We start from the raw sequence: 54,964 nt of genomic DNA, 5'->3' as shown, positions 1-54,964 counted from the left end.
ACGTCCTCATCGACTCAATCATTAAAAAGTTTGTAATGATGAAGAAAATAAGCAAAATCAAGTTTATGCTTTATTAACGAGAAGTTTTCTATAGGGGTGCTGAGTAGTTACTAAATATCTCTAAATTAGTATAAGTTGTAGTATCCCACCCTGGTGTGATGTAAGTTCCTGCACTAACTTGTCCATCCGCAGCACGATAGGAGTGGTTGATATCCTTCAATGCTTTCCCATCTTCGTAAAAGAAGTAGGCATTTACTTCACATTTTTGTTTTTTATAGCCTTCTATATCAAATGATACAACGACTTTCATCCCTTTTTGACCATTTTGATACAAATTATGTTCTGTTGTAATATTTTTGAATACAACTTTACTTATTGATGTACTAGGTCTATTTGGCTTAATAAAACTATAACGAGATTTGTTCGCATTTAAACATGAGGCAAGCTTGTCAAACATTGCATTAAAAGCTGTTCCGACCAAATCGTAGTCCTTGACCAGGGAAAGGTGGTTGAGGTTGGCAACCATGAATCTTTAACCGCCAAGCGAGGGGCATATTATAATCTTGTGAAGAATCAGTTGGAATTGGGAAACTAGTTGCTAAGGCCGGCTTTAGCATTCCTCTACCTTCCATAACTCGTTACCTTTATATATAATAGCAATCTTGTGTATTGGCTTGCCGCTCATCATCTGTGGCAATCTTGCGTCTCGCGCATATTGGTCTAATTGCGCCTTTGCTTCTTCTAAAGCCTTCATGCCTTCTTCGTCAGTATCGCCCGACTTCAGGTATTTCAATTCCAAGAGATAAGTATGCGCTACCTCTGGGAAACGGGTAAGGTCAGGAATCATTGTCAAGTCGCAATAGCCACCATTCAGTTCCATCTCTTGGATAATATAATAGTAGCCGCTATGGTTGAGATAGGCTGCGATGAAACCCTGCAGGTTGCGCTCAGCCTGGATGCTGGAGTGGAGGCTGGTGCAATTCTTATAACCTTCGGCGATATACTCGATGGCAGGTTTGATGTCGCCATCCAGTGCCATCACATCGTATTGGTCGGCAAGATGGTTGTTGTTGATCTTTGAAACGGAATCGTACTCATCCAATACATAGTCATAGTATTGGCGGCGTACATTCTCGTTAGGGATTCCTAGCTTCACTCTTCTGCCACGCTTGCCGATAATGGTCAGCATACCGTAATAATAAAGCAGGCTAGGGAAGAGCCCCGGGTCTATCAGGGCTTCCGCAGGAAAGCTCTCTCGCAGTTCTGCCCAAATGTATCCTTGGTTGATGATTTCCTTCAGCACGCTCTTGCGGTCGCCCTGCAATTTGTCTAAGAAGATAATCTTCTTCATCTTGGCATAGTCGGTCATGGTGTTCGGATCAATCATCTCTTCCGGAGCCTTTCCGAAACGGATATAGTTGCGGAGATAATAGATTACCATATCCGAATTGAACATCTTTGGGTCTGTCTCCAAACTGTCCTTTGCGAAACAATAGTTGTCATACCAAGGCTTCATGTCTGTAATCAGCTGGTCGGTGGGAACCTTGATAAGACCTACTTCTCTGTAATATTCTATCATCTCTCGCACCTCGTTCTCGCTGAATCCCAGCATCATATTGAACATCGGGTCCATGGATAGGTTGGTTCCGATGTTATAGCCGCTATTGAGGTCGTTCACTGTTACAGGACTTACACCCATCATCAGGATACGATGGAACATTCCCTTGAATAACTTGAAGAAATCACGATAGAAACCCTGGGCATGGGTTAAGGCATGATATACGGCTTCGCCCTCATTGCTCAAGACATTGTTGGTGAAGTTGTCGTACTCGTCGATGATGAGATAGAGTTGTATGCTTTTGGCATTCGCCCAGACGTTTATCAAGTTCAATTTCTGTGCTGCATCCTTAGCTGCCTTAAACTCTCCTAAGAAAGAAGGCTGATAATACTTGGCGTATTTTTCTGCAAAACCATTCAGCACTGTTTCGCAATAGGCATTAAAGTTCTTCTCCAGTCCGTCTTTTCCGGCAGCTGCCTTAGAGAAGTCGAAGAACAGTACCTGATATTTACCTTGTTTTTCTGTGGGTTGTTTTTCTATCCAGGTATCTTTGAATGTGGTATGAAACGAGTCTTTCTTCTCGATGTCGTAGTATGCCTGAATCATGGTAAGGAATACGCTTTTGCCAAAACGGCGTGGGCGGATGAGATAGAGAAAGTCTCCTGCTTCCTCCATCTTGGGTATAAACATCGTCTTGTCTGTCAGAAATCTGTTCTGATTCTGAATCCAGGTAAAGTCGGCTATGCCGTAAGGTAATCTCTTGTAATCCATACGCTTCAAAGTTTATTTGGGGCAAAGTTACAACAATTTATTGAATGCCGCAAGTTTTTTGAGAGAAATCTGATGGACTAGTGTTTCATCCCACATTCCTGTCGGTTTATCTTAGCAGCACCATCTGTGTAGAGCTTTGCATATTTCGGAATATGGCTTATACTTTTGCGAATCATCCTTTATACAAAATGACTCAATGTTTGCAGAATTTGGAACATTTTTCTGCTGTTTCATCGAAAAGTGTTTCCTTTGTAGCCGTAATTAAGAAAATGAATAAAATTATGGCAGAAAATAGACAAGAATTGAACCGCAACTTGGCTCAGATGCTCAAGGGTGGTGTGATTATGGACGTAACAACTCCTGAACAGGCAAAAATCGCAGAGGCAGCAGGTGCATGCGCAGTAATGGCTTTGGAACGTATTCCGGCTGACATCCGTGCAGCAGGTGGTGTTTCACGTATGAGCGACCCTAAGATGATCAAGGGTATTCAGGAGGCTGTTTCTATCCCTGTAATGGCTAAGTGCCGTATCGGTCACTTCGCTGAGGCTCAGATTCTTCAGGCTATCGAAATCGACTATATTGACGAGAGCGAGGTGCTCTCTCCAGCAGATAATGTTTATCACATCGACAAGACTCAGTTCGACGTGCCATTCGTTTGTGGTGCCAAGAACCTGGGCGAGGCGCTCCGCCGTATTGCTGAGGGTGCTACGATGATCCGTACCAAGGGTGAGCCAGGAACAGGTGATGTGGTTCAGGCTGTTACCCACATGCGTATGATGCAGAGCGAAATCCGCCGCCTGGTTTCTATGAGCGAGGATGAACTTTATGAGGCAGCCAAGCAGTTGCAGGCTCCTTACGACCTAGTGAAGTATGTTCACGAGAATGGCAAGTTGCCAGTGGTTAATTTCGCTGCCGGTGGTGTGGCTACTCCAGCTGATGCTGCCCTGATGATGCAGCTCGGTGCCGAGGGTGTATTCGTAGGTTCTGGTATCTTCAAGAGCGGTAACCCTGCTAAGCGTGCACAGGCTATCGTGAAGGCTGTTACCAACTACAACGACCCTAAGATGCTGGCTGAGTTGAGCGAGGACCTCGGCGAGGCAATGGTAGGTATCAATGAGCAGGAAATTGCTTTGCTCATGGCTGAAAGAGGTAAGTAATGAGAATAGCAGTTTTAGCTTTACAAGGCGCTTTTGCTGAGCACAGACAGAAGTTGGCTCAGCTGGGCGTGGATAGTTTTGAGGTTCGCCAGTTGAAGGATTGGGATCAGCCTAAGGATGGCTTGATTATTCCGGGCGGTGAGAGTACCACCCAGGCGAAGCTCTTGAATGAACTGGGATTGATGGAGCCTGTGAAGGAGGCGATTGCTGTCGGCTTGCCTGTTTATGGAACCTGTGCCGGTTTGATTCTTCTTGCCAAGAAGATTGAGGGCGAGCCTAGTCAGCGCATAGCTTCGATGGACATCACGGCTTTGAGAAATGCCTACGGTCGCCAGTTGGGCAGTTTCTACATCGAGGCTCCGATGAAGGGCATCGAGGGCAACATCCCAATGACTTTCATCCGTGCCCCTTATATTAAAGAGGTGTGGGGAGATGCCGAGGTCTTGGCGGAGGTAGATGGCAAGATTGTGGCTGCCCGCCAGGGTAACCAGCTGGTTACTGCCTTCCATCCGGAATTGAACAAAAGTCTTGAAATTCATAAGTATTTTCTGGGGATGTGCAGCAAGTAGGCTTCATCCTATATTGGAGCTAACTTCGTTGACCGATGGAATAGGCTTCATGTGCACATGAAGCTACATAGCAAAGTATCTTAGGATACATTGCCAAGTATCTTAAGATACATGAGCAAGTATCCTAAGATACTTTTTTGTTCTTCTTTATATCCTTGAAATCAATTTTTCAGGGTGCATTCAAATTTCTTATAACAACTCCGGAAGCAGGAAGAGCTTCACGCTGTTACTGCCCTTGATGAGGATGTAATGGTCGTGAGGCTGGTTCGCCTTGAGCGCTTCCTTCACTTCCTCTACATTCTGGAACTTGCGGTAGCTGCATGGAATATCCTTGAACTCATCGCCTACCAGCCATACATTCTCCAGACCGGCTGCCTGCAACTGGTCTACTACCTTCTGGTGCTCCTCGTGGCTCACTTCGCCGAGTTCGCCCATCTGTCCGAGAATCGCCATCTTGTGAGGTACATCCATCACGCGGAAGTTTTCGATGGCGGCAGCCATACTTGATGGGTTGGCATTGTAGGCATCTACCACCAGCTTATTGTGCGCCGTCTCTTCCAGCTGCGAACGGTTGTTGCTTGGGATGTAGTTCTCCAGAGCATGATCTATCTGCTGAGGCTTCACGTCGAAATGAAGACCGATGGTGATGGCGGCAAGCATGTTGTCGATATTGTAGGAGCCGATGAGATGAGTCTGAACCTCATGCCAGTCGAAACTCTCGGTGCGCCAGCGGAACTTCAGGAATGGAGCGCAGGAGATGACTTCTCCCCATACATCGCAGTTTTCGTCCTTGCCGTAGGTGATGAGGCGGTTGATGTTGCGCTGCTCAGCCATCTGCATCAGATGCTCGTTATCTGCATTAATGAAGACGAGGGCATCGTTGGCTGCGAGGTAATCATAGAGCTCTCCCTTGGTCTTCTTCACGCCTTCGAAGCTTCCGAATCCCTGCAGATGGGCACGGCCCACGTTGGTAATCATACCGCAGGTAGGTTCCACGTATTCCACGAGCTTCCGGATGTCATCAGGATGGGAAGCGCCCATCTCTACAACGGCAATCTCATTCTCTGGTGAGAGACGGAAGAGCGTCTTTGGTACGCCTACATCATTATTGAAGTTACCCTGGGTGAACATCACGTTGAACTTCTCGCCGAGAACGGCAGAGACGAGTTCCTTGGTAGTAGTCTTGCCGTTGGTTCCGGTGATTCCTACTACTGGAATATCGAAGTGGCGGCGATGTTCACGGGCGAGTTCCTTGAAGGTGGTGAGGCAGTCCTCTACGAGGATGTAGCGCTCGTCGCCCTCCTTGGCATACTCTTTTTCATCTACAATCACATAGGCACAGCCTTTCTCCAAAGCCATGTCGGCAAACTTGTTGCCATCAAACGATGCGCCCTTCAAAGCCAGGAAGATACTGCCCTCTGGGCAGTCGCGGCTATCAGTGGTAATCACTGGGTGCGCTTGGTAAATCTGATAGAGTTCTGAAATATCCATAGTCTATAACTGTTATTTTGAGTGCAAAAGTAATCTAAATTGTGGACATAACAAACAATTTTCCCAAAAAATGATGGTAATCTCGAATATTCTTTCTATTTTTGCAGAAATATTCGATGAATCTTTAGAAAGTGAGGGCGGAATGGGTATCAGAGATGAAAAAGAAAAAGTGAAAGTGAGGAAAGAAAAGCTTGGTGGCTATTTCTTCAGTTTATCCCAGTTGACTTTTACGGGGACTGGGGTTGGAGGTTTCTTGCCGTTGCTGAAAGGTGAAGCTACGGTCGGTGATGTCTCTGTGTTAATTTTTGGTGTTTTGGCTACAGCTGTTTTTGCAGGTATAGCTAATAAAATTTTAAAATATTGATTATATGAGTTATTTAGCATTATTTTTTCTGATTTGCTGTATCGTCGGTGGAAGTTTTTTAGCTTGGTTATATACAAAACCAGGCGAGAAATGGTTGAAAGATTTGTAAAATATTAAGTTATGGAAGTTTACAATGGACTATTGTTTTTCTTTGTGGTTGGAACAATCATAAGTGGATGCTTTCTTGCCTGGACTTACACAAAGCCAGGGAAAAAGTGGCTTAAAGAATTGTAGTATTATGAGCTATTTGGCATTGTTCTTTTTAGTTTGCTCAATTTTTGGCCTAAGTTTTATCGCCTGGACTTACACCAAACCAGGCGAAAAATGGCTTAAAGAGTTATAATCCGATGGAATATACGATCAATATTAAGGGGCGCTTGATGAATTTGAGTACCCCTCAGGTGATGGGCATCCTGAACGTTACGCCCGACAGTTTCTACTCAGGAAGTAGAAAGCAGACAGAAATGGAGATAGCTCAGAGAGCTAATCAGATTATAGAAGAAGGTGGAAGCATCATTGATGTGGGCGCTTTCTCCACCCGTCCCGGTGCCGATGAAGTATCGGAAGAGGAGGAGGGAAGACGCCTGAAGTTCGCTCTCGACATCGTTCGCAGGGAGCAACCGGATGCTGCCGTCTCCGTAGATACCTATCGCCCAACCTTGGCACGCAAGTGTATCGAGGAGTGGGGAGCTGACATCATCAACGATGTATCAGAGGGTGGAATCACAGGCATCGCCAATGTGCCGCTGGAGCAGAGACAGGAGGAATATCCTGAAATGTTCCGGGTGGTGGGCGAACTGAAGGTACCTTATATATTAATGTCGGTGCAGCCTACGCTCGAAACGATGATGAAGGGCTTTGCCAGAGAGGTGCAGCTGTTGCGCGACCTGGGAGCCAAGGACATCATCCTCGACCCAGGCTTCGGCTTTGGCAAGAATCTCATCCAGAATTATCAGATCTATAACGAGATGGAGAAGTTGAACGTGATGGAACTTCCGGTACTTGTAGGCATCTCCCGCAAGAGTATGATATACAAGCTGCTGGGTGGAGATGCTACGACATCGCTCAATGGAACTTCCGTTCTCGACACCATCGCCCTGATGAAGGGCGCCAGCATCCTCAGAGTTCACGATGTGAAGGAAGCAGCTGAGGCAATCAAGATTGTAGAAGCAATGAAGGAGGGACGCACATGATAGAATTTGGAATTAAAGACGTCATCGATATCCTGTTGGTAGCCTCTCTGCTATTCTACGTCTATCGCCTGATGAAGGAATCCCGCTCACTCAACATCTTCGTGGGCATCATGCTCTTCGTTCTTATCTGGCTCTTTGTGAGTCAGATATTGGAAATGCGCCTGCTGGGTTCTATCCTGGATAAACTGGTGAGCGTGGGAGTCATCGCTCTCATCGTCATTTTTCAGGAGGATATCCGTAGATTCCTTTATGAGATAGGTTCGCAGAAAGGTATGCGCCGGCTGGTTCGCTTCTTCCACTCCAGCAAGGAGAGCCAGAAGGAGGCTAACAAGGCGACTATCATCCCTATCGTAATGGCGTGCATGAGTATGGCGAAGAAATACGTGGGGGCGCTCATCGTCATCGAACGGGGTGTACCTTTGAAAGATATCATGGATACGGGCGAAGAGATAGATGCAAAAATCAATCAGCGTCTGATAGAGAACATCTTCTTCAAGAACTCGCCTCTGCATGATGGTGCCATGGTGGTAAGCAACAAGCGAATCATGGCTGCCGGCTGTATCTTACCGGTGAGCCATAATCTCGATATCCCGAAGGAACTGGGACTCCGTCACCGTGCAGCCTTGGGTATCTCGCAGAGCAGTGATGCCATCGCCGTCATCGTTTCGGAAGAGACGGGACGAATCAGCGTTGCCATCAAGGGAGAGTTCAAACTCCGACTCTCGGCAGAGGAACTGGAAAGCATCCTCACCCAGGAAATGCTATAAGTTAAGTGAAGAGTGAAGAACGAAGAGTGAAGAATTCATGTGCTTTCGTTCTTCTCTTTTCACTCTTAAATTCTTCCTTTTTCACTCTTCGTTCTTCACTTTTCTTGGAACGTAAACCTTTACGATGATTATTATCTACCATTTTAGCTTTTTTTACACATTTTAGTAGGTATTATTTCAAAATAAATATGTACTTTTGCAAAGTCGATGTGGCAAAAAGCTAAAATCTATGCGAAGAGGCTTTGCACTTTGACAAACTTACTTTGGAGACAACAAAAATATATAAAACAATAAAGTAAAATGGATTTATTACAGCAAATCGTAGCTCGCGCTAAAGCTGACAAGCAGCGCATCGTGCTCCCTGAAGCAGAAGAGGAGCGTACATTGAAAGCAGCCGATAAAGTTTTGGCTGATGATCTCGCAGACATCATCCTCATCGGTAACCCTGCCAACATTAAGAATCTCGCTGCACAGTGGGGTCTTAACAACATCGACAAGGCTACTATCGTTGATCCACAAAACAACCCTAAGACTGAGGAGTATGCAGAGAAGCTCGCAGAACTTCGCAAGAAGAAGGGTATGACCGTAGAACAGGCTCGTGAACTCGTTACAAAGAACAACCTCTACCTCGGTTGTATGATTATCAAGACTGAGGGTGCAGACGGTCAGATTTCTGGTGCTTTGAGCACAACTGGCGACACACTTCGTCCAGCTCTTCAGATTATCAAGTGTACTCCAGGTATCACTTGCGTAAGTGGTGCTATGTTGCTCATCTCAGACCAGAAGCAGTATGGTCAGGATGGCGTAGTGGTAATGGGTGACGTTGCTGTAACTCCAAACCCTACAGCTGATCAGCTTGCTCAGATTGCTTACACAACAGCTCAGACTGCTCACTCTGTAGCAGGTGTCGCAGAGCCTATTGTAGCCATGTTGAGCTTCTCTACAAAGGGTAGCGCTAAGGATGCTATCAACAAGGAGACTGGCAAGAGCGTTTATATTATTGACAAGGTAAAGGATGCCGTAGCTATTGCTAAGGAGAAGTTCCCAGAGCTTCATCTCGATGGTGAACTTCAGGCAGATGCAGCCCTCGTTCCTGAGGTTGCTGCCAAGAAGGCTCCAGGTTCTGACGTAGCTGGTAAGGCTAACGTTTTGGTAGTTCCTAACCTCGAGGTTGGTAACATCGGCTACAAGCTCGTTCAGCGTTTGGGTGGTGCCATCGCTATCGGTCCTATCCTCCAGGGTATTGCCCGTCCTGTAAACGACCTCTCTCGTGGTTGCTCTGTTGATGACATCTACTACATGGTAGCCATCACAGCTTGCCAGGCACAGGATGCTAAGAAGGCGTAATTGAGACTAACTTTATTCAATCAATAACATTACAAAAATTAACATTATGAAAATATTGGTTCTGAACTGTGGTAGTTCATCTATCAAGTACAAGTTATATAATATGGACGATGAGTCTGTATTGGCACAGGGTGGTGTAGAGCGTATCGGTCTTGATAACGCTTTCATCAAGGTGAAATTGCCTAACGGCGAGAAGAAGCAGATCATGCACGACATGCCTGACCACAAGGAAGGTGTGAACTTCGTGTTCAAGTGCTTGCTCGACCCGGAAATCGGCGCTATCAAGGATTTGAAAGAAATCGATGCTGTAGGACACCGTGTCGTACAGGGTGGTGACAAGTTCAACGAGAGTGTTATCGTTGACAAGAGCGTAGAGGATGGTATCGAGGAACTTTGCGACCTCGCTCCTGTTCACAACGCAGGTCACCTGAAGGGTATCCGTGCCGTTGACTCTTTGATGCCTGGCACTCCTCAGGTTTGCGTATTCGACAACGCGTTCCACAGCACAATGCCAGACTACGCTTATCTCTATGCAATTCCTTACGAGTTGTACGAGAAGTATCACGTACGCCGTTATGGCTTCCACGGAACATCTCACCGCTATGTTTCTAAGCGTGTTTGCGAGATTCTCGGTCTCGACCAGAACAACTCCAAGGTCATCACTTGCCACATCGGTAACGGTGGCTCTGTAGCTGCAGTATTGAACGGTAAGGTATTGGATACCTCAATGGGCTTGACTCCATTGGCTGGTTTGATGATGGGTTCACGTTGTGGTGACATCGATGCTTCTGCCGTTACCTACTTGATGGAGAAGTTGAACATGAAGCCACAGGAGATGGCTGACTTCCTGAACAAGAAGAGTGGTGTGCTCGGTATTACAGGTATTTCTTCTGATATGCGCGACATCGAGAACGCTGCCAACGAGGGTAACGAGAAGGCTCAGCTGGCTCTCCGTATGTACGAGTATCGCATCAAGAAGTACATTGGTGCTTACACAGCAGCTATGGGTGGCGTTGACGCAATCGTATTTACTGCTGGTGTTGGTGAGAACCAGACCGACCTCCGCGAGGAAGCTTGCAAGAACCTGGAGTATCTTGGCATCAAGATCAACAAGGAAGTGAATGACAAGGTTCGTGGTGAGGAAGCTATCATCTCTACTGACGACAGTAAGGTGAAGGTTGTAGTAGTTCCTACCGACGAGGAGATCGTTATCGCTCGCGATACAATGGAGTTGGTTGCTAAGAAGTAATCCAGCACAAAGATATAATATAATAAGGTGAAGACTAAAACAAATGTGATAGGTCTTCACCTTTTTAATTTTTTGAGATTTTTGAGAATGATGAAAACAAAGATTGTAACTTTCGGAGAAATATTGCTTAGAATTTCTAAGCCCGGTTATCAACGTTTATTCCAGGGGCATCGTATGTTTGGCAACTATGGTGGCAGTGAGGCAAATGCAGCTATTTCTTTGGCTTATTTGGGTGATAATGTCGAGTATGTTACCCGTGTGCCATACGGTGAGATGGGTGAGGCAGCATTGATGCACCTCAGGGAGTATGGTCTGAATGTTTCTCATGTGGTGCATGGTGGCGACCGTCTCGGAACTTATTATTTCGAGGAAGCTGTGGCGATGCGCAATTCTCGTGTGGTCTATGACCGCAAGAATTCTTCTTTCTATACCTTGAAGCGGGGTATGGTGAAATGGAATCAGGTGTTGGCGGATGCTGCCGTGTTCCATTGCTCGGGCATCACCTGTGCTATCAGTCGTGATGCAATGGAATCTACGATGGATGCCATCAAGCTGGCTGTAGCCGATGGCCTGACCATTGCCTGCGACATCAACTATCGCAAGAATCTCTGGGGATATGGTCTGGAGCCTCATGATGTGCTATTCCAGATGATGCAGTATAGCGACATCATCTTCGGTGACCAGAACGAGTGGGAAATAGCCAGTGGTGTGCCTCATATTCCTTTTGAGGCTTTGGATGCAGACTATGAGATTGACAAGGAGGCTTATCAGGAGTATTTCCGCAAGATGCACCATCTCTTCCCTAAGTGCAAGAAGATGGTGATGGCAGTAAGAAATCAGATTGCCAGCAGTCATCATACCTTGAGCGGCTTGCTCTATGATGCTGTGGAAGATCAGCTCTATACTACAAGAATCTATGATATTGAGCCGATTGTTGACCCGATGGGTGTAGGTGATGCCTTTATTGCTGCCTATATTCACGCACATCAGAAGTGGGGCGACAAGAACCAGTATTGCCTGGATTTCTCGCTGTCGGCTAGTGCCATCAAGAATACGATTCCGGGCGATCAGAACCTGGTAAGTGAAGAGGAAATCATCTCGAACATGACTTCTTCGGGAGGAAGAATCCAGCGTTAAGAATAAGTAATAAGAGTACTTGCCAATAATAAAGGGCAACCTGTTTGGGCTGCCCTTTATTATTATCGTTTTTTTTGTTCTTGTTTTTTGTTTTTACGGTTGGCTTTCGCCTTCCACATATTCTTCCATAAACATGTGTTCGCCATCAAACACGGCATAGGTGAACTGCCATATCCAGTCACCCAGAATCATCAGGCGGGTCTTCTTGCTCAGCATCAGGTCCAGTTCGATGTGGCGATGACCGAACATGAAGTAATCTACATCCTTATGGCTTTGCATATACTGTTTGGCAAAGCGTACCAGAAATTCCTTCTTTTCGCCCATATAAGGCTCTTCCTTGCCATCGGCACGCTTCAGTCGGCTGTGCTTCGCCCAGTTCAATCCCAGCGCCAGTCCCCAGCGAGGATGGATGGCATTCAGAAGGCGCTGGCAGGTGTGGTTGTGGAACATTGCCTTTAGAAGCTTGAACTTCTTGTCTGGGTCGCCCAATCCGTCGCCATGGGCAAGGAAAAATACCTTGTCGTAAATCTCAACGGTCTGTGGCTTATAGTGCACAATCATGCCGCACTCTTCTTCCAGATAGCCATAAGTCCATAAGTCGTGGTTACCGGTGAAGAAATGTACTTCCACTCCCATATCGGTCAACTCTGAGATTTTTCCCAGGAAACGGGTGTATCCTTTTGGAACTACATTCTTGTATTCGTTCCAGAAATCAAACATGTCGCCCAGCAGATAGATGGCAGCGGCCTTGTTCTTGATACTGTCAAGGAAGCGGACGAGACGGCGCTCCTGCATGCGGGCATGCGGAATGGCTAATGAGCCAAGATGCGCATCTGAGAGGAAATATACATTTTTCATAAGCGGTTCTTTTTAAGTGAAGAGTGAAGGATGAAGAGTGAAGAATTCAACGGCTTTGTCTTTATTCAAAGCCGAGTTCTACGCGGGCTTCTTCGCTCATCATGCTCTGGTCCCAAGCTGGTTCGAAAACGAGGTTTACATTGGCTGATTTCACGCCTTCCACGCTATCTACCTTGCTGCGTACATCCTCCAGGATAAAGTCGGCAGCAGGGCAGGATGGGGCTGTAAAGGTCATGTCCAGCTCTACAGTGGCATCGTCCTTTACGTCAATCTTGTAAATCATACCGAGGTCCCAGATGTTTACGGGAATCTCTGGGTCGTAAACGGTTTTGAGAACATCAACGATTCTTTCTTCTATCTTTGTCTTTTCTTCTTGTGTCATAATTTTATATTGTTTTCTGCAAAGGTAACAATAATTATAGACAATGCAAAACAAATGGTGATTTATTTTTCTTGTTTGCGCACAAAGACATGAAAATTTCTTGAATTTATGATGAATATGGAACTTTGGCTTTTACAACTTTCCTTTGTCGTGATAGGAATAAAAGGCGCCATCGGTGATGATGACATGGTCCATAAAGAAGAGACGCATGATTTCGCACGCCTTCTTTATCTGTAGGGTGAGCTGGTCGTCAGCCTTGCTGGGTAATGGACTGTGACTAGGATGATTGTGACAGAAGGCGATGATGGTGGCATTGTTGAGTACGGCTTCCTTGATGAGCAATCGGATGTCTACGGCAGTTTCGGTGATGCCGCCATGAGAGATACAGGTTGCTTTGATGAGTTTGAAGTTCTGGTTCATCATCAATACCCATGCTTCTTCGGTATCAAGATCCTGCATCTTGGGAAGCATGTAGTTGTAGATGGCAAGGGAAGAACCCAAATCCGGGCGACTTCCTATTTTGTCAAGGGCACGACGCTTCCCTAGCTCACAGGCTGCAAGGATGGTGATAGCCTTGGCGGGTCCCATTCCTTTGTAGTGGGTGAGTTCCTTGATGGTCATCTTGCCGAGAGTATTGAGATTGTTGTCGCAGTCTTTCATGATGTGTTTCATCAGATCTACTGCACTCTCGTCTCTTGAGCCGGAACCTATTAATATGGCTAGCAGTTCGGCATTGGATAGTGCTGATGCTCCTAGTCGCTCCAGTTTTTCACGAGGTTTGTCTTCCTCTGCCCATTGCGAAATAGAAAGCTTCTCACTCATAGTGTAATCTATTTATAGAAAGTCTTGTTGTATGCGCTGAATTCGCTCTGTCCGAGCAGGCATCTCTTCCACCAGGCTGAAAGGAATCCGCAACCGTAACCCATCAGTTGGGTGAAGGCGGCACGGATGCTCAACAAGCCAATCTTCACGCTGTGATTCTCCCTGCTGCTGTCAATGAACAGCGCAATGATATAGAGAATGATGCCCAGCAGACCGATGCAGCCCAATGCAGCCAGTGCATTGCCCAGGGTAGGGAATACGTGGACGGTGCCCAACATATACGGCAGAAATCCGAAGAAGAGCAGCAGGAGCGTACCTATCACGCCCACGGTGAAGACCATCGGCAGGAGATGTACGAGCTTGAGACTCTCTGGATACTTCTTGTAAAGGTTGATGCGGGCGATACCGCTGTTGTAAACCTGTCGCCAGAATTTGCGGAAGTCGGTGCGGCGCTTATGCCATACCCATGCTTCAGGGAACAGACGGCAACGGCAGCCTGCCTTGAAGATACGGATAGAGAAATCGATGTCCTCACCAAAACGCATGTTAGAAAAGCCATTCAACTTGAGATAAACATCCCTGCGGATGCCCATGTTGAATGAACGAGGGTAGAACTTATCCATCTTCTTCTTTCCGCCACGGATACCACCGGTGGTAAAGAAAGAAGTCATGGAATAAGAAATGGCTTTCTGAGTATCTGTAAATGATGAGTGCGCCTTGTCGGGACCGCCGAAAGCATCGGCAGGTTCGCGGCTCAACTCATCACTTACAGCCTTCAGATAACCCTCTGGCAAGACCACGTCGCTGTCGAGTATCAGGAGATACTCGCCCTTGGCACGCTCGGCACCATAGTTGCGACTCTGGCCCGGACCAGAGTTCTCCTTATAGTAATAATGTATATCCATCAGGTTTTCGTACCGGTTGCACACATTCTCGCAAGGAGTCTGTGAGCCATCCTCTACGATGACTACCTCGAAGTCCTTCTCCGTTTGATGGGTTAGACTTTCCAAGAGTTCGTCCACTTCGTCCGGACGATTGAAAACAGGTACTATGATGGAATATTTCATTCTTCTTACTATTAAGGGTTAAGTTTGCTCGATGAGAGCGTAATCTTTTGAATCAGAAACAGATTACTCGCTTACACGACCGAGGTAGCTACCGTCACGAGTGTCAACCTGGATAGTCTCGCCCTCGTTAACGAACAAAGGAACACGAACCTCAGCACCAGTCTCGAGAGTAGCTGGCTTGGTAGCGTTGGTAGCAGTGTTACCCTTTACACCTGGCTCAGAGTGAGTAATCTTCAAAGTTGTCTTTACAGGCATTTCTGCCAAGAGGATAGTACCATCAGTTGTATCAGTAACCACCTCAACAACGTCACCCTCCTTCATGTACTGACCGCCAGTAACGTTCTCCTTAGCGATAGGCACCTGCTCGAAAGTCTCCTGGTTCATGAAGATACAGCCAGTAGCATCCTCGTAGAGGTACTGGTAAGGACGGCGCTCAACGCGAACATCCTCCAACTTGAAACCTACCTGGAATGTACGCTCCAATACACGACCATCGGCAACATTCTTCAATTTAGTGTTCATTACGGTGTTACCTTTACCTGGCTTTCTGTGCTGAAAGTCGATGCAAACCCATACTTTGCCATCCATGCGGATGCAAGTACCAATCTTAATTTCCTGTGAATTAATCATTTCTTGTTTATCTTGAATGTTATTATAATAATCTCAAAATCGGGTGCAAAGTTACGGCAAAAACATGAAAAAACAAAGGGAAAATCGAAAAAAACATAAATATTTAAGCTAAATTTGGTAGTTTTCTTGGTTATTTCAGAAAATATGCGTAATTTTGCAGCCCAAAAAGGGCGTATTTTGCTCTTTTGTGAAGAATATTAATTAAAAAATAAATAAGAAAAATGAAAAGAACATTTCAGCCTCACAATCGTCGTCGCGTGAACAAGCATGGTTTCCGCGAGCGTATGGCAACAAAGAATGGTCGTCGCGTATTGGCTTCTCGCCGTGCTCATGGCCGTAAGAAGTTAACTGTATCTGACGAGCACCACGGAAAGTAATTTCCTGTAGGAAAATTCGTCGGACGACGATGACATTAAAAGCAGCAAAGAGAGATTCTTTGCTGCTTTTTGTTTTTTATGCACTTGTGATGCGCAAAAACTTTGTGTTTTATTTTGTATTGTCTTCGATTATTCCTATCTTTGCACCAAAAAAGTAAGAATGACTTTATCTGAGTTTATAAATAAGTTTAAGAGTAAGTATCTTTGGGGCAATCTCATAGCCATGTTCCTGGTCTTTGTTTTGCTCTGTTTCGGTGTCAAGTTTGGCATCGATATCTATACCCATCACGGTGAAGCCATCAGGGTACCTGATATCAGATACAAGAAAATTGAGGATGCTACCCGCATCCTGGATGATGCCGGATTGCAGATTGTGGTTACGGATACGGGATATGTACGTTCCCTGCCTGCTGACTGCATCCTGGAGCAGACGCCTATATTCGGAGAATTGGTAAAGTCGGGGCATATCATCTATGTGACCATCAATTCCGATCATTCTCCACGCATCACCGTTCCTGATATCATCGACAACTGCTCCCTGCGTGAAGCAATGGCAAAGCTGACGGCTATGGGATTCAAGCTGGGCTCGCCTGAATATATTCCGGGTGAAGAGGATTGGGTATACGGTATCCTCGTGAAAGGAAGGCATGTGGTGGCTGGCGACAAGGTGTCTATTGATGATACCTTGATTATCCAGGTGGGTAACGGCCGACGCGATGCTTCCGATTCTTTTGATATCGTTGATCCTATCTCGCATAGTGAAAAGGATGTCATTGAAGGGGAGGGTACCGGAGAAACCGAGACGGATAATTTCGAGGTGGTTCCTGGTACTGAACCTGTTGAACCGACACACGAACAGCAGCAGAATGAGGTTGTGGAGTAGGAGTAGTGAGAATGAATAATTAATAATTGATAATTAAGAGTGGAAATTCTGAATTATATATATAATAAGGTATATGCTCCTGTAGAGGAAGACTTCGGTTTTGATGATGCGGGAGATATCGATGAACTGGATGGCGAACTCCAGATGGAGGAAGGTGGAGCTGTGCCGGCTGGCGAAGGAGGCGATGATCTCTATGAGCACTGGAAGGTGCAGGTGGACGCCAATCAGGATCCTGTCCGCATCGACAAGTATCTGGCTGACAAGATGGCTTACCAGAGCCGCAACCGCATTCAGCAGGCTGCCGATGCTGGTTTTATCCATGTAAACGGCAAACCGGTGAAGAGTAATTACAAGGTGCGTCCGAACGACATCGTTACGCTGATGCTCGACCGTCCCCGTCATGAGACCAGTATCAAGCCGGAGGAAATCGACATCAATGTGGTATATGAAGACGACCAGTTGATGGTGGTGAACAAAGAGGCAGGAATGGTGGTTCATCCGGGAGCCGGCAACTTCCATGGTACCTTGATTCAGGCAGTAGCCTGGCATCTGAGAGATATGCCGGAGTTTGATGCCAACGACCCGGAAGTGGGATTGGTGCATCGCATTGACAAGGATACCAGCGGATTGCTCGTTGTTGCCAAGACACCTACTGCCAAGACGGCATTGGGCAAGCAGTTCTTCAACAAGACTACCCATCGCAGCTACAACGCCCTGGTATGGGGAAACATCGTAGAAGATGAGGGACGTATCGAGGGTAATATCGGACGTGACCCGAAGAACCGTCTCCGCATGAAGGTTTTCGACCCGGATAGCGGTATCGGCAAGAGTGCGGTTACTCATTATAAGGTGTTGGAGCGTTTCGGCTATACCACCTTGGTGCAGTGCATCCTGGAAACGGGTCGTACCCATCAGATCCGTGCCCACATGAAGCAGATAGGTCATCCACTCTTTATGGACGAGACTTATGGAGGTGCTGAGATTCTGAGAGGTCAGCGCAGCAGCGGTTACAAGGCATTCATCCAGAATTGCTTCAAACTTTGTCCACGTCAGGCACTCCATGCCAAGACCCTCGGTTTTGTTCATCCTACAACAAAGGCGCAGATGGACTTTGACAGTGAGTGGCCGGAAGATTTTAGACAATTAATAGAAAAGTGGCGCGGCTTCATCGCTGGCACCACAAAAGATACATTCAAAAATATTTAGTAATTATGGAAAATAGCAAGAGAACGATAGCCATCGTATGCGGTGGTGATTCTTCTGAGCACGACGTTTCATTGCGCTCAGGTCAGGGGTTGTACTCATTCTTCGACAAAGAGCGATACAATATTTACCTGGTCGATGTAAAGGGTACCGACTGGCACGTGGCTTTCGATAATGGCGAGACTGCCGAAATCGATAAGAACGACTTTTCTTTCGTAAAGGATGGCAAGCATGTATACTTCGATTATGCTTATATTACCATCCACGGACAGCCTGGTGAGAATGGTGTGATGCAGGGATACTTCGACCTTATCCACCTGCCATACTCTACAAGTGGTGTGCTGGTAGAGGCAATGACCTTCGACAAGTATGTGCTCAACAATTACCTGCGTGGTTTCGGCGTGAACGTGGCTGACAGTATCTTGCTCCGTCGTGGCGAACAGTATGATGAGGACGAGATTGCCGAGCGCATCGGTATGCCTTGCTTCGTAAAACCAGCTGCTGACGGCAGTAGCTTTGGTGTGAGCAAGGTGAAGAATGCCGACCAGTTGGCTCCAGCCCTCCGTGTGGCATTCATGGAGAGCAACGAGGTAATGATTGAAGGCTTCCTCGATGGTACCGAGATTTCCCAGGGTATTTACAAGACAGCAGAGAAGACCGTTGTCTTGCCAGCTACCGAGGTGGTAACCAGCAATGAGTTCTTCGATTACGATGCTAAGTATAACGGTCAGGTACAGGAAATCACTCCAGCCCGTCTCTCTCCTGAGACTGCTGAAGAGGTGGCAAAGACCACATCCCGCATCTACGATATCCTCCATGCCAACGGTATCATCCGTATCGACTACATCATCTCTAAGGATAAGGACGGTAAGGACAAGGTGAATATGCTGGAGATCAATACCACTCCAGGAATGACCGTTACCAGCTTCATTCCTCAGCAGGTCCGCGCTGCAGGCCTTGACATCAAGGATGTGCTCAGCGACATTGTGGAGAATCAGTTCTAATAATTGGGGAATTTATAGAAGTTAAGGGAATTTATAGAAGTTAAGGGACAATAGTTTTGAAACCTATTGGTTTGGAAAAAAGCATTTGTCCCTTAACTTCCCAAACGACCATAGGGAGTGATAACTTCTCTTTACTTCTCTAACTTCCCATAAAACCATAAAGTTATGAAGATCCCTCAAGAATTTGATACCATTCGACCTTGGGAACCGGAAGACCTTCCTGAGGTGTTCGACCGTTTGCTTTCAAACGATCAGTTCAAGCAAGTACTTGCTTATCTCTATCCACAAGTTCCTTTCGAGATGATTGCCCAGAAGTTGAAGGCCTGCAAGACCAATCTGGAGTTCCAGAAAGCTTTCGCCTACGATTTTGTTCATGGCATCCTGAAGAAGGCAGCAACGGGTTGTGAGATGGATTGCGCTGCCATCGATAATACCCGCAACTATTCCTTCATCAGCAACCACCGCGACATCGTGCTCGATTCAGCCATCCTCGATGTAATGCTTATCGACAATGGCTTCAAGACCACCTGCGAGATAGCCATCGGAGATAATCTCCTGTCTCTTCCTTGGGTCAAGGACCTGGTACGTGTCAACAAGGCTTTTATCGTGGAACGTGCCTTGAGCATGCGCCAGATGCTGATGTCGAGCAAGCGTCTTTCCGACTATATGCACTTTGCCATCAAGGAGAAGAACGAGAATATCTGGATAGCCCAGCGAGAGGGTAGAGCCAAGGATAGCGATGACCGCACACAGAAGAGCATCCTGCAGATGATGGCGATGGGCGGAGAAGGCAGCGTTATCGACCGCCTGAAGCAGCTTCATCTCGTTCCGCTGTCTATCAGCTATGAGTATGATCCTTGCGATTTTCTCAAAGCTCAGGAGTATCAGCTCAAGCGTGATGTGGAAGGCTGGAAGAAGGGACCTATGGATGATCTCGTTAGCATGCAGACCGGTATCTTCGGTTATAAGGGACATGTACATTATCATGCAGCCCCATGCCTAGACGAATTTCTTGATTCCCTCGACCCGGAGATGCCGAAGCAGGAACTCTTCACTACCATCGCTTCGCATATCGACCATGAGGTTCATAGCAACTATCGCCTCTATCCAGGCAATTATGTGGCACTTGATCTTTTGGAGAATACCGAGGCACATGTAGCGGAATATACTGCAGAAGACAAGGCACGATTCGAGAAATATATCGCAGGACAGTTAGCAAAGATTCAGCTTCCAAACAAGGATGAAGCCTTCTTGAAAGAGAAGATTTTAACGATGTATGCCAACCCGGTTCGCAATTTTCTTGCTACAAAGTAACGAGAAGAATCAAATAGGGTGATACTTTTTTGCTCTTTATGCGAAAATGTACCACAAAAACTGCTAAAATGTTAAGTGTACGATAAACACTGAAGGTTAACAAACCTTTCGTGTTTATCGTTATTTCTTTAAAAAAATAACCTTAGTAACGAAAAATACATAAATTAAGCAAAATAGTATCAGCTTTTTTCAAAAAAGAGTTGTACTTTTGCAGCCGTGATACTATTGCAACTGTTACCACTGAATGATATCTACTTACAATGTGTCACAAACAAAGAGCTAAAATAACAAAACTAACAAATTAAAATATTTTGACCTATGAACATGAATTCAACTTGAAAGTTAAAAATCGTTTCCCTGCAGCTGGTAGTTGTAAGGAAGCATAGAGAGTGGCTATTTACTAGTCAATCACAAAGATTTAATTCTATTAAACCTAGAAAGTACAATAAGATATGAATCTAAACTTAAGAAAATCAGTGCTGCTTGTTGGAGCGTTGGCATCCTTAGGCTTGAGTTACACAACTGAAGCTTTGGCAACATCTCCTAATCAGACTGTAAATGCTGTACAGCAAGCTAAGAAAGTTACCGGTAATGTAAGTGACGCAGAAGGTCCTATCATCGGTGCAAGTGTAGTAGAAAAGGGCAATCCTAACAATGGTACAGTTACCGACTTGGATGGTAACTTTACATTGAATGTGAAGCCGGGCGCTACTATTGTAGTTACCTATATTGGTTATCAGAAGCAGGAAATCGCTGTAGGTAACCAGTCTAGTTTCAAAATCACAATGAAGACAGACGACAAGACTCTCGATGAAGTTGTTGTCGTAGGTTATGGTGTGCAGAAGAAGAAGCTCGTTACCGGTGCAACTGTACAGGTAAAGGGTGATGATATCTCTAAGCTTAATACTACTCAGGCGCTGGGTGCTTTGCAGAGCCAGACTCCTGGTGTAAATATTCAGGCATCATCAGGTCAGCCAGGTGATGGCTTTAAGGTTATGATCCGTGGTGCAGGTACCAATGGAAATACCGCTCCTCTTTATGTAATTGATGGCGTTTCTGGTGGTGATATCAACAATTTGAATCCTGCTGATATTGAATCTATTGACGTATTGAAGGATGCTGCATCTTGTGCCATCTACGGTTCTGCTGCTGCCAATGGTGTTATCTTGGTAACTACTAAGCAGGGTAAGCAGGGTAAAATACAGGTTTCTTATGATGGTAATGTAGGATGGTCAAACGTATATCGTTTGCCACAGATGTTGACTGCCAAGCAGTATATGCAGGTAATGGATTTGGCTCGTTACAATAGTGGTGAACAGCCACGCGATTGGTCTCAGTATTTTAAGGGATACGAGGACTTGTATCAGTCATATCTTGATGGTTCTAATTCCGGAACAGATTGGATAGAGGCTATCCGCAATAAGAATGCGGTTACTACTAGTCATTCTTTGAATGTAACTGGTGGTAGTGAACGTAGTAAGTTCTCTATTGGTGCCGGTTATCAGTATCAGGACGGTGTTTTTGGTGGTCAGTATGCTAAGTCTGATTATCGCCGTTTCACTTTCCGTATCAATTCAGAGCATGTAGTTTATCGCAACAGTAAGGGACTTGACGTTATTAAGGTAGGTGAAAATGTATATTATAGCCACAAGCAGAATCAAGGTATCCAGATAGGTAATCAGTATAGCAATGCCATCTCTAACATGTTGCGTGCTAATCCATTGATTCCTATCTATAACAAGGAGGGTGGTTTCTTCGGTTACAATGATTTGAAGAGCACTGGTATGTTCAATTATACTTCTTATGCAAGTAACCCTATTGCTGCTCTTACTTATAGCCAGAGTGCAAACAACAAGAGCATGAACTTTGGATTGAACGTTGTTGGTTATATCGAGATTCAGCCTATCAAGGGATTGACCTATCGTGGACAGATTAACTATAGTCATAACTCAAATTCTTGGCGTTGCTATCTTCCTGTGTACAAGTTGAATGACCAGGGAGATCAGCGTACATCAGACCAGGCTACCAATAATGTAGGCCTCGGTTGGGGTTGGGGTACAACCAATACCTTGAATTACAAGTTTGATATCAACAAGAAGCATGACTTCGATATCCTCTTGGGTACAGAGTATGGTGAGAGCCGTCCTGATTTTGGCTATAGCCTGAATGCTACAGCTTCCAGCTCTATCTTCGGCGATTTGTCTCATGCATACATGACATTGATGAAGAACAACAAGGCTGCTACAGTTACAGGTTTGCCATATACCGATTCACGTGGTATGTCTTACTTCGGTCGTTTGAACTACAATTACGATGAGAAGTATATGTTCACAGCTATTATGCGTGCTGATGGTTCTTCAATGTTTGCTCCAGGTAAGCGTTGGGGATATTTCCCTTCATTCTCTGGTGGTTGGGTTGTTTCCAACGAAAAGTTTATGGAGCCTTTGGCTAAGTGGTTCGACTTCTTGAAGATTCGTGCTGGTTGGGGTCAGAATGGTAACAAGAATATTTCTGCATTCCAGTATGAGGCTGCGTTTGCTTATAACGAGTATAGCAATTATTCTTTCGGCAATACAAAGGATGATCCAGTTCGTGGTGCTGCTCTTACCCGTTTGGCTAACGATGAACTTACATGGGAAACATCTGAACAGCTTGACCTTGGTTTCGATGCCCGTTTCTTGAATAGCCGCTTAGGTTTGACTTTTGACTGGTATCGCAAGACTACCAAGGACCTTCTGTTGAATGTTCCTGTTTCTCCTACTACTGGTTTCAGCACTCAGATGAAGAATGCCGGTACCGTTCGCAATACCGGTGTTGAGGTTGCCTTGACTTGGAACGACAAGATAGGAAAGGACTTCAAATATAATGTGGGTTACAATATTGCATACAATAAGAATGAAGTAACCAAGGTAAATAGCTCACAGAAGTACAACTCTGGTGGTTCTGATTTGCTTGCTCAGGGTACTGGTTATATGGCTCGTTTCGAGGAAGGACATCCTATCGGCTACTTCTGGGGTTACAAGACAGCTGGTCCTATCCAGAATGAGCAGGAACTGAAGGAATATATCAGCACATTGAAGGATCAGGATCCTGCAAACTCTCATCAGGGTTCTGGTTTGAAGGTTGGTGATTTGCGCTTTGTAGACACAAATGGTGACGGTATTGTCAATGATGCTGATAAGACCGACTTGGGTAATCCTAACCCAGATGTAACAATGGGTATCACTTTGGGTGCTTCATATAAGGGCTTCGATATCAACGTTACTGGTTATGCTGCATTGGGTCAGCAGGTGGCTCGCTCTTACCGTAAGTTTACTGATGGTGAGTATGAGAACTATACTACAGAGGTATATAGTTATTGGAATGGCGAGGGTACATCTTATAAGTATCCACAGTTGGCAGCCATGAACCGTGGTGTGAACTGGCAGTCTATTTCTGACATTTATATTGAGGATGCTGGTTACTTCCGTTTGCAGAACCTGACAGTCGGTTACGACTTCAAGAACATCTGGAAGAATTGTCCATTCCAGCAGCTTCGTCTCTATTTTGCAGCTCAGAACCTTTTCACAATCACAGATTACAAGGGTATGGATCCTGAAAATGGTATGGCTCTCAACGGCTCAGAACCTTGGGTTACTGGTGTTGATGTTGGTAACTATCCTCAACCACGTACCTTCATGGTTGGTGTAAATGTTAAGTTCTAATCTTATTAAATGAATAGCAATGAAAAAGATATTTATATTTGCAGTAGCCCTTGCAACCTTAGGATTGACCTCTTGCGATATCGACGACGTAAAGAATGTCGGCGAGATGTCAACAAGTGAGTTCCCTAAGACTGATGCAGATGCTGAGGCTATCTTAGCTGGTGTTTACCAGAACTTGAATACGATCAATGCGAATCCGCAGATGTCATTCTTATATAATGCTGCTCTAGCAAGTGATGACCAACTTGGTGGCGGTGGTACCAACGATAAGTTGATGCAGGCAGAAGATTTGCTTTGTAACTATAACGCTGATATGACGAATCAGTTCTATGCTGATCGTTATGCCGGTATTGCTCGTGCCAATAATACAATTAAGTATTTGGGGCTTTCCAGCAATATGTCTGAAGACACCAAGAATCAGGCTATTGGTGAGGCCAAGGCTCTTCGCGCCTATTACTATTATGAGTTGGCTTCTATGTATGGTAATGTGCCTTTGGTAACAGACCCGGATGCTGATTCTTCTTCTCAGGGGGATGTCAAGGTACTTTGGGGGCAGATTTTACAGGATCTCTATGAGGCTTATACTGCTATGCCTGATGTAAAGAAGGACAATGGCCGTTTGGATAAATATACCGTAGCTGCAATGCTGGGACGTGTATGGTTGTTCTATACTGGCTTCTATTGCAATGGTACAACGACCGCTGATTTGGTAAGTACCAATTACTCTCCTTTGACATCAGTAGAATTGCCTAATGGTACAACTCTAACAAAGGAGGATGTTGTGAAGGCTATTGATGATTGTGTGAACAATTCTGGATACGAACTGGTTCCTGATTTCCGCAATCTCTGGGCTTACTCTAACAGCAAGGTAGCTAAGGATTATCCATATGCAAAGGACAATAACCTGAAGTGGGTAGAGAATGACAATGCTGTAAATCCAGAGACTATGTTCGCTATCAAGTTCAATAAGTTCGCTTCTTGGAGTACTACCATTGGTTATGCTAATGGTTATGCTCTTCATTTTGGTGTTCGTGGTGGTCAGGATTATTCTAACACATTCCCATTCGGTCAAGGTTGGGGTGCTGGTCCTGTAGCTCCTAACTTGGTGAAGGATTGGAAGAATGCAGACTCTGAAAACAAGGATGTTCGTCTGAAGGCTACAGTCTGTGATGTTAATGACAAGGCTGAAATGCCTAATTATACCCGTGGTGGATGGGCTGACTTCGTTCAGGAGACTGATTACTATTCTAAGAAGTGGGCTCCTATCTGTGCAAAGAATGATGGTTCTTTTGTTGTCAAGAATGATGATGGTACAACTTCAACTCCTGCTTATGTTGCATGTTTCGAGACCTTGATGTACCCAGGCAATTGGGATACATCTGGTGAGAACAACTTCCAGTTGAGTAATATTCACGATTTGGTTTTGATTCGTTTTGCCGATGTGCTTTTGATGCAGAGTGAGTTGAAGGAAGATGTTACTGGTATGAATAAGGTACATGAGCGTGCTACTGGTGTTGCTAACTATTATTCTTCTTACTCTTTGAAGGATTTGCAGAACGAGCGTCGTTGGGAGTTTGCCTGTGAGGGTATCCGTTGGAATGATATCCGTCGTTGGCATATTGCTCAGGTGGCTTTGGCTAAGCAGGAAAATCAGGATGTTTACTATTGTGGTAATCCTGGAAAGAACACAGCTCATAATGGTGGTTATGCAGCTCGTTATAATGCTACTGCTGGTTTCCAGAAAATGCCTGAAACTCAGGTGGCTTTGGGTACGGTTAAGCAGAATGACGGTTGGACTGCTGCTGATGCAGAGTACACTGGTTGGTAATCAACAATGTCGAATCTTAAAAATGAATTACAATGAAAAAATCAATATTATTCATGGTAATGGCAGCTGGTTTGCTTACTGCTTGTGATCCTTCTAAGGATGATGTGAGCGTATCAGTCAGTAGCCTAACCTCACAACAATTGCAGGATGGTTTCTCTTTCACCCAGTATGGTGATGAGGAATGTACTACTGAAGCACAGGATGGTAATTACTTCACCTTCTTTACTTCTCCTTCAAGAGTGGTTTCTATCTATCAGGTAGATGCTGAAGGCACAAAGAACATTCTTGTTTCTGGAGTTGCTAATGGTAAGTTTAAGATTGTTCCTAAGCGCGGTAATCCTACAGAACAGAAATTTTATATTGAGACTTTGAACTTCGATGGTTCTACGGTCACAGCTGAAAAAACAGCTAACGTATATGTTCCTTCAGAGTTGACTCCTGAGATGCGCTTGCTTGCAAGTGATGCTTATGGAAAGAAAATCTGGAAATGGGATACTGAATTCCGTTCAGATGGTGGTGCTTGGGGTAACTTAGGTTATGCTCCTGGTGATGGTGACTCTTTCTGCAATGATGGCAATGGTATCTGGTGGGGATGTCCTCCTGCAGATTTGACAGGTCAGTTGCAACATTCTGATACGGGTGTCGCTACTGGTGAGGAAGATCCTAATGCTTATATGGAATTCTATGATGATGGTAATATTATCACCTATGATGGTGGTGGTAACCAAATTCGAAAGGGTAAGTATTCCGTAGAAGGTTGGACTGGTCAGAGAGATAAGGCTTCTATTGATGGAAGTCAATCAAATTGGTCTTATGGTACATTGAAGACTACAGAAGGCGCAATCCTCTTCCCATTCAAGATTAATGGTGGTGGCGAGAAACCTACCAATTTTGAAATCATGCAGTTGGATGCCAATCACTTGAAGTTGATTTATGCAGCTCCTGGCGCTGCAGCCTGGGGTGAAGCCACATGGTGGGCATTCAAGAGTGGCTCTGATGCGGAGTCTGCTTTGAATGGCTTTGATACAAAGGCTTGGACTTGGGATACTGATTGGCGCGCAGATAAGGGTGCTTGGGGTAATTTAGGTTATGCTCCTGGCGATGGTGCCTCTTTCTGCAATGATGGCAATGGTATCTGGTGGGGATGTCCTCCTGCAGATTTGACAGGTCAGTTGCAACATTCTGATACGGGTGTCGCTACTGGTGAGGAAGATCCTAACGCTTATATGACATTCGATTGGAAAACAGCGACTGTTACATCTTTCGATGGCTCAGGCAAGCAGATTCGCCAAGGCAAGTATGAGATTCAGAATTGGGGTATGGGTGAGCGTACCATAGCTTCTGTTGATGGCTCTCAGACTAAGTGGGCATTGGGTAATCTCCATACAGATGCTGGTTCTATCCTCTTCCCATTCAAGATTAATGGTGGTGGCGAGAAACCTACCGATTTTGAAATTATGCAGTTGGATGCTAATCACTTGAAGCTGATTTATGCAGCTCCTGGCACAGCTGGCTGGGGTGAAGCAACCTGGTGGGCATTCAAGGCTAAGAAATAGAACATGAAATAATCGTTGTGATTATAATATAAATAAGGTTAGGCCTCGGCTGTAGTGATACAGTCGGGGCTTTTTCGTGCTTCTCTCTTTTCTTGAAATATTCCTCTAAAAGTTTGGCAGTTAGGAATATTAATCGTATCTTTGCAGCGTACTTTTAAGGAACGAACTTTATGGCAGACAACACGATTGTATATAATCATGATGGACTGGAACTTCCTGTTTCTGATTGGATGCATGGTAGTCACTCTTTCTTGGAGTTGACTCATGTAATCCAATCGACTCATGATGCAGCACAAACCTGTGCAGTAAAGGCTATCAATAGAATGCAGACTATGCGTAACTGGCTCATTGGCTATTATATCGTGGAGTTTGAACAACATGGTAAGGATAGGGCGGAATATGGAGATCACCTTCTCAAGAGACTTGTGGAGAAAGTGAATAGGAAGGGATTAAACGTTACCCTCTTCCAAAATTCACGTAACTTTTATCTTTATTATCCCCAAATGATGGAAAATCTTTGGGTTAGAAAATCTTCTGATCAAATAATGCCTTTTGCCTCAATTTATCCGACACTGTCGGATAAATCTATGTTTGGCTCATTTGTGGAAAAAAGTCCGACAGTGTCGGATAAATTCCGAACCTCTGGTAGGTTGTTGATTTCACGGTTGTCGTTTTCTCACATTGTCGAAATAATGACGCAAAGCGACCCTCTTGCTCGCTATTTCTATGAGCAAGAGTGTATCAAGTGTACTTGGTCTGTTCGTGAATTGCGTCGACAGATTAGTACCAACCTTTATGTTCGTGCAGGAATAAGCACTAACCCTGAGAAAATGATGTCTTTGCCTACAATGAAAGGTCATGATTCTAATGCCAAGCAAATCAGAGAACCATTTACTTTTGAGTTCTTGGGATTGAAAGCGCAAGAGGTTGTTACTGAACACGACATAGAGGAAGCTCTGATTTCTCATTTGCAGGAATTCTTGTTGGAATTAGGAAAAGGCTTTTGCTTTGAGTCACGCCAGAAGAGAATCGTGATAGATGATGAGTATTACTATCCAGACTTGGTATTTTATAATAGAGTGTTGCATTGTAGTGTTATCTTAGAATTGAAAGACGAGGAATTCTCTCATGAGAATCTTGGTCAACTCAATGCGTATGTTTCGTATTATAAGGAAAATGAAATGCAGCCTGGGGATAATCCGCCAATAGGAATATTGCTTTGCACAAGAAAGGGTAAGAAAATGGTGGAATATGCGCTTGCCGGTATGGACAATCAATTGTTTGTTTCTACCTATATGCTCCAATTGCCAGATAAGAAGACTTTAGAGAATTTCTTGATGAAACAGTTGCAAGAGCAAGAAAATAAAGGTTTATAAATAAGGTTAGGCCTCGGCTGTAGTGATACAGTCGGGGCTTTTTCATACCTTTTAGTAAACAGAATTTGACCTTTTTTGCTTTTCTTCTGTACTTTCTTGTATAATTGCTGAAAAGATTTGGTGTTTACGAGTTTTTATTGTACTTTTGTATGCAGTAAAACAAGTACATTTATACGGGGTTACTTGTACAACCAGAAGCTTATACTTCCCCAACTCCATGACTCACACCGAACGGTGTAAGCGCATGCATCGGACGAAGTAAGAGCGTGCTGCGTTCGAAGTGAGCTCGTGCACCGTTCGATGCACGTCGCACAGTTCTAGGACTTGAAGCGTATGGCTTACGTACTTAACTGGTTATAACGTACTTGTATGAACAACTAACAATACTAAGCTATGGCAATAAAGTATGAAATCCATTCCATCCATAACTCGAAGGGCGAAGGTGGAGAACAGAAATTTGTCCGGTTGCGAGACCATGAACCGATGACCAGTAAGCAGATAGAAGAGCATATAGAGCAGGTCTGTTCGCTTACCAGAGCTGATGTGCAGGCTGTGATGACTGCGCTGCATGGGTTGATTGTGACCGAACTGTCGCAAGGTGCCCGCTTCTATCTTCCGCAAGTGGGCTATCTCTCCCTGTCTGTTACAACAGAGTTGCCGGAAGGCAAGACGATGGAAAAGGTGACAGGTAATGACATCCGTCTGCGTAATATAAACTTCAAGCCTACTGCCGAACTGCTGAATGAGGTTTCACGGCATGTCAAGTTTGAACGTTCCAAATTCACAACAAGGTCACGGCAATATACCGAAGAACAGTTGTGGAACAAGATGGTAAATTTCCTGAAAGAGAATGAATATATTTGCCGACGTGACATGGAATTCCATTTTTCCTTGCGCCAGCAGACTGCCTTGAAATGGTTGAAGCATTTTACGGAGAAAGGGCTTCTCGTTAAGAAGGGCGCAAGCAATGCTCCTATCTATTTCCTGGCTGAAAAAGAACTGAATAAATAAACAGATTAAACCTAAAGAGAACAATGAAAAAAATGATGTTATTGATGGTTATCGCTCTGATGACCGTTACGAGTATGGTAGTAATGGCAGGTTGCAAGTCTGCCGAAAAGGGAAATTGCCGTATCCATGGTACGATGGAGTCGAACCGTTGGGATGGCAAGAAGATTTTCCTTGTGCCTATGTTCGGACTGCAGGATGCTGCCCATGTAGACTCTGTTGTCATCAAGGACGGCAAGTTTGAATTTGTTGCCGATACTGTTGAGATGAAGGTGATTCGTATAGATTATCACTATCGTGATGGCGTGCAGGACTTGCTGGTTGTTTCTGAACCGGGCGACATCAAGGTTACGATTGGTGCCAACAGTATTTCCGGGGGAACTCCTCAGAACGATTCTCTCCAGGTATGGAAAGATCAGATCATGAAGTTTAACAGTGCCTACAACCAGCTTCGTATGCAGGCCCGTCAGGAAGGCTCTGACCAGTTGCTGATGACCAAGGGTAAGGAGATACAGAACCAGTTGAAGGAATATAACATCGCCTTCCTCAAGCGTCAGCCTGTCGGAGTGTTTAAGAATTTTCTTCAGACTATGTATCCTTCAGCAAAGTAAAATATTTGCTGTAGGGGATGTTGATAAATATGGGTATCCTGACTAATCTATTAAGTGCATGAAAATGTTCATTTCTAGATATGGGAAAATGACTCTGGTCGCATTGTTCGGCTTATGCATCTTCCTTTTTTGGTATTGTGGTTATCCACAAGCCTTATGTTACCAAGAGCAGAACCAGCTCTTTCTTTGGTCTGCCGACTACTTTTGGCATGACCTGAGTGTGGCAGGTGGTTTGGCTGATTATATCAGCGAGTTCCTGGTACAGTTCTATTATGTTACTGTTTTGGGTGCTGCCATTCTGGCTTTTCTCTTCGTGGCTTTCCTGTCGCTTACCTATCAGGTAATCAGGAGTTATACAGCCAAGCCGTTGAAGTGGTATGGGATGCTCATAGCTCTTCTTCCTTCTATCCTGTTGCTGGAAGTGATGGGAGATATCGAAGTGCTCCTGTCTTTCCCGATAGCTCTGACCTTAGCCCTGCTGTCAACATGGCTCATGAATCTTGCTACCCGGAGATGGGGAGCAAGGATTGCGTGGGCAGATGTGCTTCTGATACCCATTCTGTTCTGGCTGATTGGAGGCGGTGCAACCTGGCTTTATGTCTTCCTCCGTCTGGCTTTTTTCCTGATGCAGGTGAAGAAAGGCAAGCTTCCTTCCGTTGCGATTGCCTATCCTTTGTCTATACTCTATCTCTGGGCTATACAGCTGGTTTGTTATAGTACCCTTCTGGTGCAATATCCATTGATGTCTGTGATGGCAGGTATCAACTATTATCGCGTGCCTATGCGGTATCCGGGTCAGAAATGGGGATATGACAAGGACCTCTATGCCTTGGTCAAACTGAACGAACAGGTGCGTAACGGGAAGTGGGAAGATATCATCCATGATGCGCAGGAGAATCAGGTGCAGGTGTTCTATACCAGCAACTGCGTGAATCTTGCCCTGGCTCAGACCCGTCAGCTTGCCGACCGCATGTTTTCTTTCTATCAGAGTGGAGAAAATGCCTTGCTGGCTCCCCGTTCCCGTGATAACATGTCGATGTATCCTACGATGGAAGCCTTTTGGCGTCTGGGTCTCGTGAACTCTTCTCTTCGCTATGCCAGCGATTTGCAGGCTTCCATCCTGAATGGAAAGATGAGTGGCAGATTGATGAAGCGCATTACCGAATGTCAGATTGTAAATGGCAAGTATGCTGTAGCCCGTAAGAATATCGATCTCTTGAAGCTGTCGCTCTTCTATCATGACTGGGCTGTGAAGATGGAGGCGATGCTGGGCAATGATACGGCTATCAGTCATGATCCTGATTTGGGAAGGGCTAGAAGAAGGCGCTTCAAGACGGAAATGATTTATAGCTATGATGAGATTGACAAGATGATGGGACTGCTCTTCATCAACAATCCGGATAACAAAATGGCGCTCGACTACTTCATGGGGCAGATGCTGTTGAAGGGAGATATCCAGGGATTCATGCGTTATGGCAGTTGGGTACAGCAATATGGTGGCTATATGCAGATGCCTGTGGGTTATCAGGATGCCGTGAAGTGCATACAGAATCAGGGGAATGTACCGGGTTCGCCATACGCAGAATACGTGAAACGAATGATGAGTAAACAGAAAGGAGGCGAAGAATGAAAAAGATTATTTATACTTTGATGATAGTATGGATGGGGATGACCGCCTGTACTCCGTCGGTTGAGAATCCTACCATGGTGAACCGTAAGCCTAGCATCTATCCCGACTATATCGGGGTGACCATTCCGGCTGATATTGCTCCGATGAACTTCAATATCAAAGGTGATACCGTTGATGTGGTGGATGTCGTGGCAAAAGGAAGCAAGGGCGGAGAACTGCATGTCTGTGGTGAATGGGCTGACTTCGATGTGGAAGACTGGCATCAGCTTACTGAGCAGAACGTCGGTGGCAGCATCTCTTTTACCGTCTGTACCCGTAAGGATGGTAAGTGGAAGCAATATCAGGATTTCCAGATGATGGTGAGTCCTTATCGGCTGGATGATTACGGTTTGACCTATCGCCGTATCGCTCCCGGCTACGAAGTGGGTGGCAACATCGGCATCTATCAGCGCGATATCCATACTTTTGATGAAACGGCTATCATGACTGAGACCGCCCTGCCGGGAAGATGTTTCAATTGCCATACAGCCAATCGGACAGATGCCCGGCAATTGACCTGCCAGATACGTGGTGAGGGTGGAGGTACCTTGATTATGAAGAATGGCAAGCAGCAATGGATTGATACCAAGACCGATTCTACCAAGGCTGCCGGAAGCTATGCCTACTGGCATCCGGAAGGCAACTATGTGGCTTATGCTGCCAATGCCGTGCACCAGTGTTTCTTCGTGGGAACTTACAAGCCAATAGAAGTTTATCACGACTTCAGCAACATCGTGGTACTGGATACACGTAACAATCAACTGGTAACAGACCAGAAACTGATGACTCCCGACTGGCTGGAGATATTCCCAGCTTTCAGTGCAGATGGCAATACCTTATATTATAGTACTTCGAAGGCTTGCCGTGTGCCGGCAGAGTATCTGAAAGTGAAGTGCTCGCTGGTAAGTATTCCTTTCGATCCCAGAACGGGGAAGTTTGGAGAAAAAGTGGATACGCTGCTGAATGGTCCGAAGACGAATATGAGTTACGTCTTGGCTCGTCCGTCGTATGATGGAAAATGGCTGATGTATACACGGTGCAGCAGAAGCAATTTTCCTATTGTGCAACCTGATGCAGATCTCTGGATGATGAACCTGAAGACTTGCCAGACCTATCCGCTGGCTGCGGTGAACAGTAAGATGAGCGAGAGCTATCACAACTGGAGTAGCAACTCGCATTGGTTTGTCTTCGTCAGTAAGCGTGGTAACGGAAACTATACCCGTCTCTACATTTCGAGTATTGATGATCAGGGTAAGGCAACCAAGCCATTCCTTCTTCCGCAGCGCAATCCGTGGAAATATTATCATGGGCTGTTTGATGCCTATAATGTACCGGATTTCACCAAGACCAAGGTGGAGCTGGATATGAAGGAAACCCGCAATCAGATCTTTTCGGATGAACGTCCGAAAGTGACGGTGAGAGAATAAACGAATAAAAATTTAGATTGGAGAATCATGAAGAATTTGATGATAAAATCTTGGAAACCGCTGTTGTCGCTGCTCTTCGGTGTGGCGGTAGTGATATTCTGGTCTGTTCCTTACATGAGTGGCTTGTGCTTTCAGGAACAGTATCAGATGTTTCTCTTTGATATCGGCTATTTCCTGGAGCGCATTGTGCTGCCGGGAGGATTGGCTGACTATATCAGTGAGTTTTTGGTACAGTTCTATTATATGCCTGTCTTGGGCGGTACCATCATCGCCCTGCTCTTGATGAGCATACAGGCTATCTCGTGGGGACTAATGAAGCAATATGGAATGAAAGCCGTTTTCCCGGGATATCTGTTGAGCTTTGTACCTAGTATTGTTTTATGGTGTGCCATGGGCGACCAGAATCTGTTGCTTTCTTTCGTTGTGGCACTGTCGGGCGCCTTGCTGATGGGCTGGATTCACAACCGGTTCCACAACCGGTTAGTGAAGGTGGTGTTCGAACTGGTGAGCACGGCATTGGTTTATTGGTTCCTGGGACCAGTGGTATTCCTTTATGCCGCCCTGATGATTGGAGATACGCTGATGAAAGGCAAGCAGAATGGACACATTCTTTCCAGTCTGGGTTATTCTGCCTGTCTGCTGATACTCACCGTAGCCTGGATATTGCTGACCACGCAATCGTTGCAGTATCCATTGTACCGTATCTTTAGCGGACTCAATTATTATCGCTATCCGGGTACGGTTTCTCCGTTGCCTTTGGGTGTGATGATATGGACCGTCGTAGTCGTTTTCTTTGGTATGGTTCCTGATGGACATGCCTGGATTAAGAAGCTGCAGCAATCCAAGGTAGTGATGGTTTTGGCGTATGTATTGGTGATTGTGGCTTCATGGTTCGGCATTAAGGCTTCTTTTGATGAAATGACCTACGACCTGATAGATTATGATTTTCTGGTTCGCACCGAACAATGGGATAAGATCATTGAGAAGGCTGAGAAGAAGCCGGCTACCACACCGCTGGGTGTATCGTGTGTGAATCTTGCCTTGAGCCAGAAAGGACAACTTGCCGACCGTCTTTTCGAGTTCTATCAGAATGGAGGCGAGGGTTTGTTCCCTACCTTTACCCGTGATATGATTTCACCGGTATCTACTGCAGAAATCTTCTTCCGTCTGGGAATGGTGAATGATGCCGAAAGGTATATGTTCGAGGCGCAGGAAGCGATACCGAATTATCGCAAGAGTGCCCGCTTGACCCGCAGGATTATAGAGTGCGTAATCATCAACGGCAACTATCAGGTAGCTGCCAAGTTGCTCCGCCGACTGCAGAAGACGCTCTTCTATAGCAACTGGGCTAACCAGATGATGGCGCTGCTGGGTAATGAGAAGGCTATCAACCGGCATCCTATCTATGGCAAGCTGCGCAAGTATCGTGAGAAGAAGCAGGACTTCCTCTTCAGCGACCGGGAGATGGACCAGATGCTGGGCTTGCTCTTCCTGAACGATAACCATAACAGGATGGCATACGAATATCTGATGTGCTACGAACTTCTGCAGCGTGATTTGGAGAAGTTCGTGCAGTATTATCCGCTGGGTAGATTCGTGGGTTATGACCATATTCCACGCTCCTTCCAGGAGATTCTCATCGGCAACTGGATGAAGACGCATAGCGATCCGCGTACCATCCCGTATAGTGTGGATGCACAGAACGTGAACAATACGCTCAACTTCATCCAGCTCTATATGCAGAATCCGAAGAATCCTCAGCTTGGTCAGCAGCCGTATGTATCCAATGCCTGGCACTATGTGATGGTGCAAGGGGCTGATGAGGCTGCCGGAAAGAAGGAGGGAATGAAAGAGGTTTATTAGAATGTAGAATGATAATACTGGAATGATATGAAAACGATAAAATCTTTATTGTGCTCTCTGTTGGTTGGAGTGGTGATGGCTTCGCTTAGTGCATGTTGTTACCCTCCGGCGTGGAAAGATGCCAAGGAAATCAATCAATTCCCTAAGATATTCCCCGATTATGTTGGGGTTACAGTTCCTGCCAATATCGCACCGCTCGATTTTAACATGGCGGACGAGGATATTGAGGATATGTATGTATGTGTGCAAGGTCCGAAAACCATAGAGGGGCTATATTCTTACGGCAAGAAGTATGCGGAGTTTGAGGTAGATGAATGGCATGATTTCTTGAAAAAGAACAAGGGTGAAAAACTCATAGTTTCTGTGTTTGTAGAGAAGAATGGCGAAAAATTGAAGTACAAGGATTTCAATATCTATGTAAGCCCCTACGAGTTAAAGGACTGGGGCTTGACTTATCGTCGTATTGCCCCTGGTTATGAGGTGTATGGCAAGTTGGGCATTTATCAGCGAAACTTGAGTAACTTTGAGGAAACGGCAATCCTAGAGAATACGGCAGCACCGGGTGCCTGTCTCAATTGTCATACGGCAAACAGAACCAATCCTGACCAGTTTACCTTCCATGTGCGTGGTGACCATGGTGCTACCTTGGTTTCGCAGAACGGCAAGCGGGAGTGGCTGAAGGCGAAGAATGATTCCCTGAAGGGTTCGATGGTTTATCCTTACTGGCATCCGTCGGGCAAGTATTGCGCCTACAGTACTAATACCACTCATCAGAGTTTCCATGCCGTAAAGGATGAACGCATCGAAGTCTTTGACCAGGCATCGGATGTCTTTGTCTATGAACCTGCAACCCATGAACTGATATTGGATCCTCTCCTGATGACGAAAGACCATTACGAGACTTATCCGGTATTCTCGCCTGATGGCAAGACGCTCTATTTCTGCTCTTCTACGGCAGAGCCTATCCCAAGCGGTTACAAGGATATCAAGTATAATATCTGCAAGATTGGTTTTGATGGGGCTACGGGTAAGTTTGGCAACAAGGTGGATACCATCTTCAATGCCCGTGAACTGGGCAAGAGTGCCACTCATCCTCGTCCTTCGTATGATGGCAGGTACATCATGTTTACGATGAGCGATTATGGCTGCTTCCCTATCTGGCATAAGGAAGCGGATAACTGGTTGCTGGATTTGAAGACAGGGCAGGCTAAGCCTATGACTGCTGCCAATAGTAAAAACACGGACAGCTGGCACAACTGGAGCAGGGATTCCCATTGGTTTGTCTTTACATCCCGCCGTGGTGACGGCCTCTATACCCGTCTTTATCTCGCCTGCATCGATGATAAGGGTAATGTAAGCAAGCCGTTCCTTTTGCCTCAGCGCAATCCGAAGAAGTACTACGACGAGTTGCTGGATTCCTATAATACCCCAGATTTCACATCCAAGCCTGTAGAACTGGATGCCCGTGCGGCAGGAAATGAAATCATGAGTGACAAGAGGATTCCGACGAAAATTAAGTGAAGAGTGAAGAACAAGGAAGTGAAGAGTGAAGAACGAAGAGTGAAGAATTCAAATGTATGTTTATAAAAAACGCTCCTGTTGCAATATGGTAACAGGAGCGTTTTTGTTTTTTTTATTTGAACTGTTCTGCTTCTTGCTTCATCACATTCTCTACATCGATGGCATCGAATGGAACGGGACCGTAGCTCAACTCCGGTACGTTGAAACTCTTCAGACAATCATCGTAGAAGGTTGGTTCCTTCTGCGGCAATACGAAAGGTTTGTGAGCCTTGCCCTGGCTGTCTACGTAGCAGAAGTAAGGCTTGCCGTAAAGACCATCATCGCGCTTGCTGGCAAAGACAAACCATCTGCCGGTATGCGACCAGCTGTGATAGGTATCGCTCTTGTTGCTGTTCACGATGCTGAGGCTGTCTGTCTTACCCGTCTGCAGGTCTAGCATGCATAGATCTGCTTCTGGATGCCAGATAGGGAAGGTTCCGTAATCGGCTACGGTGAAGAGGCAGTATCTGCCATCGGGACTTATCTTAGGATGGCAAACGGAACGGGCAGAATAGAGGGTATCTACCTTTTCGCCAAATCTGCCGTTTTCTTCATTGAAAGGAATGCGTACCAGCGAATATTTCAGTCCCTTGAGGTTCTTCGTATTCAACCCTTTCCGGTCGGCTACACAATAATATATATAGGCACCATTAGGCGAGAAGGTCGGGAATGTCTCCAGCTTCGTGCTGTCGCTCGTCAGGGGCGATGAGATGATGGTGTTGTTGTCGAGGTCGGCAACATAGACATCGCTCTTCGAATCATATACTTCCAGACGTTTGTCGGGATCGGCATGGAAGGCCGGAATAATGATATTGGTAGAGAACGTTACGTATTTGCCCGATGGACTAAAACCGTAATATACACTTGAAGAAATCAGGTTGTCGTTCTTCAGGTTCAGCTTGCACAACTTGCCATTGCGGTTGAGGATGGCTCCACCGCCTTCTCCTCTAACATATAGCATGCTGAGGTTCGGATTCTGATTGCCGAAGGCATGACAGTTCATGCAGCGGTTCTCCTGCAGATTGTGGTCGGCGAGTATCTTCTCCTCCCAGTTCTCGATGCAGCGCTGCTTAATCTGGATTTTATTCCATACCTCGTAATCGGGCTCTATGAGTCGGTAGGTGAGGTATGAGTCGATGCTGTCGCCTACTACCTGCCAGGTGAAAGGCTTGAATGCGGTCCAGTCTCCTTCATCGCTTTTGGAATAGATCTGTACCTTGATGTTCTTGTTTACAGCCTTCTGGAGAAAGGCTTTCCACTCTTTTATGTCAAACTTCAGATTCTGACTGTTGCTGGTTGCTGTCAATGTGTTGGCTGCATCATTGGCATCTGCTCCTTCAATGGTGAGAACGGTCTCGATGTTGGTAAGATGCTTGTCGCGTATCTCGAAGTTGAGTGGTGCGATGTTTACCGGAATGGTTACATCGGCATAGTCGGGATACATGTTGGGCAGATGGCTAACCTGCTCTGCGTTCTCATGTGTCTGGGCACATGAAGCGAAAAGGAGGAGACCCGCCAGGGAGCTATATAGAATGTTTCTGTATTTCATTGTTCTTGTTTTTGATGCTGATAGAGTCTTCCGGGCTCTTTAGTTGTTGTTCAACTTAGGTGTCTTTGCCTTGTCAAAGTAATACCAGTAGGTATCTTTGAAGGCAGGGTTGCCGCGTTGTTCATTATATTGGCTGAACTGTTGCAGCACATCCTGTCGCTTGATATACTTGGCCCATTCGCTTGGTGGCGCCTTGGTTCCTGCCAGATATATCGTGAGCGCTTCCTGATACAATTCATCGTATTGCACGTGCTTCTGCTTGAGATAGTAAGCATCGTAGTCATGCTTGAAGGTATCCATGTCCTTCAGGAGAAGGTCGCTGCATAGCATGTAATTGATGGCGTTATTGTTTGCCGGATTGCTTTCCACCAGCTCTTTCATGATGATATAGCTGTTGTCGCTGAGGCGAAGGGTATCCTGGGTGTTGACAAACGGGCGCTTGTCAAGATAGGTCTGAAGGAGGGCTTTCTCATCGGGCAGGGCATGAATGCCCAGGGATGCAAAAACACGGTCGGCCCATCTTTGCCATACGAATGTCTTCTGCAGGATGCGCAGATATTTGCGGGTTGCCTGGTAGTCGCCTTTGACGAGATTGACTTCTGCCAGTCGCTTGATCATGCGGATGTTGCGGTTGTTGGGAGAGCATACATTTGCCAGCATGGCTGCTCTTTCGCAGAAGGTCATGTCGCCCAACACCCAATATAACTCATTGAGCGTCTTGATGGTGAGTGTAGGAGTATTGGGACCAAGGGTCTCAAAGGTGCCGAGGTTGTTGTCGGGAAATTTGAGGAGGTTGGCAGAAAGACAGTGGTTTTGTGCCATGACGAGATTATAGTAGAACTTCATGTACTGGTTCGGATTCTCTTCTTTCTCTACGATGTGCATCACCTTGTTGTAGTTGCCGAAATAATATTCGCAGTCTACAGCCAGTGTCTTTTCCAGATCCATCTGTGGGGCAACCAGTTTGCCGATGCCAGGATAAGTGTAGATGGTCTGGAAATCGCAATAGTAGAGTCGCTTGGTGAGCATGAGGAGGAAAAATGGGATGATCAGGGCGGCAAGACGATAGTAGATGCCTGCTATCATGATATTGGCAATGCAGCCGGCAAATGTCAAGGCGCCATATACCCATACACCGTATCCGAAGAACCAATGGCAGACGAATACGGAGACGAAGATGCTGATGACGGATACCCAGTTGGCAATTCCTGAACCATTGAGGAAGAGACCCTGCTCGTTCCCTCTTTCTATCTTCTTGATAAACATTCGGGTAGAGATGAGCAGCGAGGTGCTGACACGGAACACGCTGGCTCCACCTGCCACGGCAAGGATGCTGCTCAGACGGTAGTCGTAATGGAAACTGAAACAAATCAGCAGAATCATCACGATGAAGGCGACGGAATGTGCCACCCATCTTCCCTTGATGTCTGCCATTTCTACAGCACATCTGATGTTGTATCCTGTCAGGAGGATACAGAGGGTAAGGATGATAGGACCTGCATAACGGAAATAGTAGAATTGAGTCAGGAAATCGCCTGCCAGACAAGCCAGCCATCCCGGTTTGTCAAGGTAGGTGGTTACATGATCCCACGACATCAGAAACAGCTGATTCTGCTCCTGATAGAACAGGTGATAGGGATAGCAGAATTGGAAGAATGCAAAACATGCTATCGCTCCCAGCACGTATAATGTGTATATGCCTATGCTAGGTTTGTTTGTTTTTTGTTTATTCATGTCTGTCAGTTTATTTCTGCAAAGGTAACAAAAATATATTAGAAAGGCACATAAAAAATGCAGAAACTTACTCTTTGAAAGTAAATTTCTGCATTTATTGCTGTTATTGCTTTTCTGCAATACATTCCATCTCTATCAGCCAGCCTGGTCTGCATACTTTTGCCTCTACGATGATATGCGGTATCTGGGGATAGAACTGATTCATCAGCATTTCTACGGTATGATAATCAGACATGTCGCGCAGATAGATGATAAAGTACTGGATGTCGTTCATAGTGGCATCGCCATCCTTCAGTAAGGCTCCTATGTTTTCAAGGAGTCTGCCGGTCTGTCTTACTATATCGCCTTCGTATACCACCTGTCCGTGCTTGTCAATACTGGCAGTTCCGGAGATGAAGTATTGCTGCTGGCTGGGTAGGGTAAGACGGGTTCCGCGCTCAAAGGCTACTCCATATTCGTGGGTAGGATTCAGATGTTCGAGTGCCTGCAGATACTTCTTGTCTGATTCCTGTATGTCAGGATAGGTCAGGAAGTCGATGGCTACAGTGGCATGGCGAACGGGAGTTGCTCCTCCGATACCTGTGCTGGCTATGTAGTGGGTATCTGCTGTAAGACCTTCTTCATCGAAGACATCGCTGCGTGCTTCTACTACGCCTTGGTAGTTCACGTCAATATGGGCTACGTATATCCAGGTGCGGACGAGGTTGCGCTCCATTGTCATACCTGTCTTGCTGATTGCCTGCTGGTATCTGTCGAAAATCATACGGGTTTGTTCGTATGAATTCTTATCCTTCGCTTCCTCCTCGGTGAGGCGGATACTATGAAACAGCATGGGGGTATGAACATCTGTGGTTTTTACAAGAAGACTTATCTTACTGCCATTCAGTGGAGTCTGTTCCACGATAGTAAGATTCGTATCCTTGAGAAATTCTTGATAGAGAAGAGATTCCTGCAGTTCTTTTATCTGGTTCTGGGAATCGCTGAGAAACACCTTACAATATTGCAAGGTGCGATGTTCCATCTTCTCTATATCGAGATGATTACCTAGTTTTAGATACAGAAAGTTCAAGCGGTCGTTGAACGAACCCTTGGCTTCCGGTGATAGTATTATGTATTTGTCCATCTTGTTCTTTTCTAATCTTCTGCAAAGATAATGATAATTATCGAGAAAAGAGAAAAACAAGATGGACTTTTTCTAAGAATACCTATATATGGTGATAGGATTCTACAAAAAACTGCAAAATACTATAGTGATTCGAGCATGCGCTTGATGACAACTTCGGCTGAAATCTCACGGTTGGCTGCCTCTGGAATCACCAGACTGTTCTTGCTCTCGATGACATCATCGGTAACAATCAAGCCACGGCGAACAGGCAGGCAGTGCATGAAGCAACCATCGTTGGTCCAGCTCATGTGCTCCTCGTCGATGGTCCAGCTAATATCCTTGCTCAATATCTCGCCATACTGTGCTGGGTCTTTCACGCCCGGACAGCTCCAGTTCTTGGCATAAACGAAGTCTGCACCTTCCAGCGCCTTCTTCTGGTCGTACTCCACTTTGGCATTACCTACGAACTTAGGATCAAGCTCATAGCCCTCTGGGTGAGTAACCACGAAATCAACATCGGCTGCGTTCATCCACTGGGCGAATGAGTTTGGTACAGCCTGAGGCAAGGCACGGCAATGAGGAGCCCAGGTCAGGACTACCTTAGGACGAGCCACCTTCTTATGCTCCTCAATGGTGATGAGGTCGGCAAATGCCTGAAGTGGGTGAACGGTAGCTGTCTCCATAGCGAAGACTGGGCGACCGCTGTACTTTACAAACTGGTTTACGATGGTCTCGGCATAATCGTAGTCACGGTCTTTCAGACCGGCAAAGCTGCGCACACCGATAAGCTCGCAGAAGCTTCCCATCACTGGGATTGCCTCAAGCAGGTGCTCGCTCTTGTCGCCATCCATGATGACGCCACGCTCTGTCTCCAGTTTCCATGCACCGGCATTCACATCGAGCACGATAACATTCATGCCCAGGTTCATCGCAGCCTTCTGTGTACTCAGTCGGGTACGGAGACTGTTATTGAAGAATATCATCAGCAAGGTTTTGTTCTTGCCCAACTCCTGATAACCGAAACGGTTTGCTTTTACTTCCTGTGCCTCAGCGAGTGCTGTTTTCAAGTCGCCAAGGTCTTCAACATTAAAGAATGTCTTCATTGTTATTTCGTTTTTTATTTGTTATTTCTGATATATATATTGCTCTTGGATCTTTCTTCTTGAATCTTGATGTTTGCAAAGTTTGCATGCAAACCTTGCAAACATGGCAGAAACTAAGACTTGGTACGGAGAGGGTACGGAGCAGGTACGGAGCGGGTCCAGAGAAGCGCTATTGAGTTGGCTTTCCCTTCGGTCGCCGAACGTTGTTTCTTCACTCTTCGTTCTTCACTCTTCACTTCCTCGTCTGTCCATTTCCTGTAATCAACCACTTGTAGGTGGTAATCTCTTCGAGTGCCATAGGTCCGCGGGCTCCGAGCTTCTGGGTACTGATGCCAATCTCTGCGCCCAGTCCGAACTGTGCGCCATCGGTGAAACTGGTTGGAGCATTCACATAAACGCAGGCTGCATCTACCATTGCCTGGAACTTCTTCTGGGCAGTTTCATTGTAGGAAACGATGCTCTCGCTGTGTCCGCTTCCGTAGGTAGCGATATGGTCGAGCGCCTCATCTTCCGAAGCCACGGTCTTGATACCCATCTGCATGCTGAGCCATTCGGTGTTCCAGATGCTCTTCATGTTGGCATCTGTTTCTGTTGAGTCTGCGGATTTGCAATCCGCAGTCAGCAAACCTGCCTCCTTCATCTTCGCTTCGCTTTCCTCTGCCTTATATAATAAGGTGTCAGGATAGTGTCCCTTTAAAGCTTCGTAAGCTTTGGCATCAGCATGAATCTTGGTCTGTTTCTCGGCGAGACCTTCGCAGAGGGCAGGGAGGTCGCTTAATCTGCTTTCGTGAATCAGCAGACAGTCGAGTGCATTGCATACGCTCACTCTTCTGCATTTGGCATTGGTGATGATGCGCTTGCCCATCTCCAGATCGCCATCCTTGTCGAAGTAACAATGTACCACGCCGGCTCCGGTTTCGATAACCGGTACCTTGGCGGTATCGCGAACGAAGTTAATAAGCTTCTTACCACCACGAGGAATACAGAGGTCGATATAGCCCACTGCATTCAGCATTTCGCCGGTAGCCTCATGGGTGGCAGGTAAGAGCGTAACGACATTCGGGTCAATACCGAAAGTTATCAACACCCTGTGGATAAGTTCGACACCCGCTGAGTTTGAGGAGTTTGCATCCTTACCACCTTTCAGTACGCAAGCATTTCCACTCTTGAAACAGAGAGAAAAAACATCGTAGGTTACGTTAGGACGTGCCTCGTAAATCATGCCGATGACTCCGAAAGGAACGGCAACTCGCTGCAGGTGCAAACCATTTTCGAGCGTCTTGTCTTTGAGAACTCTTCCGAGCGGTGAGGGCAGGGTACTTACGTGTCTCATATCCGAAGCAATATCCTGGAGTCGCTGTTCGGTGAGTTGCAATCGGTCGTAGAGCGGGTTTGCCTTGTCCATCTTCGCCAAGTCTTCTGCGTTCGCTGCAAGGAGCGCAGGAGTCTCTGCGATGATAGCATCAGCCACCGCCTGCAGGATTTCATTACGTTGTTCGTCGCTGAGCAAGCCCAAAGTCTTGCTGGCTGCCTTCACTTTTTGGAAAGTCTCTTTCAGTTCCATTTGCTATTTCCTTTCTTATTTGATGATAAGATGTTTTGTAATGTGTTATGAGTTTCCTCTTAACAACGGCAAAGGTAAGCATAAATATTGGAAATTGCAAACTTTATGCAAGAAAAAGTAATGATTTTATAGATAAATGGATAGTTATACGAAAATGAGATAAAAAAGGTCAGGCAGCGTCTGACCTTTTTGTAATGGTTCCTTTTAATTATTCTGATACTGCCAGAAGAATTACTCTTTATCGTTTTCTTCAGGATGAGCCATTAGATACAGTTCTTTCTGTCGTTCGATTTCTCTTCTCAAGTCTTCCTTGTCTGGTAGGTAAAGCTTGTATTTTGCAGCGAACATCTGGTCGTTTTTTGCGAGGGTAGAGTATCGTGCCACATCCGAATCTGTTTCGGTACAAAGGATGATGCCGATTGTAGGGTTGTCATCTGGTCCTTTTTTCATCTTATCGTACATCTGGAGATACATGTCCATTTGTCCTACATCCTGGTAGGTGATGCGATTTACCTTCAAGTCGACCAAGATAAAAGATTTGATTAGGTAATTGTAAAATACCAAGTCGATATAGTAGTCATTCTCCTCGGTTCGGATATGTTGCTGGCGAGCCACAAGCGCATATCCCTTTCCCATTTCCATCAAGAATTTCTCTAGGTTGTTGATGATGGCAGTCTCTAATTTTGATTCTGCGAGGGAGATGTCTTCTGGCAATCCTAGAAATTCCAAGACAACTGGTGATTTGATGTATTCGAGTTTGTCTTGCTGATAAGCCTTTGTCTTGTCTTGCATCTCGTTAACGACTGGCTGCTTCTTCTTTGACATAAGAAGACGTTCATAATATAAGGTGTTGATATTGCGGTTGAGGGTTCGGTAACTCCAACCTTCGTTGAACGCTTCCTTTGCATACCATTCACGAGCCTTCTTGTCTTCTACTCGTATTAGACGCTCGTAATGAGACCAAGGAAGAAGGCGTAACTCAAATTGGGCAGACTGTGTCTGACCTTTTTGGGGTAGCAAAGAAAATTCATCAGACAGTGTCTGATGTTTTTGCTTTTTGAATTCCTCAGACAGTGTCTGAGGAATTGTTAACTCTTTGAATTTCAGGTAGAACTTCTTGAAATTCATGATGTTTGTCTCGGAGAATCCCTTCCCGAATTCCTCTGTAAGAGCAGCCGAAGCAATCTCTATCACATGCTTTCCGTATTCTGCACGTGATGCTCCGTTCTGTTCCTGTTCCACAATACGTTGTCCTATTCTCCAGTTTCTTTCCACCAGAGAATAATTGACGGCAGCAAATGCTTTGCTGCGAGCCTTGCTGACGATGGAGCGCAAGTCGTTGACGAGCATATTGTCTTCATCGTTATATTTCTTGCCGGGTTCTTTCATAATGCTACTGATTTTAGCTATTCAAAGTGCAAAGATACGATTTTATATCGAAAAAGCAATCTTTCTCTTCACTTTTTTCGATAAAAGTTGCAGATAAAAAATGTATTTCCAAAAGAAAGTAGTATCCTTCTAGTGTGGAATTCTATGACTGTGGCTGATGCAATATCTATGAAAATGTGCTTTAAACGTGCGGAATCTATTTTTTTAAGCACATTCCGCACGTTTAAAGCACATTTTCTCTGTCGCAGAAATACTCGGGACTTTCATAACCTTGGTAGATGAAAGGATTTGCTAATTTCTTGTTACTTAGTTTCATACGCCATTACATCTTTAGTGTTACAACTTTTATGTAATGGCAAAGGTACAACTATTTCTTGAATGAGCAAAAGAAAATGGTAGAAAGTTGAGGATTATTCTCAATTTTCTGCCATTTCATTTGCCCGTTTCCTTTTCTTTTTGTATTTTTGCCCCTCTAAACATTATATATACTATTGACTTGATAATAAATATAGCAATTATGTGCAATATAAAGACGATATTGGCAGGCTTGTCCTTGACAATGGCTGTGGGGATGCCGGCAGCGGCGAGTGATGAACTTACAATGGTAGTAGGTACCTATACCGACCAGAGTACTTCGGATGGAATGTATGTTTATCGTTTCAACCAACGTACAGGGAAATCGCAATTGGTGGGCGATGTGAAGGCAGGCAACCCTTCGTTTCTCATGATGAATCATGATGCAAATCGGGTTTATGCTGTGAGCGAATATGATGATGGGCGACAAGGACTCGGGGCTTTCATCCTCAATAAGAAGGAGGGAGCGATGGCTCCGCTTGGGTATCAGAAGTGCGGAACGAAGGCTACTCGACCGGAAAACAAGATGCCGGGTGCGGCACCATGCAATGTGATGCTGTATGGTGGATATGTGGTGACATCCAATTATAATGGGGGTGATATTTCCGTATTCCCAATCAAGGAAGATGGAAGTGTGGCGCCAGAATCGCAATATTTCGATATGCATCGGGAGGGGAGTGGTGTGGTATCGCATATCCATTGCTGCCAGATGACTCCTGATCATCAGTATATGCTTGCCAATGATTTGGGGAACGACTGTATCTGGCGCTTCCAGGTAAATGATGGCAAGGAATTTTTATCTAATCCTGTTCTTGCCTATCAGGCTCCTAAAGGAACGGGACCACGCCATCTTGTATTCAACTCAAAAGGCAATGTGGCTTACCTGATAGGCGAACTGGATGGCACGGTAACCGTATTGGGATATAACAAGGGTACATTGCAGGAGTTGCAGCGCATACAGGCTTCGAAGACCCGTACGCTTGGAAGTGCCGATATTCATCAGTCTCCTGACGGCCGCTTCCTCTATGCATCCCATCGGTTAACCGATGAGGGCATCTCGATATTTGCCGTAGATAAGAAATCGGGTCAGCTCACAAAGATAGGCTTACAACCTACTGCTGCCCATCCTCGCAACTTCGCCATCACGCCTAACGGACAGTTTATGCTTGTGGCGTGCCGTGACAGTCATGTGATTCAAGTTTTCAAGCTCAATAAGAAAACTGGAATGATGGTTGATACGAAGCAGGATATAAAGGTTGGAAAACCTGTCTGCGTGCAGTTTGCAAATTAATACGCTTGGGGTCTTGCCAAGCATTTGCTCTGATTAGCCTATCACATTGCATAGTTGGTTGATGGCTGCATCAAAAGTGGTGAGGTCTTTGGCTCGCTTTCTGATGGCTGCCTTGTAATTATAGATGGTTTGCGTAGAATAGAACAGAAGGGTGGCCAGTTCCTGACCATCCGTAATTCCCAGTCTCATCAGTGCATAGATACGCAGTTCCTTGGTGAGACTGTTAGGGGCAGGGAGTACAATCTGCTTTTCAGGCAACAGCAGTTGGTTGAACTCTTCCACAAAATTCGGATACAAGTCAATGAATGCCTTGTCGAAGCGAATATAGAAGTTGGCAGCCTCTTCTTCTGCCAGCTTGTAGCTGTTGATGGCAGTCAGAAGATCGGCAGTTTGTTTTGCCTTGATTTTGCGGCTTACCAATTTGCGATAATCATCCAGTTTCTTGATATATACGGCACTGATGTCCATAAATAAATGCATATAGGTCTCTCTTCGCTTATTGGTGTTGAGCAGCTTCTGGTTCAGTTCGTCCAAGAGTGTATTCTGGCTTTTTATCTCCCTACGGCTCTTGGCTAGACGCTTGTTCATCTTGAACGCAAAGAAAGCCATGGCAAGGAATCCTAGCGACAGGATACTCACGATGACGAGGGATGCTGTTACGATGCGGTTCTTGCGTACTTCTGCCTGATGGTTCGTTTCTGTGATAAGGGGAAGTATGCGTGAAATCTCAACCATGCGGAGACGGTTGTTGTAGAATTGGGCATCCTCCATGGAGCAATAGATGTATTTGGCAACCCTCTTTGCATAGGAGGCATCCTTATTATATAGATAGGTGGAAAACTCCTGAAGGGCAAGGTTCTCCTTCAGGGGACATATCTGGTCTGAGATAGCTGCTTCTACAATATACTTTTCATATAAATTCTTTTGGTCAGTATCATAATAATAGCGGGCAATGCAATAAGCCGATGAGGCATGCACACGGCTGTTCAGGGGACTGGCTGAAAGTGCCTTCATGTAGAACTGAAGCATCTTTTTGCTTGTACGCTGCTTTAGATATTCAAACTCTCCTGAAAGATAGTAATAAAGAGCGGATTCCTTGTTGCCGATATGTTCAAGAGTCTTGCCTAAATAAAAACGTTTCTTGGCTGCCAATCCTTCTTGAAACTCCGACTTGTTGCAGAATGTTTCCCAATAGCTATATACCCAAGTCAAGGTATAATAATAGTATTGCAATAACTTAGGTGACATTTTCTCCACATCCATTGTGAGCATTAAGTCTTCTGCCTGGCTGTAGAAACCACCCGTCGATAGCACTGCCGCACGATTGATTTTATTCAGGTTGACGAAATAATCATCCTGAAGTTGTACAGCCAGCTGGTAGCCTTTCTTGGCGTATGTCATGGCAGAGTCGTAACGGTAGGTATAATACTCCCTGTAGATTTGGTTATAGAGACTAAGCTGGCTGCGCTTGTCTGAAGTCATGTATAGTTGCTTTTTGAGTCTTAGCAGTTTCGCTTCTTTTCTTTGGGTAAACTTGCTTCGCTGAGCGATGTAACTGTCTAAACGATGGAACAGCTGTTCCTCGTTTACGGATGAAGCATTTGCCATTAATGGCATAAACATCATTAAGAACCACAATACTACTTTCATAACTATCCTTTTAATTGTTATTGTTACTATCAGATAGGCTATAAGAAAGCCTTAAAGTTGTATTTTTCTGCAAAGATACTACTTTTGTTCCTCTTTTCATCATCTACTCTATTAAAAAGTATTAATATCTTAGATAGCTTGATTATTAATAGGTTATGAACTTGAAAACCCTGGTATTTATCTACTCGTAACCTACACACGATGCCAATGTCTGAAAAATCTCCTTAACTTTGCAACCGCAATCGAATCGCATTCGGTGGCAAGTGAAATCATGTCAAAATAAGAATAAACAACTGTAAGATTATGAACTTAAGAATCCGTACATTTTCTATGGCTTTGGTAGCAATGTCTGCTGCAAGCCAAGTGTATGCACTTCCTTCCGACGAATCTGAAAACAAGGAGAAAAAGGAAGAGCGTAATGTGATGCTCAACGCATCTGATGCCAACAAGCCTCGTGAAATCCAGATAGGATTGCCAAGCGAGGATGTAACCGTATATGAGAACGGTCTTCCTGCCGTTTACTCTTCTTCCGTACATAGACTGTCTGCCCATTGGCGTAGCGATGCCTCACTGAAAGGTACCGACTTGATGACTCCATCTGAGTCTGCTATTGCTACTGGTAATATTGCGTACGCAGTTTCTTCTTTCAGCGAGTTGGGACAGAAAGAGTTCAAGGGCAAGCTCAACTATAAGGCAAACCATTTTGGTATGCAGAATGTAGATCTCAACCTGTCTGGTGGAATCGGTGACAATTGGCTTTATACTGCCAGTATGTATCAGAATTTCGATCCAGGTAGTTTCAAGCTTCGCTTTACTGATTATGCCGACCGTACCCAACTTTATCATTTCGGTATCACTCGCATCTTGAATGATGGAAAGGGACGTGTCTCCTTATTATATAAGTATTCCAACAGCAAGAACCCTGGCAATTTTGCCAATGCCGCCCCATTTATCTATTCAGGCGACGGCAGTATCAAGAAGATTGAAGGCTTTGACCCTGGTATGGACTCATACGTGCAGCGTCAAGGTTCTTTCCAATACTTGAATACAAAGTCAGGAAAGATGGAGACATGGAATATGAGCGATGGCAGTGAGAATCATGCCAACGAGATTGCCCTCATCAGCCAGTATCAGTTTGATAATGGATGGTTGTGGAAATTCAACGCCAAGTATATGAATGCTCCACGTGCCAATTTTGTGGATTACGGAGGAAGTACCATTTCTCAGGTGAGCGAGGCTGATGGCTATCAGCTTTATGATGGGTCTGCCTACAGTGGTTACATAGAAGGTCGTCGCACCTGGTTGCATGTTGGTAAGGTGAGCAATGCGCTTTTGACTACCGAAATCACCAAGAAGTTGAACAACCATAAGTTAATGATTGGTTTGAACGAGTGGTATTACCATCTCAATTACTATTCCTCTTCGTTTCAGTGGGCAGGCACCGTAGAAGCTTATCCACGCACATTGAGCCAGATGTATGTCAATCCGCTTGATCCTACGCAGACAGCTCATCGTTCTGAGACTTTCGGCTATAATGAGTTGAGTCCTGAATACACCAAGGGTTCAGAGAACAAGTTGGCACTCTACTTTACCGACGAATGGAAGGTAACTCCTAAGTTTAAGGTGTTCTATGGTGGTAGATTGGAGTACTACCGCATGTCTGCCGAGCAGATTTCTACTCCACGTTTCTCTGGATTCCACATGGGTAACTATAATACATACGCCACTGCTGCTGATGGTTCTGTTGTTGCTACCGAGCACAGCATTGAAGCAAAGAACGTAACCAAGGATAAATTGAATTATGCAGCCACCTTGCAGTTGACGTATAACCTTACCCGCCAGTTTGGTTTGACAGCTGATGCTACCATCGCCACCCGTTTCCCACGCATCAGCGAGTATGCAGGAACAGGACCTACCGAGGAGCAGTATAAGCGAGTAACCATCCCACTGATTCGTGGTGGTATTTTCTACAAGAATGATTGGATTGACCTTTCTTCAATGGTGACCTACATATCAAAGTCGAACAATATCGACCAGCAGAATCTTACCAAGCCTGGCACAACAGAGGGCAAGACCGTGTTGCTCATCTATAATATCCAGACTTTGGGTTGGACAACCTCGGCAGAAATCAATCCGTTCAAGAACTTCCACATGCATGCACTCTTCACTTATCAGAAGCCGGTGTATAAGAACTATAATGCGAGCGTAACGTTCAGTGATGGTCAGTCTATGGGTGTGAATGCCAATAACATGATCGTCAAGGAGATTCCTCAGGTTCTTATCGAGTTGGACCCTAAATACGACATTACCAAGAATCTGAATGCCTGGTTGAGCTTCCGTTACTTCGGCAAGACCTATGCCAACCTTCAGGAGGCTCTCTATTTCAATGGTCACTGGGAGACTTTCGGCGGAATCAACTGGAATGTGAACAAGAAGCTGAGCCTTGGCGTGAGTGTCATCAATATCTTCAACGAGAAGGGTGCCAAGGGTACCATTAGTGGCTCTGAGCTGATTACCAAGCAGGAAGCCGGAAAATATGAAGGCAAGTACATGAGTGGTAGCTATCTCCGTCCGTTCACGGTGGAATTCTCTGCAGGAATCAAATTCTAAGATAATAACGAAAGAATTATAGCGTTTAATTATAACAAAACAATCACGTAAAAACCAAAGAACGATGAAAAAGGTATTTATGATTATCGCAGCGATGTGCATGACATCTATCATGGCATCTGCTCAAAAGACCATCAGAGTGTCAACCGACAAGACCGACCTCGTGATGCAGGTTTCTCCTAAGGGTCGCCTCTACCAAGTGTATCTGGGTGACAAGTTGAAGAATCCTTCAGATTACAATCATCTGAAGTGGGATGTATATGCGGCTTCTGATGGTTCCGTCTGCCAGCGAGGTCATGAGGTTTATGCAGCCTCTGGTGCTGAAGATTTCTTCGAGCCGGCAGTGGCAGTGACCCATGCAGATGGTAACATGACCACCTATTTGTATTATCAGTCTTCTGAAGAAAAGGCTATCAGTGGAGGTGTTGAGACCATCATCACCCTTAAGGACAAGGTGTATCCGCTGACCGTGAAACTCCACTATGCAGCTTACCCTAAGGAGAACGTCATCAAGGCATGGAGCGAAATTTCTCATAAGGAGAAAGCTCCGGTTACGCTTTGGAGATATAGCTCTACAATGCTTTATTTCAAGGCAAACAAGTATTTCGTTACCAGTTATCATAGCGACTGGGCTAAGGAAGGACAGCCTGAGACTTGCCAGTTGACTGCTGGTAAGAAGATTGTTGATACCAAGTTGGGGACCCGTGCAGCCATGCATGAGGAGCCGTTCTTTGAACTGGGATTCGATGAGCCAGCCAAGGAGGATGAGGGTAAGGTGATGCTTGGAACCATCGGATGGCCTGGCAACTTCCGCTTTACCTTTGAGGTAGATAACGTGGGAGCCCTTCGTGTTATTCCTGCCATCAATCCATACGCCTCTAATTATAAGCTGAAGGCTGGTGAGACGTTCACTACCCCTGAGTTTATCTTTGCCATGAGTGATAATGGTATCGGTGAGGCTTCCCGTAATTTGCACAATTGGGCTCGTCAGTATCAGGTAAACATGGGTAAGGAAGATCGCCTTACGCTCTTGAACAACTGGGAGAATACCGGCTTCGACTTCAACCAGCAGAGTCTTGCTGAGTTGATGAAGGATGCCAAGGACCTGGGTGTAGATATGTTCTTGCTTGATGATGGTTGGTTTGCCAACAAGTATCCTCGCAAGGACGACCATGCAGGTCTCGGCGACTGGGAGGCTACCAAGAGCAAGCTGCCTGATGGAATACCTGGATTGGTAAGAGATGCCAAGAAGGCTGGTGTAAAGTTTGGTATTTGGATTGAGCCTGAGATGGTGAATCCTAAGAGCGAACTCTTTGAGAAGCATCCCGACTGGGTCATCATGCAGCCAAAGCGTGATACTTATTATTACCGAAACCAGCTGGTGCTTGATATCAGTAATCCTAAGGTACAGGATTATGTGTTCAGCATCGTGGATCGTATCATGACGGAGAATCCGGATGTGGCTTACTTCAAGTGGGACTGCAACAGTGTGATTACCAATATCTATTCTCCATATCATAAGGAGAATCAGGGTAATTTCTATATCGATCATGTCCGTGGTATCTACAAGGTGCTTACCCGTATTCATAAGAAGTATCCTAAGTTGCCGATGATGCTTTGCTCTGGTGGTGGCGGCAGAATGGATTACGAGATGCTTAAGTATTTCACTGAGTTCTGGTGTTCAGACGATACTGATCCATACGAGCGCCTCTACATCCAGTGGAGCCTGTCGAAGTTCTTCCCAGCCAAGACCATGGGTTCGCATGTAACTAACTGGAACAAGAATACCAGTGTGAAGTTCCGCACCGATGTTTGCAGTTCATGTAAGTTGGGCTTTGATATCGACCTCAAGTCGCTTACTGCTGATGACTACAAGTTTGTGCAGAATGCTGTTAAGAACTACGATAGCATGAAGCCTATGATTCTCGAGGGCGACCAGTATCGCCTGGTTTCTCCATACGAAGGCAACCACTGTGCCATTAACTATGTAAGTAAGGACAAGCAGCGTGCCGTTCTCTTTGCTTACGACTTGCATCCACGCTACAAGGAGCCTGTGATGAATGTGAAGATGCAGGGATTGGATGCCGATAAGGTTTATACCGTAAAGGAGACTAATCTGATGCCTGGCAAGGAATCTGATTTGGAGTGCAATGGCAAGCAGTATAGCGGTGACTATCTCATGAAAGTCGGTTTGAATGTATTCAGCCAGACAGATGGAACGAGCCATGTGTTGGTATTAGAATAAAGTTTCTCTGTAAGCATCCTATAATAAAGAAGTTAATCAAGACTGGTTTAATCTTATGCATAAACCAGTCTTGATTTTATTTGTTTTGTTAAGCACCTCGGTATGTCACCTGCCCTTATCGCATGGCTGGGGAAATGGTGATACATTCTAGTATTCCAAAAAAGTTTGGATTTTTATGGAATCAATTCCTTAAAAGTACTGTTTTTTATGGAATCAATTCCAAAAAAGTGTTGTTTTTGGAGGGATTTTCCAACGAAAGTATGTACTTTTACCTCAGTTCGGGATAACGAGCTCTATCTAAAGGCTTTATAATGTTTTTATATAAGGGACACAGAGGCTTGGCAACCATCTATATATCTTGGATGGTTGCTGAGACAAAATCCTCATGTAAAATATGCAATGTTAGAAAAGACTCAGCTGTTTCGTATCTTCGATAACGTATCCAGTAAGTGCCTTGGGCTTGTTGTCAAAGAAACAGTATGCCCCTAATGCAGAAATAATATTTATGATGAAATTCGAAACAGACCTGTGACGTGAATGTACTATCTGAGCCGTATTTTTCAACAGGTCATTAATCGTTTCAATGATGTATCTTTTGCGTAGCATCATCTTGTCATAGAACGGCATTAGTTTGTTCTTCATGTTCAATCTCAGTCCTGTAACCAACTGGATGCCTTCCTCAAAAAGCAAATCGAAGAGTTTTTGCGAGATATAGCCTTTATCTGCAAACAGCTTGCCATACAGACGTTTAGCCAATACATCGAATACCGCTGGATCTTTGTCGCTAACGTTTGCACCAGTGAGAACAAAAGCAATTATCTCACCTCTATCATTACATCTGCCAAAAGCACGGAGATTCAGGAAGAACATGAGAGGGAAGAATACGCGACTTTCAAGTTCTACAAAACGGTTATAAGACACTGCATTTGGAAAATATGACTTCAATGTTCCTCTAATAAAGAATAGGTAATAATGCTTGAAGTTTCGGAACGAGCCGAAATGGAAATACAGCAAAATCGTCATGATTTCACTATCAGATAAAGAGGCTTTACGTCGTCTGCGCTTTACTCCATCTTCACTCAAAAGCAATTTTCCTGCATTTTCAGCATCAAAAACTTTGTAAAATTCATCAATAATACAAAATAATTCTGTAACTTTGTCCTTGGTAATCTCCATAATGATATCTTTTTATGTTTGTAACTAATTGGATTTCAACTACAAAGATACAAAAAATATCGGAGATTACCAACTTTTTTAGGCACTATTTCTTATCCCGAACTGAGGTAAACAATACACCATGCCAAAAAGGTGGAACGTTGTCCCACTTTTTGGGCATGGTGCATTGTTATTGGCAAGGAATGCCCGTAATGTAGCCTTGTCTTTTGACATTAGTCGAAGAAGAAAAATCCATTTGACATTCGAAGACGATTGAAAGGATTGTTTGTGGCAATCTCTTTCAATGAAAAGTTGGGATCGAATACTTGACTTATCTTCAGCAAGTCTTTTATCGTCCTCGACTTTTGCGCCGTGGTAGAGTTGCTTGTGCCAAAATATTCACAGATGTCATTCGATGTCAAGCTTAGTCGGGAGTCCTTGCTGAATATGAAGTTGATGCTGCATATGGT

Annotated in this window: 43 protein-coding genes (1 of these 43 running past the window's edge); 26 read left to right on the top strand and 17 right to left on the bottom strand. The window is 45.2% G+C overall.

Annotation, left to right across the window (positions count from 1 at the left end):
- Window positions 1-88: 88 nt before the first annotated feature.
- Window positions 89-526, bottom strand: a complete 438-nt coding sequence (locus ACTQ16_RS09200; RefSeq protein ID WP_441937100.1) for a hypothetical protein — start codon at window positions 524-526, stop codon at window positions 89-91.
- Window positions 527-610: 84 nt separating this feature from the next.
- On the bottom strand, window positions 611-2,329 hold the full coding sequence (locus ACTQ16_RS09195) for an AAA family ATPase (RefSeq protein ID WP_295345933.1): 1,719 nt from the start codon (window positions 2,327-2,329) through the stop codon (window positions 611-613).
- A gap of 281 nt (window positions 2,330-2,610) precedes the next feature.
- On the opposite strand from ACTQ16_RS09195, the gene pdxS reads away from it, so the two are divergent.
- Window positions 2,611-3,486 (top strand): pyridoxal 5'-phosphate synthase lyase subunit PdxS, encoded by an 876-nt coding sequence (gene pdxS, locus ACTQ16_RS09190; RefSeq protein ID WP_006847583.1) that lies wholly within the window; start codon window positions 2,611-2,613, stop codon window positions 3,484-3,486.
- Complete coding sequence (gene pdxT / locus ACTQ16_RS09185; protein WP_295345934.1) at window positions 3,486-4,055, top strand: pyridoxal 5'-phosphate synthase glutaminase subunit PdxT; 570 nt, start codon at window positions 3,486-3,488, stop codon at window positions 4,053-4,055. Before pdxS ends, pdxT begins: the two co-directional genes overlap by 1 nt.
- Window positions 4,056-4,244: 189 nt before the next feature.
- Here the strand turns inward: pdxT and ACTQ16_RS09180 are convergent, their stop codons facing one another.
- Complete coding sequence (locus tag ACTQ16_RS09180; RefSeq protein ID WP_441937098.1) at window positions 4,245-5,546, bottom strand: UDP-N-acetylmuramoyl-tripeptide--D-alanyl-D-alanine ligase; 1,302 nt, start codon at window positions 5,544-5,546, stop codon at window positions 4,245-4,247.
- A 70-nt stretch (window positions 5,547-5,616) separates the two neighbouring features.
- On the opposite strand from ACTQ16_RS09180, the gene ACTQ16_RS09175 reads away from it, so the two are divergent.
- The 6 genes from ACTQ16_RS09175 (at window position 5,617) to ACTQ16_RS09150 (ending at window position 11,603) form a co-directional block, all read left to right on the top strand.
- Window positions 5,617-5,910 (top strand): hypothetical protein, encoded by a 294-nt coding sequence (locus ACTQ16_RS09175; protein ID WP_441937097.1) that lies wholly within the window; start codon window positions 5,617-5,619, stop codon window positions 5,908-5,910.
- Window positions 5,911-6,257: 347 nt separating this feature from the next.
- The gene (folP, locus tag ACTQ16_RS09170) at window positions 6,258-7,103 is read left to right on the top strand and encodes a dihydropteroate synthase (RefSeq protein WP_441937095.1); all 846 of its coding nucleotides are present in this window, start codon (window positions 6,258-6,260) and stop codon (window positions 7,101-7,103) included.
- The gene (gene cdaA, locus ACTQ16_RS09165) at window positions 7,100-7,870 is read left to right on the top strand and encodes a diadenylate cyclase CdaA (RefSeq protein WP_294969323.1); all 771 of its coding nucleotides are present in this window, start codon (window positions 7,100-7,102) and stop codon (window positions 7,868-7,870) included. Before folP ends, cdaA begins: the two co-directional genes overlap by 4 nt.
- A gap of 300 nt (window positions 7,871-8,170) precedes the next feature.
- Window positions 8,171-9,217 carry a phosphate acetyltransferase gene (gene pta / locus ACTQ16_RS09160; protein ID WP_294969320.1) on the top strand — a complete coding sequence of 349 codons (1,047 nt, stop codon included), beginning with the start codon at window positions 8,171-8,173 and terminating at the stop codon, window positions 9,215-9,217.
- A gap of 46 nt (window positions 9,218-9,263) precedes the next feature.
- On the top strand, window positions 9,264-10,466 hold the full coding sequence (locus ACTQ16_RS09155) for an acetate kinase (protein ID WP_441932575.1): 1,203 nt from the start codon (window positions 9,264-9,266) through the stop codon (window positions 10,464-10,466).
- Between the two features lie 90 nt (window positions 10,467-10,556).
- The gene (locus tag ACTQ16_RS09150; protein WP_295345965.1) at window positions 10,557-11,603 is read left to right on the top strand and encodes a sugar kinase; all 1,047 of its coding nucleotides are present in this window, start codon (window positions 10,557-10,559) and stop codon (window positions 11,601-11,603) included.
- A 93-nt stretch (window positions 11,604-11,696) separates the two neighbouring features.
- Here the strand turns inward: ACTQ16_RS09150 and ACTQ16_RS09145 are convergent, their stop codons facing one another.
- The 5 genes from ACTQ16_RS09145 to efp form a co-directional block, all read right to left on the bottom strand.
- Window positions 11,697-12,461 carry a UDP-2,3-diacylglucosamine diphosphatase gene (locus tag ACTQ16_RS09145; RefSeq protein WP_294699038.1) on the bottom strand — a complete coding sequence of 255 codons (765 nt, stop codon included), beginning with the start codon at window positions 12,459-12,461 and terminating at the stop codon, window positions 11,697-11,699.
- A gap of 61 nt (window positions 12,462-12,522) precedes the next feature.
- The gene (locus tag ACTQ16_RS09140; RefSeq protein ID WP_153122355.1) at window positions 12,523-12,843 is read right to left on the bottom strand and encodes a metal-sulfur cluster assembly factor; all 321 of its coding nucleotides are present in this window, start codon (window positions 12,841-12,843) and stop codon (window positions 12,523-12,525) included.
- A gap of 132 nt (window positions 12,844-12,975) precedes the next feature.
- Window positions 12,976-13,665 carry a RadC family protein gene (gene radC / locus ACTQ16_RS09135; RefSeq protein ID WP_294969314.1) on the bottom strand — a complete coding sequence of 230 codons (690 nt, stop codon included), beginning with the start codon at window positions 13,663-13,665 and terminating at the stop codon, window positions 12,976-12,978.
- Window positions 13,666-13,673: 8 nt separating this feature from the next.
- Window positions 13,674-14,732 carry a glycosyltransferase gene (locus ACTQ16_RS09130; protein WP_441937093.1) on the bottom strand — a complete coding sequence of 353 codons (1,059 nt, stop codon included), beginning with the start codon at window positions 14,730-14,732 and terminating at the stop codon, window positions 13,674-13,676.
- Window positions 14,733-14,795: 63 nt separating this feature from the next.
- A complete protein-coding gene (gene efp, locus ACTQ16_RS09125) occupies window positions 14,796-15,362 on the bottom strand; it encodes an elongation factor P (protein ID WP_294969307.1) in 567 nt (188 codons plus the stop codon).
- Window positions 15,363-15,583: 221 nt separating this feature from the next.
- On the opposite strand from efp, the gene rpmH reads away from it, so the two are divergent.
- From rpmH to ACTQ16_RS09050, 15 genes are all read left to right on the top strand, one after another.
- Entirely contained in the window at window positions 15,584-15,739 is a 156-nt protein-coding gene (rpmH, locus tag ACTQ16_RS09120) for a 50S ribosomal protein L34 (RefSeq protein WP_004351099.1), read from the top strand.
- Window positions 15,740-15,899: 160 nt separating this feature from the next.
- Window positions 15,900-16,622, top strand: coding sequence for a PASTA domain-containing protein (locus ACTQ16_RS09115; RefSeq protein ID WP_441937091.1), 723 nt, complete (start codon window positions 15,900-15,902; stop codon window positions 16,620-16,622).
- Window positions 16,623-16,766: 144 nt separating this feature from the next.
- Entirely contained in the window at window positions 16,767-17,828 is a 1,062-nt protein-coding gene (locus ACTQ16_RS09110; RefSeq protein ID WP_153122367.1) for an RluA family pseudouridine synthase, read from the top strand.
- Window positions 17,829-17,833: 5 nt separating this feature from the next.
- Complete coding sequence (locus tag ACTQ16_RS09105) at window positions 17,834-18,829, top strand: D-alanine--D-alanine ligase (protein WP_264950905.1); 996 nt, start codon at window positions 17,834-17,836, stop codon at window positions 18,827-18,829.
- 165 nt (window positions 18,830-18,994) lie between these two features.
- Window positions 18,995-20,143 carry a 1-acyl-sn-glycerol-3-phosphate acyltransferase gene (locus tag ACTQ16_RS09100; RefSeq protein WP_441937089.1) on the top strand — a complete coding sequence of 383 codons (1,149 nt, stop codon included), beginning with the start codon at window positions 18,995-18,997 and terminating at the stop codon, window positions 20,141-20,143.
- Window positions 20,144-20,595: 452 nt separating this feature from the next.
- Window positions 20,596-23,847, top strand: a complete 3,252-nt coding sequence (locus tag ACTQ16_RS09095) for a SusC/RagA family TonB-linked outer membrane protein (RefSeq protein ID WP_441932571.1) — start codon at window positions 20,596-20,598, stop codon at window positions 23,845-23,847.
- Between the two features lie 19 nt (window positions 23,848-23,866).
- On the top strand, window positions 23,867-25,675 hold the full coding sequence (locus ACTQ16_RS09090; RefSeq protein ID WP_441932570.1) for a RagB/SusD family nutrient uptake outer membrane protein: 1,809 nt from the start codon (window positions 23,867-23,869) through the stop codon (window positions 25,673-25,675).
- A 32-nt stretch (window positions 25,676-25,707) separates the two neighbouring features.
- Window positions 25,708-27,231 carry a hypothetical protein gene (locus tag ACTQ16_RS09085; RefSeq protein ID WP_441937088.1) on the top strand — a complete coding sequence of 508 codons (1,524 nt, stop codon included), beginning with the start codon at window positions 25,708-25,710 and terminating at the stop codon, window positions 27,229-27,231.
- Between the two features lie 170 nt (window positions 27,232-27,401).
- The gene (locus tag ACTQ16_RS09080) at window positions 27,402-28,607 is read left to right on the top strand and encodes a PDDEXK nuclease domain-containing protein (protein ID WP_441937087.1); all 1,206 of its coding nucleotides are present in this window, start codon (window positions 27,402-27,404) and stop codon (window positions 28,605-28,607) included.
- A gap of 393 nt (window positions 28,608-29,000) precedes the next feature.
- Window positions 29,001-29,618, top strand: a complete 618-nt coding sequence (locus tag ACTQ16_RS09075) for a hypothetical protein (RefSeq protein ID WP_264950898.1) — start codon at window positions 29,001-29,003, stop codon at window positions 29,616-29,618.
- 23 nt (window positions 29,619-29,641) lie between these two features.
- Window positions 29,642-30,226: a DUF4369 domain-containing protein gene (locus ACTQ16_RS09070; RefSeq protein WP_294969286.1), complete on the top strand. Its 585-nt coding sequence runs from the start codon at window positions 29,642-29,644 to the stop codon at window positions 30,224-30,226.
- 88 nt (window positions 30,227-30,314) lie between these two features.
- A complete protein-coding gene (locus tag ACTQ16_RS09065) occupies window positions 30,315-31,856 on the top strand; it encodes a DUF6057 family protein (RefSeq protein ID WP_441937086.1) in 1,542 nt (513 codons plus the stop codon).
- Window positions 31,853-33,322, top strand: coding sequence for a TolB family protein (locus ACTQ16_RS09060; RefSeq protein WP_441937084.1), 1,470 nt, complete (start codon window positions 31,853-31,855; stop codon window positions 33,320-33,322). Before ACTQ16_RS09065 ends, ACTQ16_RS09060 begins: the two co-directional genes overlap by 4 nt.
- A gap of 27 nt (window positions 33,323-33,349) precedes the next feature.
- Window positions 33,350-35,185 (top strand): DUF6057 family protein, encoded by a 1,836-nt coding sequence (locus ACTQ16_RS09055; RefSeq protein ID WP_441937083.1) that lies wholly within the window; start codon window positions 33,350-33,352, stop codon window positions 35,183-35,185.
- Window positions 35,186-35,212: 27 nt separating this feature from the next.
- Window positions 35,213-36,706, top strand: coding sequence for a hypothetical protein (locus ACTQ16_RS09050; protein ID WP_294969273.1), 1,494 nt, complete (start codon window positions 35,213-35,215; stop codon window positions 36,704-36,706).
- A 112-nt stretch (window positions 36,707-36,818) separates the two neighbouring features.
- On the opposite strand, the gene ACTQ16_RS09045 is transcribed toward ACTQ16_RS09050, so the two are convergent.
- The 6 genes from ACTQ16_RS09045 to ACTQ16_RS09020 form a co-directional block, all read right to left on the bottom strand.
- A complete protein-coding gene (locus ACTQ16_RS09045; protein ID WP_441932566.1) occupies window positions 36,819-38,294 on the bottom strand; it encodes a TolB family protein in 1,476 nt (491 codons plus the stop codon).
- A 39-nt stretch (window positions 38,295-38,333) separates the two neighbouring features.
- Window positions 38,334-40,028 carry a DUF6057 family protein gene (locus ACTQ16_RS09040; RefSeq protein ID WP_441937081.1) on the bottom strand — a complete coding sequence of 565 codons (1,695 nt, stop codon included), beginning with the start codon at window positions 40,026-40,028 and terminating at the stop codon, window positions 38,334-38,336.
- 103 nt (window positions 40,029-40,131) lie between these two features.
- The gene (locus ACTQ16_RS09035) at window positions 40,132-41,151 is read right to left on the bottom strand and encodes a Rid family hydrolase (protein WP_441937079.1); all 1,020 of its coding nucleotides are present in this window, start codon (window positions 41,149-41,151) and stop codon (window positions 40,132-40,134) included.
- 122 nt (window positions 41,152-41,273) lie between these two features.
- Window positions 41,274-42,236: an acetylornithine carbamoyltransferase gene (locus tag ACTQ16_RS09030; RefSeq protein ID WP_441937077.1), complete on the bottom strand. Its 963-nt coding sequence runs from the start codon at window positions 42,234-42,236 to the stop codon at window positions 41,274-41,276.
- A gap of 232 nt (window positions 42,237-42,468) precedes the next feature.
- Window positions 42,469-43,800, bottom strand: a complete 1,332-nt coding sequence (locus ACTQ16_RS09025; protein WP_441937076.1) for a glutamate-5-semialdehyde dehydrogenase — start codon at window positions 43,798-43,800, stop codon at window positions 42,469-42,471.
- Window positions 43,801-44,031: 231 nt separating this feature from the next.
- Window positions 44,032-45,189 (bottom strand): PDDEXK nuclease domain-containing protein, encoded by a 1,158-nt coding sequence (locus ACTQ16_RS09020; protein WP_441937075.1) that lies wholly within the window; start codon window positions 45,187-45,189, stop codon window positions 44,032-44,034.
- Between the two features lie 517 nt (window positions 45,190-45,706).
- Here ACTQ16_RS09020 and ACTQ16_RS09015 point away from each other — a divergent pair.
- Window positions 45,707-46,834, top strand: a complete 1,128-nt coding sequence (locus tag ACTQ16_RS09015) for a lactonase family protein (RefSeq protein WP_441937074.1) — start codon at window positions 45,707-45,709, stop codon at window positions 46,832-46,834.
- Between the two features lie 33 nt (window positions 46,835-46,867).
- On the opposite strand, the gene ACTQ16_RS09010 is transcribed toward ACTQ16_RS09015, so the two are convergent.
- A complete protein-coding gene (locus tag ACTQ16_RS09010) occupies window positions 46,868-48,484 on the bottom strand; it encodes a DUF6377 domain-containing protein (protein WP_441937073.1) in 1,617 nt (538 codons plus the stop codon).
- A 330-nt stretch (window positions 48,485-48,814) separates the two neighbouring features.
- On the opposite strand from ACTQ16_RS09010, the gene ACTQ16_RS09005 reads away from it, so the two are divergent.
- Entirely contained in the window at window positions 48,815-51,094 is a 2,280-nt protein-coding gene (locus ACTQ16_RS09005; RefSeq protein ID WP_441937102.1) for a TonB-dependent receptor, read from the top strand.
- A 64-nt stretch (window positions 51,095-51,158) separates the two neighbouring features.
- Window positions 51,159-53,339: an alpha-galactosidase gene (locus tag ACTQ16_RS09000; protein ID WP_441937072.1), complete on the top strand. Its 2,181-nt coding sequence runs from the start codon at window positions 51,159-51,161 to the stop codon at window positions 53,337-53,339.
- A gap of 402 nt (window positions 53,340-53,741) precedes the next feature.
- Here ACTQ16_RS09000 and ACTQ16_RS08995 read toward each other — a convergent pair whose 3' ends face one another.
- Both ACTQ16_RS08995 and ACTQ16_RS08990 read right to left on the bottom strand, forming a co-directional pair.
- On the bottom strand, window positions 53,742-54,515 hold the full coding sequence (locus ACTQ16_RS08995) for a transposase (protein WP_441937070.1): 774 nt from the start codon (window positions 54,513-54,515) through the stop codon (window positions 53,742-53,744).
- A gap of 212 nt (window positions 54,516-54,727) precedes the next feature.
- Window positions 54,728-54,964: the 3' portion of a DUF6398 domain-containing protein gene (locus ACTQ16_RS08990; RefSeq protein ID WP_006847547.1), read on the bottom strand. It continues 186 nt past the right edge of the window; only the last 237 of its 423 coding nucleotides appear in the window; the start codon falls outside the window, past its right edge; its stop codon occupies window positions 54,728-54,730.

The organism is Prevotella sp. LCP21S3_D2, assembly GCF_052118345.1.
Taxonomy (GTDB): Bacteria; Bacteroidota; Bacteroidia; order Bacteroidales; family Bacteroidaceae; genus Prevotella.
Note: the sequence above shows the minus strand (reverse complement) of the source record. Positions and strands in the feature narration are given on the sequence as shown.

Excerpts from the sequence above, each read along its gene's own strand:
- ACTQ16_RS09200 (WP_441937100.1), bottom strand. The coding sequence starts at position 526 with ATGGTTGCCAACCTCAACCACCTTTCCCTGGTCAAGGACTACGATTTG.
- ACTQ16_RS09195 (WP_295345933.1), bottom strand. The coding sequence starts at position 2,329 with ATGGATTACAAGAGATTACCTTACGGCATAGCCGACTTTACCTGGATT.
- pdxS (WP_006847583.1), top strand. The coding sequence starts at position 2,611 with ATGGCAGAAAATAGACAAGAATTGAACCGCAACTTGGCTCAGATGCTC.
- pdxT (WP_295345934.1), top strand. The coding sequence starts at position 3,486 with ATGAGAATAGCAGTTTTAGCTTTACAAGGCGCTTTTGCTGAGCACAGA.
- ACTQ16_RS09180 (WP_441937098.1), bottom strand. The coding sequence starts at position 5,546 with ATGGATATTTCAGAACTCTATCAGATTTACCAAGCGCACCCAGTGATT.
- ACTQ16_RS09175 (WP_441937097.1), top strand. The coding sequence starts at position 5,617 with ATGATGGTAATCTCGAATATTCTTTCTATTTTTGCAGAAATATTCGAT.
- folP (WP_441937095.1), top strand. The coding sequence starts at position 6,258 with ATGGAATATACGATCAATATTAAGGGGCGCTTGATGAATTTGAGTACC.
- cdaA (WP_294969323.1), top strand. The coding sequence starts at position 7,100 with ATGATAGAATTTGGAATTAAAGACGTCATCGATATCCTGTTGGTAGCC.
- pta (WP_294969320.1), top strand. The coding sequence starts at position 8,171 with ATGGATTTATTACAGCAAATCGTAGCTCGCGCTAAAGCTGACAAGCAG.
- ACTQ16_RS09155 (WP_441932575.1), top strand. The coding sequence starts at position 9,264 with ATGAAAATATTGGTTCTGAACTGTGGTAGTTCATCTATCAAGTACAAG.
- ACTQ16_RS09150 (WP_295345965.1), top strand. The coding sequence starts at position 10,557 with ATGAAAACAAAGATTGTAACTTTCGGAGAAATATTGCTTAGAATTTCT.
- ACTQ16_RS09145 (WP_294699038.1), bottom strand. The coding sequence starts at position 12,461 with ATGAAAAATGTATATTTCCTCTCAGATGCGCATCTTGGCTCATTAGCC.
- ACTQ16_RS09140 (WP_153122355.1), bottom strand. The coding sequence starts at position 12,843 with ATGACACAAGAAGAAAAGACAAAGATAGAAGAAAGAATCGTTGATGTT.
- radC (WP_294969314.1), bottom strand. The coding sequence starts at position 13,665 with ATGAGTGAGAAGCTTTCTATTTCGCAATGGGCAGAGGAAGACAAACCT.
- ACTQ16_RS09130 (WP_441937093.1), bottom strand. The coding sequence starts at position 14,732 with ATGAAATATTCCATCATAGTACCTGTTTTCAATCGTCCGGACGAAGTG.
- efp (WP_294969307.1), bottom strand. The coding sequence starts at position 15,362 with ATGATTAATTCACAGGAAATTAAGATTGGTACTTGCATCCGCATGGAT.
- rpmH (WP_004351099.1), top strand. The coding sequence starts at position 15,584 with ATGAAAAGAACATTTCAGCCTCACAATCGTCGTCGCGTGAACAAGCAT.
- ACTQ16_RS09115 (WP_441937091.1), top strand. The coding sequence starts at position 15,900 with ATGACTTTATCTGAGTTTATAAATAAGTTTAAGAGTAAGTATCTTTGG.
- ACTQ16_RS09110 (WP_153122367.1), top strand. The coding sequence starts at position 16,767 with ATGGAGGAAGGTGGAGCTGTGCCGGCTGGCGAAGGAGGCGATGATCTC.
- ACTQ16_RS09105 (WP_264950905.1), top strand. The coding sequence starts at position 17,834 with ATGGAAAATAGCAAGAGAACGATAGCCATCGTATGCGGTGGTGATTCT.
- ACTQ16_RS09100 (WP_441937089.1), top strand. The coding sequence starts at position 18,995 with ATGAAGATCCCTCAAGAATTTGATACCATTCGACCTTGGGAACCGGAA.
- ACTQ16_RS09095 (WP_441932571.1), top strand. The coding sequence starts at position 20,596 with ATGAATCTAAACTTAAGAAAATCAGTGCTGCTTGTTGGAGCGTTGGCA.
- ACTQ16_RS09090 (WP_441932570.1), top strand. The coding sequence starts at position 23,867 with ATGAAAAAGATATTTATATTTGCAGTAGCCCTTGCAACCTTAGGATTG.
- ACTQ16_RS09085 (WP_441937088.1), top strand. The coding sequence starts at position 25,708 with ATGAAAAAATCAATATTATTCATGGTAATGGCAGCTGGTTTGCTTACT.
- ACTQ16_RS09080 (WP_441937087.1), top strand. The coding sequence starts at position 27,402 with ATGGCAGACAACACGATTGTATATAATCATGATGGACTGGAACTTCCT.
- ACTQ16_RS09075 (WP_264950898.1), top strand. The coding sequence starts at position 29,001 with ATGGCAATAAAGTATGAAATCCATTCCATCCATAACTCGAAGGGCGAA.
- ACTQ16_RS09070 (WP_294969286.1), top strand. The coding sequence starts at position 29,642 with ATGAAAAAAATGATGTTATTGATGGTTATCGCTCTGATGACCGTTACG.
- ACTQ16_RS09065 (WP_441937086.1), top strand. The coding sequence starts at position 30,315 with ATGACTCTGGTCGCATTGTTCGGCTTATGCATCTTCCTTTTTTGGTAT.
- ACTQ16_RS09060 (WP_441937084.1), top strand. The coding sequence starts at position 31,853 with ATGAAAAAGATTATTTATACTTTGATGATAGTATGGATGGGGATGACC.
- ACTQ16_RS09055 (WP_441937083.1), top strand. The coding sequence starts at position 33,350 with ATGAAGAATTTGATGATAAAATCTTGGAAACCGCTGTTGTCGCTGCTC.
- ACTQ16_RS09050 (WP_294969273.1), top strand. The coding sequence starts at position 35,213 with ATGAAAACGATAAAATCTTTATTGTGCTCTCTGTTGGTTGGAGTGGTG.
- ACTQ16_RS09045 (WP_441932566.1), bottom strand. The coding sequence starts at position 38,294 with ATGAAATACAGAAACATTCTATATAGCTCCCTGGCGGGTCTCCTCCTT.
- ACTQ16_RS09040 (WP_441937081.1), bottom strand. The coding sequence starts at position 40,028 with ATGAATAAACAAAAAACAAACAAACCTAGCATAGGCATATACACATTA.
- ACTQ16_RS09035 (WP_441937079.1), bottom strand. The coding sequence starts at position 41,151 with ATGGACAAATACATAATACTATCACCGGAAGCCAAGGGTTCGTTCAAC.
- ACTQ16_RS09030 (WP_441937077.1), bottom strand. The coding sequence starts at position 42,236 with ATGAAGACATTCTTTAATGTTGAAGACCTTGGCGACTTGAAAACAGCA.
- ACTQ16_RS09025 (WP_441937076.1), bottom strand. The coding sequence starts at position 43,800 with ATGGAACTGAAAGAGACTTTCCAAAAAGTGAAGGCAGCCAGCAAGACT.
- ACTQ16_RS09020 (WP_441937075.1), bottom strand. The coding sequence starts at position 45,189 with ATGAAAGAACCCGGCAAGAAATATAACGATGAAGACAATATGCTCGTC.
- ACTQ16_RS09015 (WP_441937074.1), top strand. The coding sequence starts at position 45,707 with ATGTGCAATATAAAGACGATATTGGCAGGCTTGTCCTTGACAATGGCT.
- ACTQ16_RS09010 (WP_441937073.1), bottom strand. The coding sequence starts at position 48,484 with ATGAAAGTAGTATTGTGGTTCTTAATGATGTTTATGCCATTAATGGCA.
- ACTQ16_RS09005 (WP_441937102.1), top strand. The coding sequence starts at position 48,815 with ATGGCTTTGGTAGCAATGTCTGCTGCAAGCCAAGTGTATGCACTTCCT.
- ACTQ16_RS09000 (WP_441937072.1), top strand. The coding sequence starts at position 51,159 with ATGAAAAAGGTATTTATGATTATCGCAGCGATGTGCATGACATCTATC.
- ACTQ16_RS08995 (WP_441937070.1), bottom strand. The coding sequence starts at position 54,515 with ATGGAGATTACCAAGGACAAAGTTACAGAATTATTTTGTATTATTGAT.